Below are 57,671 nucleotides of genomic sequence, written 5' to 3' on the forward strand. Positions count from 1 at the left end.
AGTGGCTCTTATGCATTTTTAAAAAATGTAAATTTAAAAAGCACAAAAATGACTTTTTAGTTTAAAATCATCTTTGTGCTAAATTGTTCTAATTTAAATGCAAGTTTTAATACTTCTACATTCCGTGTTTCATATTACCCATATCATGGATTTTTGACATTAAACCATGAGGTACGTCATCGTGATCAACTTTCTTAACTTTAGTAATTTTTCCAGTCTTTTCATCTTTAAAAAGCATGACAAAATCTTCTTTATTAACTGACACATTAGCATCTTTTGGTAATTCTACGTTTTTTTCAATCTTTTCATTTTTCGTATTAATCATTTTATCGATAGTCGTGCTATCTTTCATAATACCGTAGTATGAATCTTTCTTACCACCCACGAACATCATGATTACTAGTACAATACATACAATAACCATAACTGCGATAAGGCCTATACCTAATCCTTTTTTATTTTTCATTATTGAAAACTCCTTTATCTATATTAATTCATTTATACATAATTTTAATTCATTTTGCAATTATATATTGTAGTATAAAGAAAATAAAGTTTATAAAATGGAGCTTGATGATATGATTGACAAAAAATGGACAATAAATAACCGCATCATAATCTAAAATGATTACAATACGGTAAATTTTGATATGACTTTATAATTCAATTGTAGCTGGCGTATCTAGTTCATCATCATTCATTAATTTAATTGAACGCGGTATAACTTTGAGTACACATAATTCTGAATCTTCTTTTGAATTGAAAAATGTTTTGTCTTGAGTTTCCCATAACCAATCAATAACTTTTTGATCTTTGACAACTTCTATAGTGGCATCTATTTCAACAAAGCTATTATTTGTTGTTTCGTTATAGCCTAATAAAATGTGAGCATCAGGATTATTTTCTATTTCTTCGACTTTTAGTGAATTGATATTCGTTTTTGTATATAAGTTTAAGTCATCATTGTAAAAGACCATATATCTGCTATTAGGTTTATTATGATGTGCAGTTGATAGGACACCAATTTTTGAAGAACTTAATACCTTTTCTATTGCTCTTGTCACTTGTTGTTTATTCAAAATTATCATCTCCTTATTATTGTGTATATCCTTATCACACATAATTTAAACGATACAACCTTATGATGATTTTTAAGAAGGTTTAAAACAAATATATTTGACTTCATCGTGTTTTAAGGTGACTTGGAAAGGAAGATGATGGTCATGTTGTATAGCTAATTCTGTTTTTGGTTGATTTGATTTATCAAGTTCATCAAGAATACTACGTTCAATATAAAATTGTTGTTTAGTTTCTGGTAGAAGATTTTGAATTGCGCCATGCTCATGATTTAACGTTTTAATAATAATTAATGAGTTGGTTGATAATGTATTTTTAAATACGTAGCGCTGTTGACTATCAGATAGATAACGATCATTTATTTTATTAAATAATAAAAAGTGATAGTTACCATCTTTGCGACTCATTAAAAAATTGTTGGCTATCTCTAAAGGTTCATTTAAAAATGATTCAATTAATTTATAGAGGTGCATGAGAGGTAGAGGACTACCATAACGATTAAATAAGGCAATAAAAGGGCTCTCATCTTCTATCAGTTGATAACTTACACCACCCCCGTAACGCATTAATGCGACTAAATGACAAACAAGGTCAGATAATTGAAGTGGATAAGTACCATTGTTTGTATATTTAAAACACTTTAAAGATAAATTATTGTAAACAAATTTAGTTGAAGGTATACCAGAATCTAATATAAATTGTTTATAATTTTCAAAGTGTGTGGACGAATGTAAGTACGATTTACGTTTGGTAATTAATGAGTTTTTAGTTTCTAGATTTTCAATGTCTATAAAATAGTAATCGAAATTCAATCGCTTCATCATATCATAAGTTCGATCAATAGAAGAATTTTGGTGTAGTAATCCTTCAACAGTTATACTATAACGAATAGCCTTATTTTTATTTTTAATTTTTAAATGGCATAAATGTATATCGTTCACTGACAAACTCTCAGTATCAAAGACTAACATAAATTTAACCATTTTTTTGTTCATTTTATAATCTTGGTGGCTATTAAGAAATAATAAAATTATTTCTTTGATAGATTCAAATTCATTTGTAGATGTTAATCTCATGGCTAAACCTATATTTTTTTCGAATAATTTTTCAAAGCATCGATTTAATAAATTAAAGTTCACCTCTCGCGTCGAAATATCAGTAATATCATTGATAAAAATTACAGCTTGTGGCATGGAGGTAAGATCAATGTTGTAATATTCATTAAAAACAAATTGAAATAATTCGTTGAAATTTTGAAAACGTATAAACGCTTTAGAGTTTTTAGTCTGATCTTGAGGATAAAATTCATTGATATCTCTTTCAGTTGTTTCAGTAGCCAAATGATCACTAAACTCAAATTGATTAATTAATTCAATATATTGTGAAAAGTCAGTATCACTAAAACTTATCGAAGGTAAGGGGTCTAACTTAGAGTTAAGCGTTCGGTATTGTTTTGGGCTACAACCTAAATAATTTTTAAATTGATTTGTAAAATTGGTATGACTACTAAATCCAGATTGTTCTGAAATAGCGTTAATCGAGTCCTCAGTTGAAAGTAGCCTTTTTATAGAGTCAATCACTTTTAAGCTTGTAAAATAATCTTTAAAATTCATATTAAGATATCTTGCAAATAGGTTAGAACAATAAGATTCAGATATATTACAATGTTGAGCTACTTCTCGTAGTGAGAGTGACTGTGATACTTTTGAATGAATAAATGTTAATCCTTCAGTAAACACTGAATGATTAACTGCAATTTGAGGAATATATTTTTTCTTATATCGAATGACTGCTTCTTTTAGAAGCGTCTGTATTATTTTAGAGATGGATTGCTCATCTTGATTTTCTCCTTTTATTAAATGTTGAATAGCTTGTAAAATAATTGTTTTAACAAAACTGCTTGATTGTAATAAATGCCTGTCAAAATAACATTTAAAAAATTTATTGTCTTTACTATAAAAATAAATAACTGGAATAGAAAGTAATACGAGATTCGAAGCACTATTAATAAAATAGATGTCAGATTGATTAATGATAGCTATATGATTACCTAAATCTTTTGTTTCACCATTTATTGTGATTTTTAAGTCATTTGTAAGTGAAAACATTAGAATAATTCTATTAATATTGCGTTCAGGGGGAGAATGATATTCTTTATATATATTTAAAAAACATGTCATTGTATATTACATTAGCTCCTTGAATGAATTGAATAACTAAATTTAAATGTGACCGTGTATATCTATTTCGCTCAATTATTTAGTTGTTTTGATAGAATAATAAATGTAATTATAAGCGATTGATAAAGAAATAGTAATAGTAAAAAATAAAATTTTTCTTGGCTAAATATAGAAAATTGTTAGAAATTATAAGTTTCGCACAATATAAAAGTTGATTTAGGAATATAGGGTCATTATTTTGGAAAATTTAGATAGAGTCAAAAAGAGATTTTTACTACATAATTAATGTTAGATTTCGTTTCCTTTTAAAAATCTAAAAGAGTAATTTAGAGGTTTAGGGGAAGTTCGAATGAATTATAAAACGAAGTCACTGTAATTAAATGTACGCTGCTCATTTCAACGTTAATCGAAAGAACAATAAAAGGGATATCGACCATAACAAGACTCAACATGTTAGATGTGTCATTATTTAGCACTTATTACTAATTGAGTAAAAATGTTTCATGCTTATGTAATCTTTTAAAACTTTTCCAATTACATCAATGAATTTAACAACTAGAAAACACAAGCACCATGATCTGAAAACAACTCCATTAAAATTCTATTTCTTGATTATTAATTTTTTAAATTAAGATGAATAAACATTAGTATATGGGTAGTTTTGATGAAAGTTAAACATTTTATTTCAACATCAAGAATCAACATCTATGCACGTTTTAAATGTACCATAAGTTTATGTTCATTATTGAAGTAGCAACAATTAGAATTTTGAATTAAAATGACTCTCCCCCAAAGTAACATTTAATTTAAATTTTAAGCATTGTCATGGTGTTCGCCGAAAAGTTTTAGATTTTATTAAGTATTCATATCGCTTTTAATTCTTTTCAACAAATAGTTTAAGGACATAGTCTCAAACATACTTATAAACTCCATTGTCTTATAAACTATAAATGTGAGTGATTTGATAAGTAGAATTCTCATATAGATGTCATCATCTATAGGCGTACATTTTCGCAAGATTTTCTGTATAAACGATATGTACAGATTTTAAACTGCCTGCAAAGTTTTAAACCACTGTGCCGGCAGTTTTTTTATGTTCAAACCAAATATGACATATAAATAAAGATGTGTTTTTACTTATTCGTGCCAGTATGACGTAATATAATTGTTAAATGATTTTGTTACTTCATTTTGTAATATTGAGTATAGTACTTTGTTGTAAGTACTCGACAGCATATTTATCTGCTAAATTTTTTAAAAAAGACAACAGTTCAAAATAGTCAATTTGATTTTCAATATACAACTCCTTTAATTCTCGACTATGTTGTTTTTCATATTGTGTACATTGTTTTTTGAAGTACCCCCACATATGTTCGAAAGCATTGATGACTGAGCCTTTGGTCGGTGTAATGGTTAAAGCTTGCGCAATATGTTCTTCCACTTCATCCAATGTGGTAGGTGATTTTAGTAACGTTCTTATCGAATGATATGAATTTTGATCATGAAATAACACACGATATTTTTCCTCACGCCACAATTTTTCTATTTTTCCGCGTTCTTTCAACTAAAGACCCTCCATAACGATATTGATTTAACTGCAGATATTAAAGCTAGTTTAATATTTTTCAAGAAAAATGAATAGGGGTATTGTGTAAATGATTGGAACCGGTTACAATATAATTAAGTGATTGGAACCGGTTCTAAAAGGAGGATGAATATGAGTTATAAAAAATCTGCTGAAGAAATACTTAAAGCAATTGGCGGTGAAGAAAATTTAGATGCAATGGCACATTGTGCAACTCGATTACGTTTAGTACTGAACGATGAGAGTAAAGTAGATGAAGATACCTTGTCTAATATGGACGTCGTCAAAGGAACATTCTCTACAGGTGGTCAATACCAAATTATTATAGGTTCAGGGACAGTAAATAAAGTATTTAATGAATTAGAAAAAATAACTGGAAAAGAAGCATCTACGACTTCAGAAGTTAAAGATAAATCATCTAAGCATATGAATCCTTTCCAAAAATTTGTGAAAATGTTATCTGATATCTTTGTTCCTATTATTCCGGCTATTGTAGCTGGTGGTTTGTTAATGGGATTAAATAATATTTTCACAGCTAAAGATTTGTTCTATGATGGTAAATCTATCATAGATGTGCATAGTCAATTTTCTGGCTTGGCTGATATGATTAATATATTCGCAAATGCACCTTTTACGTTATTACCAATACTTATTGGTTTTAGCGCAGCTAAGCGATTTGGTGGCAATCCTTATTTAGGTGCAGCGCTAGGTATGATACTCGTTCACCCTGGATTGATGAGTGCATATGATTTTCCAAAAGCTTTAGAAGCAGGAAAAGTTATTCCACATTGGGATGTCTTTGGGCTACATATTAATGAAGTTGGTTATCAGGGACAAGTATTACCTATGCTCGTAGCAACATATATTTTAGCTACAATTGAAAAATGGTTACGTAAGGTTATTCCAACTGTGTTAGATAATTTATTGACACCATTATTATCAATTTTTATTACAGCATTTATAACATTTTTATTTGTAGGACCTGTCACTCGTCAATTAGGTTATTGGTTATCTGATGGATTGACTTGGTTATATGAATTTGGTGGCGCTATCGGTGGACTTATATTTGGTTTATTATATGCGCCAATCGTCATTACAGGAATGCACCATAGCTTTATTGCAGTTGAAACGACATTAATTGCTGATGCGACTAAAACAGGTGGCTCATTTATCTTCCCAATCGCAACTATGTCAAATATTGCACAAGGTGGCGCAGCTTTAGCTGCATTCTTTATCATTAAGCAAAATAAAAAATTAAAAGGTGTTGCTTCCGCAGCGGGTATTTCAGCTTTACTAGGAATTACAGAACCAGCAATGTTTGGTGTCAATCTTAAATTGAGATATCCATTTATAGGTGCTGTTGCAGGATCAGGTATAGGTGCTGCTTATATTTCATTCTTCAAAGTAAAAGCGATAGCGCTTGGTACAGCTGGATTACCAGGATTTATATCTATAAATCCTACACACGCTGGTTGGTTGCATTACTTAATAGGAATGATAATTGCATTTCTTGTTTCAGTTGTCGTCACTTTAGTACTTTCTCGTAGAAAAGCAAATAAGACAGCTGTTGAATCATAGTAGGGACTTAAAATTTTGACACAATTTTAAATATATAATAATACCCTTAGTTAGATTGAGTACCAATCTATAACTAAGGGTATTTGTTGTTATAACTTTTGTTTTTTCCATAAAAAGATACTAACGATAGCTACTAGAATAAGTGAAATTCCTACAACAATAATCCAAGACACGTAACTATGATCATCAATTGGTAAGGGTACATTCATACCAAAGAAACTAAAGACGAGTGTAGGAAGGGTCAAAAGAACCGTAAACAACGTTAATGTTTTCATGATGTTATTCATATCATTTGATAATAATGAAGCATACGAAGAAGTGATACTCTCAAGTATTCGTTGATGTAATTCAGTTGTTTCAATAGCTTGGTTGTTTTCTATCACCAAGTCTTCAAGTAGCTCTTCATCCTCTTCAAAACGTTTGATTGCAGGAAGGCGAAAGAGTTTTTTAATAATTGTGTCGTTACCTTTTAGTGCAGCTAAGAAGTATACTAAACTTTTTTCTACTTCCATTAGTTTAAAAAGCTGTTTATTTGTAATGTTATTTTTGAGTTCTCTTTCAATACGAATCCTAGATTTATTCAGCAATCTTAAATTTCTATTGTAGTGATTAGCTATTGTTGTTAGTATTTCAAGTGCAAATCGACTGTGAAATTTTAAGTTAATATCTTCTTGTTTAGCAAAGTTTTCTAAAAATTCATTTTCAGCATCGCAAACAGTCATAACGATACCATTTCCAATAATAATGCCTAATGGGATGGTCACAAAGGACAAGACACGTCGATTGGTAGAATTGACGATAGGTAAGTCAATAATAATTAGCGAGTATCCCGTATCTTCGTCATATTCAATACGTGCGCTCTCTTCAGAATCTAACGGATCTCGAATAAAATCCTCAGGTATATTGTAAAATTCCATCAAACCTTCAATTTCTTCTCTATCTGGTTCTACTACATTTATCCATGAAGCGCTATGATTGATTTCAGTTTCAATAATTTGTGAAGGATGATGAAGTGCGTGTTTATAAGCTGTAATCATAATTAATAGTTCCTTTCAAAGTCCACTAGAATAAGGATGATACTAAAGTTAGTTAAATAAATTTTAAACTTTTAAATTTGTGGCATCAAACTTCTTAAACTTCGGACATAATTTTTAAATATCATACTCTCTTGGCCTAAATATGATATATAAAGTTGAATCACATTCATATTGTATAGTTAGTTATAAGAAAAGCAGATGAATTTTGCTATATTATCAATCTAGCTACTAATAACTTTAGATTGTACATTAATCATTAAATATATAATTTATCTTTAAGGCATATGCAGATTGCTTAAGATTTAATAGTATGGTTAATTATAATAAACTTTATACAACTTATTCAATCTTCGAATTTTTGTTGATCACTTAGTAAGGTGATTCTAAAATGAGTAAACTTTATTTTATATTACAAATTGCCATTTTGCTACATTCTTAATTGATTTATTAACTTTATGATTTATCTATACTTGTATTTAGTTTACTAGTTAAAATTTCTATTTTTATATTTGTGTCTAATTCGAAAAAATTAGAATAGTTATTGTTAAAACAAGTGATTATGTCTAATATGAAAAACGGAGCAAAATTTTTGTATGAAAGGAGGAGGGTTCGGTGTTAAAAATAATGTCTAAATTTAGTGCTACGTTAGTTATTATGTTTTTAATAACTTTATCGCCTATTTTTCAATATCAAGTTTCTGCACATGCGACTTTAGAAAAATCAACACCACAACAGCAAGGGATTATTAAACACAAACCAGAAGTAATCAAGTTAGAGTTTAATGAACCTGTGAATACCAAATACTCAAGTGTGACCTTATTTGATGATAAAGGTAAAAAGATTAAAGACCTTAAACCAATCACAACTGGATGGTCACAGACAGTCGTATTTTCATCTGATCAAATTGTTAAAGGAACGAATAAAGTTGAGTGGCATGCAATATCTGCAGACGGACATGAAGTTGGTGATACGTATGAATTTTCAGTAGGAAAAGTGACGGCTAAAGATGTAGATACATCTTCTCCTTTTTATGAACAGTCTCAATTTTGGTTTGGATTATTAAGATATGTTACAGAAGGTGCAACCTTTCTACTTATTGGCTTGTTTTGGTTAAATGGTATTGCTAAGAAACGAGGATTAAGACAATTTAATGTGTTACCAAAGCAATCAGAAATTGCATGGATTATGGCTATGTCAGTACTCGTGAGTCTCGTTGTTTACATGATGACACTCACATCTGATATATTAGAAGATATTTTATCATTTAAATTAGAAGTGATAATGCAATTTCCATATATATTAAGCTCTATTTCACTAATCATTTTGTTTATACTTTTCGTATTAAAGGATATGGAAAAAATATGGTACTGGCTCATTTCAATAATTATGATTGCTGTGATAAGTATGTCTGGACACGTGTGGTCACAGCAAGTGCCATTATGGTCAATCATCATAAGAACAATTCATCTTATAGGACTAACGTTATGGTTAGGTTCACTCGTATATCTCATTTGTTATGCTATTAAAGTGAAAACTGATCAGTTGACGAATGTAAGACGCATGCTTTTAAAAGTTAATATCATTGCTGTGATTATGCTCGTTTTTACAGGGATTTTAATGGCTATTGATGAAACGAATATTTTAACACTTTGGAATAACATCAAAGCGTGGTCCATATATCTTATTATAAAAATTGTGGGAACAATGACAATGATGCTGCTAGGTTTGTATCAGACGATGCGAGCTTTGAAACAGCGCCAACAGGTCAATCGTTATGCGCTTATATTTGAGTTGTTAATCGGTATTATTTTAATTTTTGCAGGTATTATGATGAGTCAAATGAATATACCTAGTTAAGGAGGAAAACGATGTTACGCAAGTTACTACCACTGACTTTAATAGTGTTTTTTGGTTTAGGATTTTTTAAGTTTGCAGATGCACATGTCACACTGAATCCAAACGAAAGCGAACCTGAGTCGTATGATAAGTACGATGTACGCGTACCAGTTGAGCAAAATGATCATACTGTGAAAGTAGAATTAGATGTGCCGAAGGGATTAAACGTTGAGAGTGTTAAACCTGTCCAAGGTTTTGAACATCATTTTTCGAAAGATAAAAAGGGAAATATTATCAAAGTTACTTGGACAGCTACTGGTAAAGGTATTGGTCCACACGAATTTATTGAGTTCCCTATTGTAGTGGCAAATCCTAAAGAAGAAGGAAAGTTCAAATGGAATGCTATTCAAACTTATGATAATGGAGATGTAGTTAAATGGACTGGTAAAGAAGATAGCGAACACCCAGCACCAACTACAACTGTAAAAAAAGGAGCAAATCCAAATGACACGCATTCTGACTCAAGTCAAGGTGATTCTATCGCTTTATGGTTAGTTGCTATCGTGGCAATTGTGATTTCGTTGATTGCACTTTTTAAACAAGCGCGTTCTAAAAAGTAATCATTAACGGGTTAGAAATATATATACAATTTTCTAATTTAAAGCAATCCACTTAGATCTATATTTTAAAAATTGCATTCATCATTTATCAAGATTGATTAGGATGTGAGTTATTTAATTCAAATATCTTTCTCACTTGATTGCGTTTATTCTATGGTCGCTATTTTGTCACTTTAACTAACACAAATATGTTTTATAATATAATCTTAAGGAGGGTTCTTTATGCGTAGATTATTATACTCTTTTTTATTTTATATGATCATAGGCTTATTAAGTGGCTTTTACTACAGAGAATTAACTAAAGCGCATGACTTTGTGGGTGACACGCAATTGTCTTTAGTGCATACACATACACTTATCTTAGGCATGTTTATGTTTTTACTCTTATTACCACTTGAAAAAGTATTTAAATTAAGTAGTTACTACTTATTTAATTGGTTCTTTTTCGTGTATCATTTAGGTGTGTTAATCACGATTTCAATGATGACAGTTAAAGGTACATTCCAAGTTATTGGTAAAAAATTTTCACCTGAAATGTTTGCGGGATTTGCAGGCATAGGTCATACAGGTATGCTTGCTGGTTTACTGTTACTGTTTTTCTTATTAAGACAGGCTATTCTTACAGAACCTAAAAAATAAAGTCGAAATACTAAAAAATATTTGGTAGAGTGGATTTAGATTTTAAATAACCAGATAGGTGATAGATAATGACTAAGATTCACTTTGAAGCACCCAGTCCCGAGGATTACTGTAATTTAAGAGTTAATGCTGGAATGAGTAGTAAATCGATTGAAGCGGCAATAAAGGGGCTTCCTCATGCATGTTTTAATGTGACCCTTTATGAGAATGATATGTTGATTGGAATGGGGCGAGTGATTGGAGACGGTGGCACAGTTTTCCAAATCGTCGATATTGCTGTGAAAGATACATATCAAGGGTTGGGTCATGGAATGACAATTATGCATGAAATAATGAAGTATATTGAGAGTGTTGCTGAAGAAGGTACATATGTGAGCTTGATAGCAGATTATCCGGCAGATCAATTATACGAGAAGTTTGGATTTAAAAGCACTGAGCCTTATTCAAAAGGTATGTATATCAAATATTAAATGTTAAATATTAAAGTGAAAACGTCATAAAATGCATTTGCTTTTGCATCTTATGACGTTTTTTAGTTATTTAAACATTGAAATCAATGACAATACGTCCAGTATTATGATGATTGATGACTTGATCGATAGCTTTTGGGATTTCATCGAATGAAATAACATGTTTGATGTCATGTAATTGTTGTGGTTTTAAGTCTTTTGCAAGTCTTCTCCAAACACGTTTTCTTAGTTTAATTGGAGTAAATACTGAATCAATACCAATTATACTTGTTCCTCTTAAAATGAAAGGAAAGACGGTTGTTTCAAAATTGTTACCACCAGTCATGCCAATTAATGCAACACTTCCATTGTTATCCAATCGTTTGACGATGTACGGTAAGTTTTCACCACCAACTGGATCAATGGCTGCTTGCCATGTTCTCTTTTCTAATGGTTTACTATTATCTTCTGGTAAACGGCCAATTACTTCTTTAGCACCAAGCTTTTTAAGTTTTTCTTCAGCGTCATCTCTACCTGTACTTGCAATAACATCATACCCTAAGTTATTTAACATGAGTAATGAAATCGTACCGACACCTCCAGTGGCACCTCGTACAAGCACTTCTTTACCTTCAATAGACATACCTGATTTTTCAAGTTGTTCTATAGCTAAACCTGCTGTATAGCCAGCAGTACCATAAATCATAGCTTCTTCCAATGTTAAATCTTCAGGTAATTCAATCACCCATTCTGATTTAACACGTGCATATTCACTGAACCCTCCATAATGACTTACACCTAAATCATAACTTGTTACGATGACTTTATCTCCAACTTCAAAGCCTGGAGCATTTGTTTCTTCAATGGTACCTGCTAAATCTATACCGGGCACCATCGGATATTGTTTTACTATTTTGTTATGATCCTGAGTGGCTAGTGCGTCTTTATAATTTATGCCAGAATAATGTACTTTTATTAAAACGTCACCGTCAGGTAAGTCATCTTTAGTTAGTTCTTTATAACTATTTGAAACAATACCGTTATCATCTTGATCAACTACAAAAGCTTTGAATTTTTCTACCATATTTCTACACTCCTCTAATGATGAATTGAATCAATATTAAATTTTAAAGATATTCTTTCATGGTTCCCTTGATATTACCTTGTTTTTATTTTTAATATAAGGAAAATTCTTTTATAACAAACTTTACATCATTCATTGTATAATTTAATTTGAAAATTTAAAACTTATTAATAGCAAAAATGTCAATGTACACATCTAATTCACAAAATTAATTTTTTAAGATTTTAAAGAGGGGGATTTAAATGGGGGAAAGGATAAGAAGTGTTCAAATAACTGAGGTAGAGCAACTACAACTAATTGCTAAAAGAACATTTTTTACAACGTTTAGAGAATCTTATAGTGATGAGGACTTCAAGAAATTTTTCAATGATGCATATGATATAGATATGTTGAGAAAAGAATTGGAACAAAGTAATTCTTTTCATTATTTTTATGAAGTTGATCAAAATATAGTAGGTTTCTTGAAATTGAACATTAATGATGCTCAGACTGAAAATAAAGGACAAGCATATTTGGAAATACAACGCATTTACTTTGATGAAGCATTTCAAGGGAGTGGTAGAGGACAATTATTTATCAATTTAGCTATTGATCAAGCTATCAAATTTGGGAAATCGAAAATATGGCTTGGTGTTTGGGAGCATAATCCTAAAGCGCTTAGTTTTTATAAAAATAGGGGATTTAGAGTTACAGGGTCGCATCAGTTTTATACCGGAAGTGTAGTAGATAATGATTTGATTATGGAATTGGATGTTCCTACAAACTATAAATAAAGTTTATAGTTCAATCACAAAATATAAATGAGCTAGGGTTATGTTTAATATTGTTCGCATTTAGCATTAATATTAGATATAATTGTAGCGTTGAATTTTAGTACAATATCTATGTAATTGTATTCAAAGTGAAGTCATCGAAATTAAAAATGCAATCAATATATACAGATTAGGTTTATATTTTTAATAGGTAATGATAGTTATTATAGTGACATTTAAACATACAACCTAAATTTTATAAGATGTTGTCGATTTAATATAGAGAGAAAGGACGTATAGTATGAATAAACTGACAATTATTGTCACGTATTATAATGCGGAGGAATACATCACAGGTTGCTTAGAGAGTATTAAGCAACAACGTACACAAGATTTTAATTTGATTATTGTGAATGATGGGTCGACAGACCAAAGTAAAAAATTAATGGATGAAGCTATTAAAGACTATGATAAAAACATTCGATTTATCGATTTAGATGAAAATAGTGGTCATGCACATGCGCGTAATATTGCATTAGAAGAAGTGGAAACACCTTACTTTATGTTTTTAGATGCAGATGATGAATTAGCTTCTTATGCAATCACGTTTTACTTAGAAAAGTTTAATGATACTGATGGTTTAATTGCTCCAATACATTCTTTTACTACACAACGTCCGCAATTTGTTGATTTAGATCGAGTAAGGGTTGAATATTTTAATGCCAAAGGGAATATTAATTCATTTTTAAGAAAACAGTCAGCTTGTAATATTATTTTTAGAACAGCTATTGTCAAAGCGCACCATATTCGATTTAATGAAAATTTAAATACATATGTGGATTGGTCATTTGTTCTTGAATATATGAAGTATGTAAATAAGTTTGTTCGTATTTTTAACTTCCCATTTTATTTTCGTGGGGAAGTCTATGATCCATTTGAAACACTTACTTTAAGTGAACAAAATTTTGATATTTTATTTAAAGATTACGTCAACAGCTTTTATGATGCCATTAAACGAGCAACAAACCCAAAAGTTCGAGAATTTATTGTCACTAAAATGGGAAATAAAATCGCTAATGAATTTGAACCAACTCGATATGATATTAATGAACGCTATCAAACACATAAGGATACGCTTGTTGAATTATCGAAATTTTTACATGTCCATTTAGTTAAAAATCAAAAGCTAATAAATAAAATTGAAACAATTTTGTTAATGAATAATGAAACTGATAAAGCTTTTAAAGTTAATCAATTTAGAAAAACATTGCGACATGTTAAAAATATTGTTTTAAGAAGAAAAAATAAAGAACGTTCATTGTATGACTTAACAGATAAAGAAGATAATGTTAAACCGAAAACGATTGTCTTTGAATCGTTCGGTGGTAAGAATTACAGTGATAGTCCAAAGTATATTTATGAATATATGCAAAAGTATTATCCTAATTATCGCTATATATGGTCATTTAAGAATCCTGATAAAAATGTCGTACCGGGTAGTGCTGAAAAGGTTAAGCGTAATTCAGCAGAGTATTATCAAGCTTACTCGGAAGCAAGTCATTGGGTATCAAATGCCCGTACACCACTTTATTTAAATAAAAAAGAAAATCAAACGTACATTCAAACTTGGCACGGTACACCATTAAAACGGTTAGCGAATGATATGAAAGTGGTTCGTATGCCGGGCACTACGACTCCGAAGTATAAGCGTAATTTTAATCGTGAAACATCACGTTGGGATTATTTAATTTCGCCAAATAGATATTCAACTGAAATATTTAGAAGTGCTTTTTGGATGGATGAAGAGAGAATATTAGAGATAGGTTATCCTAGAAATGATGTATTAGTGAATAGAGCCAATGATCAAGAGTATCTAAATGAAATTAGAACTCACTTAAATTTACCTAGTGATAAAAAGGTTATTATGTATGCTCCGACCTGGAGAGACGATGAATTTGTGAGCAAAGGAAAATATTTGTTTGAATTAAAAATTGATTTAGACAACCTTTATAAAGAACTCGGAGATGATTATGTGATTTTATTACGCATGCATTATCTCATTTCTAACGCACTTGATTTATCCGGTTATGAAAATTTTGCAATTGATGTTTCAAACTATAATGACGTCTCTGAATTATTCTTAATAAGTGATTGTTTAATTACAGACTATTCATCAGTAATGTTTGATTATGGTATTTTAAAACGCCCTCAATTTTTCTTTGCATATGATATAGACAAATATGATAAAGGATTACGAGGATTCTATATGAATTATATGAAAGATTTACCAGGACCAATTTATACAGAACCATATGGCCTAGCTAAAGAACTAAAAAATTTAGATAAAGTGCAACAGCAATACCAAGAAAAAATAGATGCATTTTATGATAGATTTTGCTCTGTAGATAATGGTAAGGCGTCTCAATATATTGGAGATTTAATTCATAAGGATATCAAGGAACAATGATAAATTTCATACTTAATTAATAATTATAGGGTATAATATTAATGAGCAATTAATATTATGCCCTTTTTAATATTTTAATTGAAATTCAATTCAACATGATAAAGAGACAAAGTAGGAGGCGGTTTCAAATGAAAAAAGTATTAGCAAGTGCAACGATTTTATCATTAATGTTAGTAGGCTGTTCCAATGGAGGAAATGATGAATCGAGTCATAAAGATGATAGTTCCAAAACAGAACAAAAGGATAAATCATCATCTCAACATGACTCAAAAAAAGATTCGAAACGTAATGATACGATTAATAAGCAAGACAATCAGGAAAATAACAATAATAAAGAACGAACAAGTAATCAAAATCCAAATGTAGGAGAGCAACGAACAAGCGAAAGACCAACAACAAATTCAAACGGAAATTCATCGGATAATCAAAATAAACAACAGCAATCAGTACAAGATAATCAGAATAAATATGTAGCACCATACCAAAGTGAAAATGCGACACGTGTTGCTCGATATCTTTCTCCATTTGAGGGCGACCGCAGTCAAGCTTTGCAGCAATTACCAAATTTTGAAACTGCACTTTCCATTGCCAAAAATGAAGCTAATATGTATGGAAGCGAAAATAAATCATATAATGATTATTCAATAGAACAAACAGAAGATGGATTTAGATATGTGTTTAGCTTTAAAGATCCATCAAAAAGTAATACTTACTCAATTGTAACGCTTAATCGACAAGGTCAACCTACTGTTGTAGATCCTAACTTCCAACCTTAGTTGTAAGTAAAGTGAATTTCAACACGAATGAGTCATACTAAGATAACTATAAAAAGCGAGCAAAATCATTTCTGTATTCCATAATGAGTTTGCTCGCTTCTATATTGAAAATCATCAATAAGATGAATCACTTATTTCAATTGATTAGAAATAAGTTTACTAATATATTCAAATGACTGATTATTTTTATTTGTATATTTATTGTTTAATTGTGGAATGCTATCAGTAATTAAATCATTCATTAATAGTTCAGCATCGGTATACCAAACAGGTTTTAAGGTGTCTATTACGTCTTGATAGACACCACGTTCTTCGACATATTGAGAGTGATTGGGTGTATATAAGCAACCTTTTTTATCTACGGTTAAAGCATCAAAAATAATTGATGAGTAGTCTGTCAAAACAACATCTGAAATAATAATTAAGTCTTGTGTTTCAATATTATTAGGCGGAATAATTACACCTTCAGGAACCAAGTCATTCTGACTCTCGACGTGTCCTTTATAGATAACATTATAATGTTTTAATAACTGTTCATTAATAGGAAATACATCATCATCAGATGAATTTGTTTTCCATGTTGGAGCATATAATAATACTCGCTTAGTAGGATCTATATTTATCTCGCTAAATATACGTTTATGTAAACCTACATCATTGATACGATTTAATAAATAATTATTTCTAGGATATCCTACAGGTAATATATCAATTTTTTGACTAGGAAACGCTGATTCAAAGTATGTTTTTGATTCTTCTGAATCTACAACTAAATAATCTTGTTGTGTCCATTTATTATATTTTCGAGCTCGGTAGTTATATATATTTAAATTTTGATGTGGCTCTTTACTATCTAAAAATAGTTTTTTAATAGGTGTCCCATGCCATAATTGAATGATTTTACCATTAGGGTGAATATCGTCAGGAATATAGCTTTCCGTGATGACAAAAGTAGCTGTTTCAATTAAATTCTTCACATTTTCATCGTTGGTTGAAATAAAATGTGGTCCTGTTCTCTCATCTGTTATAAAGTAAGACTCTATCATAGGATTATGTTTAACAAAGTAATTAAATAAATACTTAGAGTTTCCTCGATACCCAAAATCAAATCCTAGAAAAACGACGTGGTTCTTAAGTTTTGATGAATCCTTTTTATAAATATAGCTAATCTCTTTGTGTTTTCTAACTGAATAATTCTTAATAGGAGTTACTAACCATCTTGGAGCTTTAAATTTAGTACTAAGTAGTACTGAATCATAATATCTAATACTATCGTGATCGTTAAATGGTACACGCGTAAATGGGATTCTTTGTTTATGTGCATAAGCGATGGTGTTTAAAAAGAATTTATCTCTATAAGTTAAATCATTACGATCAAATGAGCGCCAAAATCCCTTGCTCGTTTTTAATGGTTCTTTAAAGTCTAATACGACATGACCTTCAACTGCGATATGCCCTTTTAGAATTGTTAATAATGCTAAATCAAAGATATTTTCAACTTCAAATTTATCAATAAGTTCTAATGTTGAATTAATTTCATAAATAACATTTGGATATAAATTAATATTTTTAACCCAGTCCTCAAAATCAACAAAGTCTAACCCGAAGTATTTACAATCGTTTAAATAATAATTGTTAATTGTATAGTCAACTAAAAATGAAGTCTTAGGTAAAGTGATGGCTTTAATCATGGACTGATGAATTTGAATTTCATTCGAATAGGGAATGACATGCGTATAGCCGTCGCTAAGTGCACGTTCCATTTGCTCTTTTAACTTGTCCATATTTGAAATATTTATTTGCTTTATCATAAATCTTCCTTCAATCTCTTAACGATATTTGTTAGTTTTTATTTTATCATGGCCCATAATATAATTCATGTAAACATAACATAAAAATAAATATATATGTTTTTAACCTGTGAAATTAAAGCGCTTAACTACTATAAATATTAAGGTTTATTAATTTTTAATACCCCTTTACATTCATGTCACACCATTGTAAATTATTTAAGAAAATGTTATATTTTTCTTGTGAAAATGGTCACGATATGCTTGTGGGGATCGTACTGATTTAATAGGTATTTATCACATATTAATAAGGGGACAGTATGCGTCTACCTAGTCTTCATGACTAAAGATTTAATGAGGAGAGTTCAATATGTTAGTAGAATCTTTTAATCCATTTGGTAATTTACTATTATCATCTTTAATTGCGGCAATCCCTATCATTTTATTTTTACTGTGCCTTACAGTATTTAAAATGAAAGGAATTTATGCTGCTATCACAACCCTTGTGGTTACATTATTAATTGCAATTCCTTTCTTCAAATTACCAGTAGGAATTGCCTCTGGCGCGGTTGTTGAAGGTTTCTTCCAAGGTATCTTCCCAATCGGATATATTGTTATTATGGCAGTATTATTATATAAGATTACTTTGAAATCGGGGCAATTCGCAACTATTCAAGACAGTATTACAAGTATTTCACAAGACCAAAGAATTCAGCTTCTTTTAATTGGTTTTTCATTTAATGCATTCTTAGAAGGCGCTGCAGGATTTGGTGTTCCAATTGCAATTTGTGCACTTTTATTAGCGCAACTTGGCTTTAGACCACTACAAGCAGCTATGTTATGTTTAGTAGCTAACGCTGCATCTGGTGCATTCGGTGCAATTGGTATTCCGGTTGGTGTTGTAGATACACTTAACTTACCTGGTCATGTAGAAGCGATGGGAGTTTCACAAACATCAACATTAACTTTAGCAATTATTAACTTCTTTATTCCTTTCTTGCTTATCTTTATCGTAGATGGTTTCAAAGGAATTAAAGAAACTTTACCTTCAATTCTTGTTGTTTCTGTCACTTATACAGTTTTACAAGGATTACTTACAGTGTTTAATGGTCCAGAATTAGCTGATATCATTCCATCACTTGCTTCTATGTTAGCATTAGCTTTATTCTCTAAGAAATTCCAACCTAAGAATATCTTTAGAGTTCAAAAAGATGTTAAACCAGAAGCACCGAAAAAACTTAAAGGTAAAGAAGTCTTATTTGCTTGGAGTCCATTCATTATCTTAACTGTCATTGTTATGATTTGGAGTGCACCTTCATTTAAAGCATTATTTGCACCAAAAGGTAAATTATCTGCTTTAGTTGCAAACTTTGACTTACCTGGTACATTCAGTAATATTTCACACAAACCAATTACTTTATCATTAAACTTAATTGGTCAAACAGGTACAGCAATCTTAATTACAATTATTATTACTGTTTTAATGGCTAAAAAAGTTAACTTTGGTGATGCTGGTCGTTTATTTGTTGAAGCATTTAAAGAATTATGGTTACCAATCATAACAATTTGTTTCATCTTAGCAATTTCAAAAATCACAACATATGGTGGTTTAAGTAATGCTATGGGACAAGGTATCTCAAAAGCAGGAAGCATATTCCCAATATTATCACCAATCCTTGGTTGGATCGGCGTATTTATGACTGGTTCAGTTGTTAATAACAACTCTTTATTCGCGCCAATTCAAGCTTCTGTAGCACAACAAATTGGTACAAGTGGTTCACTACTTGTAGCTTCAAATACAGCAGGTGGAGTTGCGGCGAAACTTATTTCTCCACAATCAATTGCCATTGCAACAGCAGCTGTTAAAGAAGTAGGTAAAGAATCTGAATTACTTAAAATGACATTACGTTATAGTATTGGATTACTTGTATTTGTCTGTATCTGGACATTTATCTTGTCATTCATTCTGTAAATCAAAATTTATTGAAATGTATTTTTCATATACAAAGCCCGAAATGAAGCTATAAAGCCATTCATTTCGGGCTTTCAATATCTTACTTTTGGATGTCGAATTTTAGGTAATCTTTTAAAATGATGCAATTGTTATATAAATTCTCATTTGAAAAATAGGAGTGAGACAGTTCGTTTTAAATGAACTAAGTCTCACTCCTATTTTTATTTAAACATAGACATAAATAATTGATATATATGATCCGGACTAAATTGTTTCAACGTATCTTTACTATTTTCAACGATGTGATCTAACTCATTATAATGTTGTGTTGTTAAATCGATACGTTTTGCAAGTTCAGACACATTTTCATAGTTTACTAAATAACCATTATCTCCGTTATTAATGATTGAATCTGGCCCTACATTGCCTTCAAAACTTATTACTATATTATCTTGCACCATTGCCTCTAAAATAATCATTCCGAAACCTTCATTGCGTGAAGGTACAACAACGATTTTACTTTGTGCAAGTTTATTATTTAATTCTTGCGTTGGCTCATATATTTTAATCAAATCATTTAAATGATATTGATTAATAAAGTCAACAAGTAATGTTTTCTTACTACCAGAACCATAGATGTGAACGTCATAATTCAATTGACGCAAGTCTTCTTGTATTAAACGAATACTCTCTAATAATAAATCATACCCTTTTTCATATTCTAAACGTCCGGCGCTAATAATACGATTTTTCTTTGGAGCAGCAATTCTTTTTTCAGTAACCATATTAGGTATAACATATACAGGAGTTTTAAGTTGTGATTGATATTTTTGCTGATCTGCGACTGTTAACGTTGTAATCTTATTGATATTACGGTACGCAGCAATAATTTCCTTTTGATACTGATCAGGGTGAGCATCAAAATTCATATGTTCCATTGCGATGGTCACTATTTCAGCTTTAGCATATTTAGAAATGAGAATATTAAAGCTAGCTCTTGTTCCAACGAGTACATCAGTTTTAATATGCTTGATTGCTTTAATCATTTTTTTCTCTACATAACTCGAAAACTGACTTTTACCTGGCTCAAATTGAGAAATCACTTTTGTATTTAAAAAGGGGGTATATTTTTTGATACGATTTGCCGTAATAGCTCTAGTATTTTTAAGCTTTAAACGATAATCCACTAAGACTTTAACTTTTATTGCGGAATGTAATTCAAAATATGGAGAGTCTGTGCCTCTAAAAACTGAAATAATTGTTACAGGATGTCCTTTTTCTGCCAGTGTATTTGCAAGTTGTGTCACCGACTTTACCGTTCCGCCCATTGCATAAATATTATGCATAAAAAATGTGAACGACTTCATTGCGTTAAACACCTCATTGTTTTCTATGATATTTAAGTTATTATAACATTAGTTCGTATATATGGGGTAACATGTAAACAATTGTAATTTGAATTGCGTAATGAAGCTATTCTCATAATGTTGACTTTTATTCTTTTGTGTAACACAATTTATATATATAATTAAATTAGTTTAATTAATGGTTATGATAAGGAAGAAATGAGCACTTCCTTAAAAGACGCTTAGATTTTTTGCAATAAAGAGAAAGCGCTTTAATGTTATTAAAGACATCGACATCTATGAGTGTCAATCGTTCCATTTATTTATTAAAAAAGGGGGACTGTGTTTGTTATGAATACTCAACATAGCAAAACAGATGTCATCTTAATAGGTGGCGGAATTATGAGCGCAACATTAGGAACTTTACTAAAAGAATTAACACCAGAAAAAGATATACTATTGTTCGAAAGATTGAGTCAACCTGGAGAAGAAAGTTCAAATGTTTGGAATAATGCTGGAACAGGTCATTCTGCATTGTGTGAATTGAACTATACGAAAGAAGGTCAAGATGGTTCAGTAGATATTACTAAAGCAATTCACATCAATGAGCAATTTCAATTATCTAAACAGTTTTGGGCATATTTAATACGTGAAGGTCATATTGAAAGTCCGGATAAATTTATTCAATCAGTGCCACATATGAGCTTTGTCAAAGGGGAAGAAAATGTTAAATTTTTAAAAAGTCGAGTGGCGAGTTTACAGAAAAATGTATTATTTGAAAAAATGAAAATATCCCAAGATCCAGAAAAAATTAATTCATGGGTTCCTTTAATGATGGAAGGACGCCAATCAGATGAAGCAATTGCCATCACGTATGACGAGACAGGTACAGATGTTAACTTTGGTGCTTTGACTAAAAAGTTAATAGCTAATTTACAACAAAAAAATGTTTGCATTAATTATAAACATGAAGTTTTAGATATAAAAAAATTAAATAATGGTAACTGGCAAGTTGTGGTTAAAGATTTAAATACATCAAATGTAATGAATTATGAATCTAAGTTCGTCTTTATCGGAGCTGGTGGTGCAAGTTTACCTTTATTACAAAAAACAAAGATTAAGGAATCTAAACACATTGGTGGTTTCCCGGTAAGTGGCTTATTCTTACGATGTAAAAATCCAGATGTCATACATAGACATCATGCAAAAGTCTACGGTAAAGCCGAGGTAGGTGCACCTCCAATGTCAGTTCCACATTTAGATACACGATTTGTTAACGGTGAAAAATCATTACTATTTGGACCTTTTGCAGGGTTTTCGCCGAAATTCTTGAAAAATGGTTCATATTTAGATCTAGTTAAATCTGTAAAACCTAATAATATGATTACAATGTTAAGTGCTGGCGTAAAAGAATTTAATTTGACGAAGTATCTAGTTTCTCAATTAATGCTTTCAAATGAAGAACGGATCAATGATTTGCGTGTATTCTTACCAGAAGCGAAAGATGAAGATTGGGAAGTAATTACTGCAGGTCAACGTGTTCAAGTAATTAAAGATACAGATAAGTCTAAAGGTCAATTACAATTTGGTACGGAAGTGATAACATCAGAAGATGGTTCACTTGCAGCACTATTAGGTGCTTCACCTGGTGCTTCGACTGCTGTTGATATCATGTTTGATGTCTTGCAACGTTGTTACAAATCAGAGTTTAAGTCATGGGAACCAAAAATTAAAGAAATGGTCCCATCATTTGGTTTAAAATTGTCAGATCATGAAGATATGTATCATTCAATAAATGAAGAAGTAAAAAAATACTTGAATGTAAAGTAATATTTTAAAAAATCACCATTAAATGATTAAAAATAAGTTATCATTTAATGGTGATTTTATATATGGCGTATAGTTTAATTAATGAAATGTTTTAAATACATCATATTTTGTTATGAATCCAATTGATAGTTTAAAGAATACATACTAAATAAATAGTTTTACAATAAATTGTGTTTTATCATCTGAAGTGAGCGTAATGTTACCATGATGAAGATGAATGATTGATTGGGTAATGGCAAGACCTAGACCATTACTACTAGATTCGTCACTCAGTTTATAAAAGCGATCGAAGATATGTTTCGCATCTTCTTCTGCAATCGTTCCATCATTTTCAATATTAAATATAATCAAATGATTTGTACTAGTTAGAGTGACATTAATCATGCTATTTTGAGGAGCATATTTCATTGCATTAATGATGAGGTTATTGAAAGCTTGATGTAATAGTCTTTCATTTCCTCGGAAATACAAATCTTCCAATTCAGTAAATAAAACTAAATCTTTTTCATCAGTTCGAAATTGTTCATGTCTAATAATATCCTTTATTAAAGTATTTAAATGGACATTATCGTTAAAAGTAAGGTGGGAAGCATTATCTAATTCAGATAAAAGTAGCAATTCCTTAGTTAGTTCACTTACTTGATTAGTGATTTCAAACATTTCATTGATATATAGTTGTTTCTCTTCTTCATTTTGCGTCAATTCAAGTTGTGTAAGCAATCGTTGTAAATGTGTAAGCGGTGTTTTAATTTCATGAGATACATTTTGGACAAAATGTTGTCTCATTTGATCTACTTGTCCTAAATTTTGACGCATTGTATTGAAACGTGATTGCAGCGTTCCAATTTCATCATGACGTGTTTGTTTGATAGGCGTACTGAAATCACCTTTCATAATTCGAGTTGTTGCATTTTTTAATGCGGTCACTGGTTTAATAATAGAATATGTTGATGCAATGACTAGTGAAATTGAAATAATAAGTAAAAGTGTTATCAATACAGCTAAGAAAATTCTAAATTCGCTAAAAGTTTCCCCGATATCTGGACGCATAAAAACTGCTAATGCCCCATCATCTGTTTTAAATTGAATACCTACTGTATTATCCGTTTCATTATCGAAGAACCCTGTTACAAAAAATGCATAAGGTTTATTTTTAATACCGTGATAATCTTCACCGTTGAGCACTTTTTTGATTGCAGACTGACTTATAGTATTTTTACGAAAAGTTTCCCCATAAAAATGTTTGGTTCCATGTTCGTTGACAGTCATAATTTGATAATTCATTTGACCTAAATGTTTCAAATACGTATCTAGAGGTTTAGGTTTTTGTGTTCTTTCATATTCACGAGCTTCTTTAAGTGTGCGCATAATTTTTGCATCATTAGAAGCTTTCAAATGAAAGTGATAATAAATATTCGTAAAAAGAAAACTCATTAATGCACTAAACAAAATGACTGTAATTGCATATATAGCAATTCTCGAATATAATGTTTTAAACATTTTGGTCCACCCTATATCCTTGACCTCTTACAGTTTGAATCGATACTGATGATTTCAATTTAGATAAACGTTGACGTAATCTTTTAATATGAACATCAACAGTACGATCATCTCCTTCATAATCAAAGCCCCAAATTTTTTCAATAATATCATCTCGAGTGAAAATATGTTTAGGATTAGAGGCTAATAAAAATAACAACTGAAATTCTTTGTTTGGAAGATTCATCGTTTTTGAACCCACGGTAATTTCCATATAAGACTGATTTAATATTAAGTTGCCAAGTTGTAACTCGTTATCAGCATTAATTTGATATCGTCTTAAGACAGCTTTAATTCTAAATAATAATTCTTTAACCTCAAAAGGTTTAGTGACATAATCGTCAGTGCCACTTAGGAATGCACGTTCTTTATCACTTAATGCATCTCTAGCTGTCAACATTATGACAGGAATATGATAATCATCTTTCAAAGTCTGACAAAGCTCAAAACCATCCATTCCACTCATCATAATATCTACTATCGCAATATCAACATTTTTATTTTCAAGAAAATCTAGTGATGCTTCTCCACTTGTGAAAGTATGTGTTTGAATACTTTCTCTTTCTAAATGACTTGAAACATATTGCAATAACTTTTCATCATCGTCTACGATTAAGCAATTAATCATATGTTTACGCTCCTATACTTTTTAATAATTATACTACGATAAAGAAAATTATGAACAAAATCATACTTGTTCATATTGAGTTCATATTTTCTTCTTAAACTTAACATATAAAGAAACGGGAGAGGATATCAATGAATCTAGCTTGGAAAGAGATTAAATTTTATAAGTTCAGATTTATATTAATCATGTTCATTATTTTTCTAATGGCGATTATGGTTTTATTTATCAGTGGACTTGCTCAAGGCCTAGCACGAGAAAATATATCAATATTTGATCAAATTAAAGGTAATCAATTTGTTGTTCAAAAAATGAAAGAACCACAATTAGAAAAATCTATTCTATCACAAAGTAAACAAGACAATATTTCAAAAATTATTGATGAAAAACCTTTTAAAATGGCAGGTAAAACTTTCAAAATCAATGGAAACGAAGAAAACGTGATGGCTATAAACAGCGTGAAAAATCATCAGCCAAATTTGAAATCTGGTCATTATCCTAAAAATAAAAATCAGATAGCAATAAATGAAAAACTAACTGCAGAAGGTCTTTATTTAGACGATAAAGTTAAAGTCAAAGGTGACGATACAACTTATAAAGTTGTAGGTACATTAAAAAACACGATGTATTCTCATAGTAACATTGTTATGATGGACCAATCTAAAATAGAACAAAGTAGTAATGTCGCAACATTTTATGTTACGAACCAATTATCTAAATCGGATAAAAATAAAATAAATCACATCAAAGGCGTTCAAACAGCTACTACAGACGATATAACAAGTAATATCGCAAGTTATAAAGCAGAGCAAACACCATTGAATATGATGATTATCAGTTTATACGTTATTACGGCGATTGTGTTAAGCGCATTCTTTTATGTAATGACGATACAAAAGACATCTGAAATCGGTATTTTAAAAGCAATTGGTATTACTACAAAGCATTTATTGACATCATTGATTTTACAAATTTCAATGATTACATTTATAGGTGTAGCTATAGCAGAAGTAGTCATTTTGCTAATCAGTAATATATTGCCAGTTTCAATGCCATTCCATATTGACATGCAAAATATTATCTTTGTACTTGTCGTATTTATGATAGTTGGATTAATCGGTACATCATTATCATTTATTAAGTTAATTAAAATTGATCCTATTGAAGCTATTGGAGGTGGCCAATAATGGGTCTAGTTGTTAAAGACATAAGTAAAACATTTGGTGAAAAAAGCTCAAAAACAGAAGTGTTAAAAGACATTAATTTTGAAGTGAAAGATGGAGAATTCATCATTTTAAATGGCGCTTCAGGTTCAGGAAAAACGACGTTATTGACTATTTTAGGTGGTCTGTTATCTCAAACATCAGGTGATGTAGTATACGAGGGGAAATCCTTATTTGAACGACATACTAATAAAGCGCACTTAAGACTAAATGATATTGGTTTTATCTTTCAAGCCTCTCATTTAGTTCCATACTTAAAAGTTTTAGACCAACTTACCTTAGTAGGTAAAGAAGCTGGAATGTCTAGAAAAGAAGCCCAAGCAAGAGCTAAAGCATTATTAACAAAAATTGGATTAGAAGAGCAACTTAATAGCTACCCACATATGCTTTCAGGTGGACAACAACAACGTGTAGCGATTATGAGAGCACTTATGAATCATCCGAAAATTGTTTTAGCAGATGAACCAACAGCAAGTCTTGATGCTAGTCGTGCTCAAGAGGTTGTTGAAATGATCAGAAAACAAATAAAAGATAACCAAATGATAGGTATCATGATTACTCATGATGAAAGCTTGTTCAAATACGCTGATCGTATTATAGAATTGTACGATGGTAAAATAAAAAATAGTTAAAAGGGAAGTAGGATAGAATAGATAGCACAAATGATACTTCACTCTAGAACCCCAACTTGCCTTGTCCGAGGAATTTCGTACTGAAATTCTCTGTGTTGGGGCCCCGAACCCAACTGTGGAATTGTTGTATAACTTACTATAAATTAAAGAAGCTTGTGACATGTTTGTGTCTCAAGCTTCTTTAAATATATTCAATTTTGCTAAGAGGGGTTTATATGGTTTGTAGTATTGCAAGCCAAAACAACATAGCGAAATAAATAGTAAGTATTGTTTTATATTGATACATTAAACCCAAAAAGTCTATAATCATAGATTGTGCCAAAAAGTGGTATGGTGTACGACTTCCAATGCCATCGAAAGAAAGATGAGCTTTTTTAGCAAATTTAAGCGCTCTTAAAACATGAAATTGACTTGTTACACACAACATCTGACTTGAAGTAGGCATCATCGAATGAATGATAGATTTAGAGTATAAGAAATTGGTTCGTGTATTCGTGGATTGATTCTCCATAAATATATAATTTTCCGGAACGTTGTGAGCTATAAGGTATCTTTTCATCGCAAGTGCTTCTGAAATTGGTTCGTCAGGACCTTGGCCACCACTTACAATGATGATAGGTTTAGTTCGTTGTGAATGATAAACGGATAAAGCTTTATCAAGTCTTGCAGCAAGAAGTGTAGTCACTTCTTCAGAGAAAATTCCAGCTCCAAGCACCATAATTAACTTTACGTGTTTATGATATTGATGATTTTCAAAAGCTGTAGACCAAGATAGGTAGCCGATAAACGAGTAAATTGTACTAAATGCAATGGTTGCGACCCATAAAGCTAAGCTATTAATGATAATTAGGGGAATAGTACTTATATATAAACAACTCACAGCAAATAGCCCCATAGTATAAAAATGGTGACTAAGTTTTAAAATAAAAAAACGACCTGTTTGCAACTTGAAAATATAACGATATTTAATCAATAACAGTATCATAGCTACAATTACAATGATAAACATTTCATATGGTATTGATACAGTTACCACATGATAAGTCATCATAACAAAACCAATGATGGTATATAAGATAAAACTAAATAAATTAAGAGTAAACGATTGTTTCGTATATAATAAAACAATAAGTAATAATTCGATTAGAAAACATAAAAAAAGTAACATTGTTTTGATACCTCAGTAGTTATATTACTTATAAATTTAGCTTATGAAATTATAATTAGCAATGTTTATGAATATGGCAATTTTAATACATATTTATGGTTTAAATTTTAAGGTATTATTGCTATGATTTAAAAGGATTAAACATAATTTTTTTATATAAATCGTTTAGATTAATTAGGGGATAAAAATGGTAAGAAGAATAGAAGATCACATCTCATTTTTAGAAAAATTTATTAATGATGTTAATACATTAACAGCAAAGTTACTTAAAGACTTGCAAACTGAGTATGGCATATCAGCTGAGCAATCTCATGTGTTAAATATGCTAAGTATAGAGGCGTTAACTGTGGGGCAAATTACAGAGAAACAAGGTGTTAATAAAGCTGCTGTTAGTCGAAGAGTCAAAAAATTGCTCAATGCTGAATTAGTTAAATTAGAAAAACTACATTCCAATACTGACCAACGTCTTAAAATAATTAAATTATCTAATAAAGGAAAGAAATATATTAAAGAGAGAAAAGCGATTATGAGCCATATTGCTAGTGATATGACGAGTGACTTTGACAGTAAGGAAATTGAAAAAGTTAGACAGGTTTTAGAAATTATCGACTATCGTATACAATCTTATACTTCTAAACTTTGATAGAATCAGTGAAAGAGCCTATACAGTTAGAGACGAATAGGAATATAATAATATGAGTGGGGAAATAAGAAAATGAGACTAAATCTGTATGTTTTTGACTAGCGTTTATTTATATAATTTAGATAAGTCTGTAACTTTCTTTTAATGGAATTACAATGAAAACTACATGTAATGGAAATTGTATTTTATCATTGCTAAATGTAAAATATATCGAGTAGGTAATGTGTTTATAACATGTAAATATAATCATAATGTAGTGAGATGAGTAGAGGTGATAAAATGAGTCAATGCCCAAATTGTGGTCATCAAGTGAAAGATGATACATCGCAATGTCCAAACTGTGGGCAACTATTAACTAAGAAGAAAAAAAGAAAGATTAAAGACCAATCATCTCAATCGAGTAATGAGAATTCTACCAATATACGTCTTCGTAAAATTGTTCCGATAGGTATTAGTGTATTTATCTTAATACTTATTATCGTGTTATTTTTCCTTTTAAGAAATTATAATTCTCCTAATGCACAAGCTAAGATATTAGTTAATGCTGTAGATAATAATGATGCACAAAAAGTTGCTACATTATTGAGTACTAAAAATAAAAAAGTAGACGATGTTGAAGCGCAACAATATATTTATTATGTAAAAAAAGAAGTAGGTATTAAGAAGTATATTCGAGATATCAATAATACTGTAGATAAATTGAATAAAAGTAATTCAAGCGTGGCATCTTATATACAAACGAAAAGTGGACAAGATGTACTTAAAATAAGTAAAAATGGTACAAAGTATTTAATTTTTGATAATATGAGTTTCACAGCTCCGACAAAAAAGCCAATTATTAAACCTAAAGTAGAAACTAAATATGAATTTAGAACAAGTGGAAAAAAGAAAACTGTCATTGCTGAAGCAAATAAAAATACACCTTTGGGTGAATTTATTCCTGGTACATATCATTTACCATCTAAGAAAATTACAGAAAACGGTACATTCAATGGGCATTTAAATTTTGACTTTAGAGAAAGTCATTCTGAAACCGTAGATGTAGCTGAAGATTATGATCAATCATTTATCAATATCAAATTTAAGGGTGCGAGTAAATTAAGTGATAAATCAGAAAAAGTTCAAATCAATGACCGTACATTCACTTATTCTCATTCTAAAGAATTTGGTCCTTATCCAAAAACAAAAGATATAACGATTTCTGCAACTGGTAAGGCAAAAGGTAAGACGTTTAGTTCTGAGACGAAAACAATTAGTGCAGACGATTTGAAAGATAATACGAAAGTTACATTGGAATTTGATAGTGATAAAATAAATAGCTATGTTGAAAAGAAAGAAAAAGAAGAAAATAGTTTGAAAAATAAATTAACTGAATTTTTTACTGGTTATGCAACGGCTATGAATTCAGCATTTAATATGAATGATTTTAACTTTATATCGAGTTATTTTAAAAAGAATTCGTCTATATACACATCAATGAAAAGTAATTTCCAAAATCGAACGAACGTCACTATGATATCTCCACAAGTGTTAAGTGTTCATCGAAGCGGACATACTGTAAGAACAACTATTCAACATATTGATCATATAGGGAATTATATAAATAAAGATTATGAATTAGAAATAGATAATGATGATAGTAATATGCAGTTGGTTAAAGAATTATAAAAACAAAATGGATTTTATCAAACATTCAAAATATTTTTGTTAAAGGGGGAGGAAGCTTGAAAAGGGTGTATCAGTCAGAAAATCAATCATTACTTTTTATTGTTATATTAGGTTCATTAACAGCATTTGGCCCATTGGCTATTGATATGTTTTTACCTGGACTACCTAATATTAGTCATGATTTTGATATTTCTGCATCTACAACTCAGCTCACTATCTCCTTTTTTATGATTGGATTAGCGTTAGGAAATTTTTTGGCTGGACCCATATCTGATATTACTGGTAGAAAAAAACCATTAATTTTCTCACTGATTATTTTTACTATTGCGAGTTTAGGTATTATATTCGTCACAAATATATGGATTATGATTATTTTACGATTTATTCAAGGATTAACTGGTGGTGCAGGTGCAGTCATCTCAAGAGCCATTGCTAGTGATATGTACTCTGGTAATGCGCTAACTAAATTTTTATCATTATTAATGCTCGTCAATGGTATTGCACCAATTATCGCACCTGCGCTTGGCGGTATCATTTTAAATTATGGGCCATGGCGAATTGTATTTGTAATACTAACAATGTTTGGGATTGTCATGTTAATAGGGACTTTATTTAAAGTACCTGAGTCGCTTGAAAAGAGCCTAAGAGTAAATAGTAACATAGGTACAATGCTAATCAATTTCAAAGAACTTTTTAAAACACCCCGCTTTGTATTACCCATGTTGATACAAGGGGTGTCATTTGTATTGCTATTTACTTATATTTCTGCATCGCCTTTTATAGTTCAAACAATTTATGGTTTAACGCCATTAAACTTCAGTATTATGTTTGCTTTTATAGGCGTTACACTCATTATTTCAAGCCAATTAACCGGAAAACTTGTTGACTATATAGATAGATTACTGTTGCTAAGAATCATGTCTACTATACAAGTTATTGGTGTTATAATCGTATCACTAACGTTACTCAACCATTGGACTTTTTGGATACTTTCTTGTGGCTTTGTGGTTTTAGTGGCACCAGTTACAGGGATTGCAACGTTAGGATTTTCGATAGCAATGGATGAGAGTAAAGGGGCCAAAGGTAGTTCTTCAAGTTTGTTGGGATTGTTTCAAACTTTACTTGGTGGCATCATCTCTCCACTTGTTGGTATTAAGGGAGAGAGTAATGCGATACCTTATATAATCGTTATCGTTATTACAGCAATAATTCTTATGATTTTACAGTTGATTAATGTGAAGATATTTAAAAAAGCTAAAATTCATTGATAAAATTGAGTGATTTTTCAATGAGTTTTAGCTTTTTTATCGTTGTAATTTAATTGTATTTGCTAAAAGAACTTGAGCAACCTCTTGAGGAGATTCGAGGCATCCATTACGTAACCAATCGATAAATACACCTGCTTGACCACCAACTGAATAAATGATAAACATACGTTTATTATTTATTGAGGTTTCATATCTATCCATGACTTTTTCATAACATGTTTTAGTGGCGTTAATGTAATCTAATGCAATATCTTTATTAGGATATGTTACAAGCGTTGCTCTGTAGAACGCTTCTTTACGTTTAATATATTTGGCTATCAATAAGAAAAATTTATATAATTTTTTTTGATCTGTTTTGATATGATGAAAATCGTTATAGAAGGCTTGTAGTAATGACATATATTTGTTTAAATGATAATTTTGAATCTTATCTAGTAATTGATATTTATCTTGAAAATGATCATAAAAAGTAGAGCGATTCACGCCACTATAAGCACATATCATTTTAATGGTTATTTCATCAAAAGGATAGTATTCTAAAAGTTCGATTAAACTTTTTATTATTTTATATTTCGCACGTTGTTTCATATATTCACCTAAATCAAAAAGAAAATTTAAATAAATAAACTCTAAACCAACACAATTATTAAAAATGTTGGTGTATTTTTTATTTACACATCTCTATAATAGATAAAGTGAATTTTAAAAGCAAATAGGAGGGTATATTCATGAAAAAAATGATATTAATCAATGTGATTACTATCATTGTCCTAGTTGTTATTGGTGTGTTAGGCTTTTGGTTCTGGCATAACACAACAAGTTATGTGACAACTGACAATGCAAAAGTTGATGGAGATCAAATAAAAATCTCAAGTCCTGCATCTGGACAAATTAAATCTCTTAATGTTAAGCAAGGAGACAAACTTGATAAAGGTGATAAAGTAGCAGAAGTTTTAGCACAAGGCCAAGATGGGCAATCAAAAGATATGAACATCAAAATGCCACAAAAAGGTACGATTGTTAAAACAGATGGTATCGAAGGTTCTATGACTCAAGCAGGGAACCCAATTGCATATGCATATAATTTAGATGATCTATATATAACAGCTAATGTAGATGAAAAAGATATTTCTGACGTGGAAAAAGGCAACGATGTTGATGTAGATATCGACGGTCAAAAAGCATCAATCAAAGGTAAGGTTGAAGAAGTAGGCCAAGCGACTGCAGCTAGCTTTTCATTGATGCCTTCATCAAATAGCGACGGTAACTATACGAAAGTTTCTCAGGTAGTACCCGTAAAAATCTCTTTAGATTCTAATCCATCTAAAAATGTTGTCCCAGGTATGAACGCTGAAGTTAAAATTCATAAAAATTAAGGGGGTCATTTTATGACAGCGACCTTCATTATTATATATATTGTAGTAGCGCTCATACTCATTGGTTTTATTAATTTCTTTTTAATTAAGCGTAAAAGAAAAAATAAAGACAAAAGAGTGGAACAACGTTCGACAATAGATTCTAAGAGAGAAAGTAATCAATCTAAATTTAAAGCAAGCGATTTAGAACAAACAACTAAGTCAAATACTGATTCAACGCAATCAAACGATATTGAAGATGAAAAACGAAAAAATCACTTTGACTCAGAAATAGATAATGCATCTCAATCTATCAATACAGATAGTAAAGAGGATAGAAACGCGTTAAGTCATAAGAACCAAGAGGAAGATGACGCATCGAGCGATGTGTTGAACCCTATCGATCCAAATTCTACTGAAGGTAGAGTTAATGAAAGAATTAAAAATCAAGAGTCTAACTTTATTTTTGGTAAAGGTATAACTAGAGGTAAAATATTAGCGGCAATGTTATTTGGTATGTTTATCGCGATTCTAAACCAAACTCTATTAAATGTTGCATTGCCTAAAATAAACACAGAGTTTAATATTTCTGCCTCAACTGGTCAATGGTTAATGACTGGTTTTATGTTAGTGAACGGTATTTTAATACCTATTAGTGCCTTTTTATTTAATAAATATTCTTATAGAAAATTGTTTATTATAGGTTTAGCACTATTTACGTTAGGTTCCTTAGTTTGTGCAATCTCATTTAATTTCCCAATTATGATGAGTGGACGTGTATTACAAGCCATAGGCGCAGGTATATTGATGCCGTTAGGTTCTAACGTTATTGTTACCATTTTCCCACCTGAAAAACGCGGTGTGGCAATGGGGACAATGGGCATTGCAATGATATTAGCACCTGCAATCGGTCCAACACTTTCAGGTTATATTGTGCAAAATTATCATTGGAATGTGATGTTTTACGGCATGTTCTTTATAGGTATTATTGCTATCGTAATTGGTCTGTTTTGGTTTAAGTTGTATCAAAGTACGACAAATCCGAAAGCAGATATCCCTGGAATTATTTATAGTACGATTGGATTTGGTTCCTTATTATATGGTTTCTCAGAAGCCGGTAATAAAGGATGGGGATCAACCGAGATTGTAACAATGTTTATTGTTGGTACGGTTTTCATTATCTTCTTTATTTTAAGAGAACTAAGAATGAAAGCGCCAATGTTGAACTTGGAAGTATTAAAATATCCAACTTATACACTTACAACTATTATCAATATGATTGTGATGATGAGTTTATACGGAGGAATGATTTTACTTCCATTATATTTACAAAATCTTAGAGGTTTTTCAGCATTAGACTCTGGATTATTACTATTGCCAGGTGCATTAGTCATGGGAGCATTAGGTCCGGTGGCAGGTAAATTGTTAGATACAATCGGTATTAAACCATTAGCAATATTTGGTATTGGTATTATGACGTATGCGACATGGGAATTAAGTAAATTAAACATGGATACAACATATCTTCATATTATGTGGATATATATTGTGCGTTCATTTGGTATGGCGTTTATAATGATGCCTATTATGACAGCAGGTATGAATGCTTTACCACCACGCTTAATTTCTCATGGTAATGCGTTTGTTAATACAATGAGACAATTAGCTGGTTCAATTGGTACAGCTATTTTGGTTACGGTTATGACGACACAACAAACAAATCATCTTTCTGCTTTTAGTGAAGAGTTAGATAAAACGAATCCCGTCATTCAAGACCATATGCGTGAACTTGCCCAACAGTATGGTGGTGAGTCAGCAGCAATGAAAGTATTACTCGAACATGTCAATAAACTTGCATCTGTAGAAGGTGTAAATGATGCATTTATTGTTGCTACAATTATTAGTGCGATTGCACTGATATTAAGCTTGTTCTTACAGGGCAAGAAAAAGGCTCAATTATCAGCTGAAAAAGCAAATGCTGAAGATTATCCTTCGCAACAAGATAAATAATTAAGAGATGTAAATAACCACCTACGACGTTAAGAGCGTCTAGGTGGTTATTTTTATAAAAAGACAAATTCTATATTATTTCAATAGAATTTGTCTTTTTCACTTATCCAGAAACTTTATGTCGCGGAATCATAAACAAAAGAGATGATTCTCGTATTAAAAGAACATTAAAATCATCTTTATTTAATACGTGGTAAACGATTACGGAAAAACAAACTTACAATCAATAACGCAATACTACATCCAATGAGTATCAGTGCATTGTGAATCGCATCTGCTTCAGTTAATACTTGTTCTGGTGATACTGTTAAATAATATTGTTTTAGAGATTCGGAAATTTTCTGAGCAATTGTATGTATGATATAACTGAAATACAATGTAATGACTAGCATAATAGCTAAAAGTAATATATTGACTACTTTAAGTGCTGTGCGATTAAAAATAATTGTAATTACGGTTACAAACAAACTAATAAGACATAGGACAAAGAAAATATTAAATATAATGATGAGATTATCGACAGACTGTTGTAATTGATCAATATTACCTAAATTTAAATTGCCGATTTGCGTAACGGTATCTTGAAAATTTCTTAATTGATGAAAATTTATAGTTTCATTTACAAATGAAATTTTAAATATAGGTTGTTTAAGCATGCTATAGCCAGTAATAGCAGTTAATACTAAAACGAAAACTTGAATAATGAGACTTACCCATGAGCGTTTCTTTTTACCATATCTTTTCCCACGATGGATCTCTTGATGCTCAAATTGAGAGTTGAATTGTTTTTGGTTTTGTAATGTTTCAGACATTTAAATGCCTCCTTTAGATGCAAATTTACTAAGTTTATCTTTTTAATTTTATGTCTGTTATAATTGGGTTTAATCTAGTATCCTAAGTATTGATTAAAAAATATTTCTTTAAAATGACATACTTATCATTATATCTTTTTTTTGCAAAGGTATATAGATATTTAAACAAATTATTTCTTAAATTTAAAATTTTAAATAGAGGTAGGTAGATTGATTAATGAAAAATAGAATGATGAATCGCGTGGTTAATAAATACATCCTTCACAATAGATCGATATTTTTTAGTAGTCATGATGAAGTTAAAAAATTTTTAGAAAAGAGAAGTATCGAAAATAGTAAAAAACATCAGCAACCTGCGACACTTAATGTAAAGTCAAATTTAGATAAACTTACTCTTAATGATATGCAAGTGTTTAGATTTAATTTTAGACATGAGAAGAATCAAAAGATACTCTATCTGCATGGTGGATATAATACTTTGCAACCTTCTCCATTTCATTGGAGACTTTTGGATAAACTAACTTTAAATACATTGCATGAGGTCGTTTTACCTATCTATCCCAAGTCACCGGATTATCACTACTTAGAAACGTTCAAAGCGATTCGTGACGTTTATAATCAATTAGTTGAAGAAGTTGGTGCGGACAACATTGTTATGATGGGGGATGGTTCTGGTGGGGGACTAGCATTAAGTTTTGTTCAATCACTTATCAATGATAATCAAGAAGTGCCTAGAAAGTTATTTTTACTTTCACCACTTTTAGATGCCACTTTAACTAATCCTAATATTACGCAAACGTTGGAAGAAAATGATATCTTAGTTAGTCGATTTGGTGTTCATCAACTCATGAAATCTTGGGCAAATGATTTACCTTTATCAGACGCGCGTATATCACCATTATATGGTACTCTAAAAGGGTTGCCACCTATATATATGTATGGAGGTGGCAGAGAAATATTAAGCCCAGACATGCATGCATTTACTCATGCTCTAGAGGAATGTGGGAACGATGTTGAGTTTAAAGAGTATCCTAAAATGGTGCATGATTTTCCTTTCTATCCCATACGCCAATCCCACAAGGTGTTAAAACACATCACTAAATCAATTTTAGAGTAGGAATTGAATAGATTGCTAACTGAATTTTAAAAGTGATATGAATGTTGTTCTAAAAGGAAGGATGAAGTCAATTACCAATGCTATGCTTATCAACTGGTGATGAATGAGATAATCATTTTGTTTAAACAATAGTATTTATTAAAGGAAAGTTTGTATTTTGCTGATGATATCATATTTGCCTTTATTTACATAGTAAGTTGATAGAAATGATTCGAAGTCCTTTGACTGATTTATTTGGTGAATAATATCTTCTTGTAAAGAGAATTGTTTACTTTGAATTTGTTTTTGATAGTCATGACAGTGATCTAGTAAGACATTCTCATGGCTAGTGTCGATAAGTAATAAAAGGTAATCAATTGCTTCTTTTTGGCCTAGAATATAGCTCATTTTCATAGCACGCTTCATCAATTGAGATGCTGGGCCGTTCATAAACAAATATTGTTGTTCATTTAATTCTGACAATTCGTATTTTACAGTGTCTTTTAAATTCATGAGCTCTATTACTAATTTTTCTCTTATAGACATTATTATTCTCCTTTATATGGTATTCCAATTGAGTGGCCTAATTGTGCTGGCCATTCAATTTTTTCTTGCTTATGAGCATAATCTTGTATGGCATTCAGATAATGTTTTGGAAATGGTGCAGCACGACGTTGTGTCCTATCTATTCCTAACATCATAACCTCATTGGTTGCAACAACTTCTTGATTATCAATTAACATTCTCAGAAAGAAATGAGTTCGTTTGTCATCGTAATTATAAAGGAATAACTCTATATTGAATTCTTGACCAAGTGTTAATTCATGTAAAAAAGTAGTATGTGTTTCAACAGTAAAAACTGTATACTGTAGACGGTCTCTCTCTGGTAATGATAAACCATGAACCTCATTGAATTTATTAATGACTTCGCTAAAAATAATATTATAATATGCGTCATGCATATGATTATTATCATCTATAGCATCTTCTGTCACAGTTCGGGTTACGGTAAATGTCTTGTTCATTTATTTAACCTCCTTAGTTATAACACTATACTAACCGAAAAGAGCACATACATGTAACATAATTCATGATAAAATGTAATTTATAAAGTATGAGGGGGTAAGAAAGATGACGGTGACCGTTAGATTTCAATCTTTATCGCAACCTCTTACATTAGTTTCAAATGTGAAAGAGATTCCTAAAGATGCAACGATTATATGGTATGATTTTGAAAATGCCACTGATGAAGAAAATGAGTATTTAAAAAATCATTTTGATTTCAATTACTTAGAAATAGATGATGCTATCAATGGTGACCCACGAGTTAAATATAAAGAATATGACGCGTATCAATATATGATATTTCATAGTATTATTAATGATGATTACTCACCAATCTCACTAAGTGTATTTTTAGAAGGTAATGTTTTAGTGACATACCATCACAAACATTTCCCATCATTAAAGCGTGTAGCTCAATACAATGCAGAAAATCATGATAGTGAATTAGATTGTGCAGATATCGTCATTCATATTCTGGATTGTATGGTGGATAAATATTTTAACTTTGTTTATGGTATTGAAGATAAAGTGTATAATTTTGAAGACAAGCATGTCGATGACCGCTATAGTAAGAGTGTTATGGAAAATGTTTTTCAATTACGTTCGGATTTAATTAAAATTAAACGCGTATTATTTCCGATGCAAGAAGTTGTAGATACAATGAAACAAGAAGGAAATATAATTAAAGATGCCAAACATAGAATGTATATTCAACATATTGATGATCATCTTATTAAACAAAGAAGTGTTATTCGGACTTCTCAAGAAATGACGAATGAGATTCGTGAAAATTATGAATCATTCACGTCATTTAGGATGAACAGTATAATGCAGATACTTACGCTTGTATCTGTTATATTCTCACCACTCACTTTTATTGCTGGTGTATATGGAATGAACTTCGAATTTATGCCTGAGTTGAAATGGCATTATGCTTATTTCGTGTGCTTAACTCTAATGCTAATTATAACAATAATATTAATCATATTCTTTAAAAAGAAAAAATGGTTTTAAAACTTTATATATATAAATAATTTAACAAAGGTAGGGTGTTTTAATGAGTGACTCACAAAGAGAACAGAGGAAAAATGAACATGTAGAAATCGCAATGTCACAGAAAGATGCGCTGGTTTCAGATTTTGATAAAGTGAGATTTGTTCATCATTCCATCCCCAGTATTGATGTTAGTCAGGTCGATATGACAAGTCATACAACGAAATTCGATTTGGCATACCCAATCTATATAAATGCAATGACTGGTGGAAGTGATTGGACAAAACAAATTAATGAAAAATTAGCAATTGTTGCTAGAGAAACTGGAATTGCAATGGCGGTGGGATCAACACATGCAGCTTTGCGAAATCCTAATATGATTGAAACATTTAGCATTGTGCGTAAAACAAATCCCAAAGGAACAATTTTCAGCAATGTGGGTGCCGATGTACCAGTGGATAAAGCGCTACAAGCGGTTGAATTATTAGACGCTCAAGCGCTACAAATTCATGTGAACTCTCCTCAAGAATTAGTCATGCCAGAAGGGAACCGTGAATTTGCTTCATGGATGTCGAATATTGAATCTATTGTTAAACGCGTTGATGTTCCAGTTATTATTAAAGAAGTTGGTTTCGGAATGAGTAAAGAAACATTACAAGCGTTACATGATATTGGTGTTAACTATGTTGATGTCAGTGGACGCGGAGGGACTAATTTTGTTGATATTGAAAATGAAAGACGTTCGAATAAAGATATGAATTATTTATCTCAGTGGGGACAATCTACCGTAGAATCCTTACTTGAGAGTACTGAATTTCAAGATCGATTAAATATTTTTGCTAGCGGTGGCTTACGTACGCCACTCGATGCTGTAAAATGTTTAGCATTAGGTGCAAAAGCAATAGGGATGTCTCGCCCGTTCTTAAATCAAGTAGAACAATCAGGTATTACAAATACCATCGACTATGTAGAGTCTTTTATTCAACATATGAAAAAAATTATGACGATGTTAGATGCACCGAACATTGAGTGTTTACGACAAGCAGATATCGTAATGAGTCCGGAGTTGATATCATGGATCAATCAACGTGGCCTTCATTTAAATAGAAGATAAAAAATGAAATAGTATATTGTAATAATTTCAACATACAAATAAAACGATAATTCCCAAGTGAGATTTATAGGAATTATCGTTTTTTTTATTGTTATGCCGAAATATAAGAGGTTTTTATTATAAAGCGTGTACTTATAATAAAAAAGGTGAATGGTTTAACTGAAAAGTTGAATAAAACTCATAACAATAATTACACCGATTAAGTCGATGAGGAAAGCACCAACAATAGGAACTACTAGATATGCTTTAGGAGAGTTGCCAAACTTTTTAGTGATAACATCTAAATTAGCCATCGCATTTGGTGTTGCGCCCAGACCATGACCAATAAATCCTCCTACCATAACAGCAGCGTCATAATCTTTGCCGAGTCCTTTAAATAATATGAAAATCGAGAACAGTACCATAAATACGACTTGTACAAGAACAATTATGATTAGTGGGATAGCTAAAGAATATATTTGAGTTAGTTGGATACTCATTAAAGCTAATGATAAAAAGATGCCTAATGAAATATCACCTATTTGTTCGCTCATTTTTAAATCAACGATATCCCAACCAATAAAGTCTGTAGCATTTCTAATAATTACTGCTACAAACATTGAACCAACATACATTGGAATATTAACTCCGGTTAAATCGGTAAAAGTATTGCCAATATATGTTCCTAATGCCATGCAAAATACGAGTATAGAAAATTGTATAAAAAAGACTTGAATAGGTTTATATTTTGTATGTAATGATTGATTGTATTCAACGATACCATAATTTTTAAATGAATCGTCACGATGCTCTGGCTTAAGATCATAGCGTTTTATTAAATATTTAACGATGGGACCGCCAATGAGTCCACCGAATACAAGGCCTAGTGTAGCGGCAGCTAAAGCAGCTGCAACTGCTGAATCTACACCCATATCTTGTAAGGTTTTACCATAAGCTGCAGCATTACCGTGACCACCCTCCATTGACATTGAACCTGCTGTAAGACCTAATAAAGGTTTAATGTTTAAGAGTTTAGCGAGTGATACACCAATAATATTCTGACAAATAGCCATAATTCCACAAAAAGTGAAATAAATCAACATGACTTTTCCACCAATTTTGAATAGTTTTAATGATGCGCCCAGTCCAATTGTAGTAAAGAAAGCGAGCATAAAGAAATTCTGAATGAACGCCGAGTCAAGTTTTATTTTAACGATATTAAATGAATCTAATATAGCCACTAATATTGCAAATAAAAGACCACCAATGACAGGTGCTGGAATACAGATTCGCCTTAAAATAGAAACATGGTTGATTATTGTTTGACCAATTAAATATAAAACACATGCCAAACATAATGTGGTAATTGCATCAAATTCTATCATTTAAAAGCCCCCTTTGTATGAAACCCTATATAACTAGTAATATATTAAAGTAATTCAATGTAAACCTTATAAAGTCCCATAATACACATTATACATACACAAATGAAATAAATCCAGTTTGCCAAATAATGATATAAGTAAATTATAATTATTAATTTTTATAATTTATCAATAAAAGATGACGAAATTTGTATAAAGACGTGTGTATTAATAAATTAGACACAGTACCTTGCAATGTATAGTAGTAGATGCTATAGTTATTTTGAATCACTACTGTGTATAGTTTAATACTGTTTATACGATTGAGGAGGTAGGTATATGAATGCACAGTTTAAGAAAGGTGCTTTAGAATTAATCGTTCTGCTTATTATTAAAAAAGAAGATCAGTATGGTTATTCACTTGTACAAAATATCTCGAGATACATGACCATAGCTGAAGGTACAGTTTATCCTCTACTAAGGCGTTTGGTTAAAAGCGGGGAACTGAGTACGTATTATCAACCTTCAACTGAAGGACCGTCTCGAAAGTACTATCAATTAACTCAACAAGGGGCTGCGAGGGTTGATCAATTGGAAGAGGAATGGAAATTGTTTACGGAAGCTGTAGAACATTTCATTGAGGAGAGTGAGAATGAATGAATAAAAATGATTATTTAAAAGAACTTAAAAGGCATTTGAAACATATGAATAAAGAAGAAAAAGAAGATATTTTGAATGAGTACGATACGCACTTTTATAGCGGACAGCAAGAGGGAAAGTCTGAATCAGAAGTATGTAAAGAGTTAGGTAATCCAAAAGTAATAGGTAAGGAACTTACAGCTACTTTTAGTGTAGAAAATGCACATCAAAAAGTGTCCTTAATGAATATTTCATCCGCAATTGTAGCAGTAATGGGGCTAAGTTTGCTTAACTTTTTTATTGTTATAATACCAGCTTTTTTAAGCATTCTGCTCGTATTAACCTTCATCATTTTTACTCTAGCTTCACTAGTTGCACCATTGATGTTGCTCATTAAAGGAATTATGGATGGTTTTCATTCCATTATCCTATATGACATATTTATGACTGGTTTAATGTTTGGTGTTGGACTTGTACTTGCAGTGGTGACTTACTACCTCATTAAGTGGCTATTTTACTTAACTATGAAATATTTAAAATGGAATATTTCTATTGTCAAAGGAAGTGTACAATCATGAAAAAAATTTCAGCGATAATATTATTAATAGGCTTGTCACTAATTATTATTTGTAGCGTGGGAGTATATGCACAAAATAAAAAATTGAGTAAAGACAAGCAATATAATGATCAAACAATAAATTTAATGAAAAACTATGATGATAATACTGTGAAAAGTATTTACGTTGATGGAAAAGTAAGCGATATAATTGTGAAAAAAGGTGAACATTTTTCGGTTAAGTCCAAAGGGAATGACAAAAATTTAAACGTCACTAGCAAGGTGAACAATCAACATTGGGTAATTACAGAGCGTCAAACAAGGCCGCATATTAATTTTAGAATACAAGGTCATGTTAGTAATCATATTACGATTACAGTACCTAAATATATTAAAAACATAGATATTAAGACTAATGATGGGGATTTAAATGTTGTTGGAGTAAATAGTGACACAGGAAGATTTGATACTAAATCTGGAGACATTAAAGTTCAAAACGGACGATATAAAAAGGTGACGCTTCATAATGAGGATGGAGATATTCATACGAAAGATATTCATTTTAATCATGCTGATATTCAAAATGACAATGGGGATATTCAAATGGAACAATTGCCCCCTGATATTCCTTTACGTATTAAAAATGAAGAAGGGGATATAAACTTGAATTATAAAAAAGAACTTCATCACACCCAAATCATCACTCGTAATGAAGAAGGACAAACAGACATCGATCATCGTGTGTTAAATCATAGTAAAGTTGACAATGGGAATAATAAAGTGAAATTAATTAATGAAAATGGAGATATTACAGTAAAATAAAGGCATTTTTCTATCATTAGCTCAAAATTAAGGAAACAAGTATTTTCAATAAACAATAAATAGTGTATTTTAAAATGCACTTTTCTGCAGATTTTAATTTGAATAAATTTAGAAAAAGGAAGTAGGACAAATAATAATATCCTGCTCCCTTTTTTATTTCCATGTATCGTCGGGATTTTGAAAATCTGATTTGCGCATTCTAGAGACATATGGATTGCCTTTAACAGTAAAACGTAGTGGTTTATTTGTCCATTCTCCTTTATTAGGAATACCTATTCGACCACTTTCTACAATAGTTTTTGGATATTTGCGATGATTGGTATCTATAGATAATTTACAGTCATTTAAGGTTGAGCCATCAATTGACCGTGGAATATTGAAAGCTTTAGTCCACTTTCCTGGACCATTAGTGAGCTCGTATCCAGATTTTCCACGATTGACGTTCATAGCGCCGATACCTTCATCTGGTTCAATAGCACGAATAAGTACACCTTCTGGAATGCCCTCAGTCCGTGTAACAAAGTTTATTAATAAATGCGTATGCATCACATGTGCATATATCGTGCCACCTTTTTTATATAAAGATGTCACTTTTGGCGTTATTTTGCCACCAAAACCATGTGCTGCTTTATCTTGTATACCTAAATAAGCTTCAGTTTCTACAATATATCCAGTATATGTTTGATAATCATCTTGGTATATAATTTTAACACCTAATAAAGCTTTTGCAGTTTGAGTTGTCTGCTGATTTATAAAGTCCAAATATATCATCTCTCTTTTTTATTAAAAGAATTTACTTAAAAAATTGTAAATTGAAATATTATGTTTTATATTACTATTTTTATTTAAAATACTTTTTGTTATACTTTCATTATGAGTTTTAATAGAAATAAACTCTTTTTAATGTAACAAATAATGTATTGATTTAAAACACTTGTTTTAATGACAAAATGAAAAGGAGTATATCTAATGAGAGAAAAAGTTAGATTTACACAAGCTTTTAAATTATTTTGGACTAACTATTTTAATTTTAAAGGGCGCTCACGTAGAAGTGAGTATTGGTTTGCTATGTTATGGCATTTAATTTTTATGATTCCTGCAATTATTGGTTACGCTTTTGGATTTATCTTTTTAATATCAAGTGAAACTTTTAAAAGTGAAGGATTTATCTTGTTGGGGGTAGGAATTTTAATCTTTTCTTTAATTTATATTTTTATTTATAGTTTAGTTACATTAATACCTAATGTTGCGATATTATCAAGAAGATTCCATGATCGCTCAATGACGATGACTCTTCCGATTATTTTTTATGTTTTCACTATCATTGTATCTGCTTTTAATTATATATTAAATATAGATAATTCAGCGGTATTAATATTTATGGGAATTATCTGCTTAATCTACTGGATTGGGTCGATATTAATATTAGTATTGACTTGCTTAGATAGTAAAACAGAGTCTAATAAATATGGACCAAGTCCAAAGTACAATTGCAACGAGACAAATTTCCATGGTGATAATGCTAATCCAGTTGATAAATAAAATTTAAACAATAATATAGCCCGAGACAATCATGATTGTCTCGGGTACTTTAATTGTATTGATAGTTTTTGATTGAATTGAAAATGTTCATGTATTCAGCGTAAGCATTATCAAGTAGTTATTAATCCTTGTATGCCTTTATATGTATTTTAGCTCTTTTGTTGTCGTTCCTCTGATAACAAAAGCTCAAGTTAAGCTTTAATTATCAAGTTTAGTTATTTTTGTGATACTTATTTTGTTCTTCATGCTATATGATGATAGAAAAATACATGTTTATAGAAAACCAGAATTTATTAAACGTCATTAAGTCAATAAAAAACAACGAGTTTAGCTTAAGATTAATTTCGCTATATATTTGCTGATTCATATCACTGTGGAACTTCTTATGCATCGACGTCCTATTGCATCAATGCTGACATGTTTATTCATTTCAACTTTAATCATGGTATCGGTGATTAAAATTAAACGTCTTGAAAGGGATAACAACTTAAATCAAATATGATAATTCAGGATATTGACGACCTAATAAATCATGTAGTTCACAATATTTATGGTAAAGTGGTTCATATGCTTGAACTTTTTGGAATTCAGGTTCTTGTATATAAGCTATAGGTTGCTTCATAGATAATGCCGCCTCTTTTAATGTACTATATGCGTTACCAACAGTTGCACCTAACATCGCTGCACCTAATGCTGAAGCATTAGACGAATCTAAGACGACAACCTTTTTATTTAAGACATTTGCATAAATTTCAACGAGTAATTTACTCTTTTGTGGGATACCGCCAGATGCATATACTGTATGAACAGGGATATGATTATCTTCAAATTGTTTCATAATTAATTTTGTTCCAAATGCTGTAGCTTCAATATATGCTCGATGAATCATTTCATATGGTGTTTGAAGTGTAAGACCAAAGATACTTCCAGTTAGATGGCTATTACTTAGTATACTACGATTTCCATTCAACCAATCTAAAACAACAACATGTTGTTCTTCTATTTTAATATGACTTGCTAATTCTTCTAAATAGTTAAGCACAGGCATATGATGTTCATTTGCTTTATCCACAATATGTTTAGGTGCTTGGTTCTTTGAGTATTCGAACAAATCACCGACAGCTGGTTGACCAGCTTCATAGGCATATAATCCAGGTATAATAGCATTTTTAACTGAGCCAGTTATAGAAGAAATGGGTACTTGCTTTGAATCTAACATGAGATGACAAGTACTTGTACCAATGACTGCAGTGAATTCTCCAGCTTCTATTGCCCCAACACCTAAGACGCCAGAATGTGCATCTATGATAAAAGGTGAAACCTGGACATCTTGAGAAAGCCCCCATATCTGTTGATAGTCTTTACATAAACGACCTGCACTTTTTCCAATTGATATGATTGGCGCTTCACATTTTTCTTTGACGATTTTAGGTAAATCAGGATCCACGCTATGGAAGAACTCGTAATTAAATCCTGCATCATTGTCCCAAAAACCTTTAAAGCCAATACCACAATTTGATCGTACATTTGAATTTGTTAGTATACTAGTAATGTAATCTCCAGCTTCCATTATATACCGTGCTCTTCTAAGAATTTCTGGTGCTTCATGTTTAACTTCCATGATTTTCGGTATCATCCATTCGCTATTTACGCTTGAGCCATAATAATCTAACCAATTTTTATTCTTACTCATCTGAATCATATGGTTTGCCTCATCTTGAGCTCCATGATGTTTCCATAATTTTACGTACGCGTGTGGATTTGTCTTTAAATCTTCATGACGATGAAGCGGTTCAAATTGTTCATCGAGAAAGATAATTGTACTGCTTGTAAAGTCGACTCCAATACCAACCACATTGTTTTTATTAACTTTACTATCTTCTAATACAAATTGAACACCTTGTTCAAGAATTTGTAAATAGTCGTCAGCATTTTGTAAGAAGTAGTTTTCAGGTAACGGTTTATCATATAATGAGTTCATATAAGTTCCGTTCGCATAGTTTTCCTCATATCTTGATATGATATGTCCGTTGGATGTGTCAGCTAATATCACCCTTCCAGAAGCGGTTCCAAAATCAATTCCTATACTATAACTCATGTGTATGCCTCCTATATATAGCGTAATTGTAATCAATCATATTGTTCTGAGTCGACGATTTGATGTTTAAGTATAGTTTACATGAATGTAAGTGTTTACAAAAATAATAATTATATTTTCGAATCATCTGACATACAATTTATTTACGTTAATTGCCGAAATCTATGGAATATTACAAGAAAAAGTGTAACAATATGTAAGTGAAACACTGTTGATAAAAGTTGAATTTAAAAAGTCTTATATTGCTATTTTAAAGTATAAAGTGTTTGATTTGTTTAGCCAAAAAGCTACCCCTTTTATGGCGAACGTCTTAAAAAATCAGGGAATTGAAAGTAATGTAAGACTTTGAACGTTCTTCTATGTAAAAATTTGTCCAATTAAAAGCAGATGTTCTTATATCATTATTAACTTTTAAATCAATCGCTAGGCTGGCGATTATAAATACAAATCAAATTGATATAAGTAAGTAATTATAAACACTGTTAACTAAGGTGATGAGGGGAATTAGGACAGGTGAGATAGAGGCCTTTAGTCATTGAAATATAGTTAGAAGGGCGTTAATTTTACAAGGTTGAAAGGGAGATTATGTAATGATATCTAAAGTTGAACATCAAAGACACGGTTTAGATTTAATTAAAATTGATAATGACGATACGAAAATTGTATTTACAAACTATGGTGCAAGAATTGTTTCTTGGAAATACCATGATAACAATATCGTTTTGGGGAATGTAGTAGAAGCAGATGAATTTTATTTTGAAGAACCTTTTAATTTTGGTGCTACGATAGGTCGCTATGCAGGTAGAATTGAAAATGCATCATTTAAATTAGATGATGATACTTTTCAAATAGAATCAAATGATGGTCAACATCATTTGCATGGGGGCAGTCATGGATTAAATAGACGTATTTTTGATTATGAAATAGTTGATGATATTGGACAAGTAAAGATTATATTCACAACAACGATTAAAGAAGAAGAGGACAATTATCCTGGAGATATGATGGTAAAGGTTATTCACACTTATGATGCCAATCATCGATGGTCCGTACAATATGAGGCAAAATCAACAAAAAAAACAGTATTTAATCCTTCAAATCATGTTTATTTTAATTTGAATCGTGATAACAATGTTGTGTATAACCACTGTATTAATAGTTCAGAATTAAAAATGTATATGTTAAATGATAAACATATTGTTAAAGAGGAGCAATCTCTTGATTTACATCGATTATTGGGTACAAAAAAAGTCTATTTAAAAGATATTTTTGAAAGTGACAATGAAACTTTGCAACAACAAATTAATCATTATAATGGCATTGATCATCCTTTCGAATTTGGTGGAAATGAGCTTACCATTGATAATTCTGAATTTGAACTTAATATTAAGACTGATATGCCTCACTTTGTAATGTTTACGTTTAATAATCCACAAGTTTGGAACAATGATTTTAATATTTATAAGGCGCATTCTGGATTTTCCATCGAAACTCAATATATGCCTAATGATATAAATATGTACGGCGCCAAAGCTCAGTCTATTTTAGAGGCAGATACATTATTTACATCTAAAACAAGTTTTCAAATTCATGAAAAGTAGTATTTTTATGATGATGATCATCATTCATTGCAATACATATGAGAGTCTGAGCTTAAAAGTTTCAGACTCTTTTTAAACTACTTATCGTCAGAATTAATGAATTTTCTATTTTCGGCACGCGTTTTCATTTTCTGTAGTTTTTCCTTTCGATCAGGTGAAAGATAAGGATTTCGAAGAGCATGATAAATTAATCTTAAATTATCACGCTCATTATAGAATAGATGATTTAAGTCTTTCACAGATAGACGTGAGTTTGATTCTGCCTTTTTAATGAGTTTTAAATTATCACTCTGATGTACATATCCTTCTTTTATAACTCTAAAATAAAATCCAGTTTTACCAGATTGCGACATTTTTTGAACTAAATTAGGTATTGCATATTTAGCTTGAATTTTCCAACAAGGTTCTCGTATATCTGATACTTCTATGATTGTATCGCCTAGTTGATACTGATTACCAAAATAAACATCGGCTTCATCTAGATGTTCAACTGTCAAATTCTCACCAAACATTGCATATTCAGGTAATTGATGTAAGTCATCTTTAAATAATTGATAATTAGATTTACTAAAACAACATATCGCTTTATGTATACCACCATGTTTATGATAGGCTTGTTCATCGTCCACGAACCCAAGTCGATTGAGCCACATTTGACCTTTAAAAGGAATTTTGTTTAACGCTGATTGCATTGGTTTATAGTTACCATAAGACAATGTTTCTATTTTGCCAATAGATATGGCATTCACTTTAATCATGTATATCACGACCTTTTAATTTATAAGCTATTATCAAGTGTTGATACAAATAGTTTAACAATAAAATGAAATGATTAATATGAAATCAAAAATGAGGTATGTTAAAAAATTGAATCTCATGTAGAATATAATTAGATACTTTTATGAAGAGGAGAGCAACGACCCATGAAAGATGCAAAAGAGCTAAAATTGATGACCTTAGAAGATGTACTTGGTCAAATTGAAAATGGTATGACACTAGGAATAGGAACAGGGAGCACAATTGAATTATTAATTCCCCAAATTGCTGAATTAATTCAGCAAAAGAATTATACAATTACCGGCGTCTGCACTTCTAATAAAACAGCATTTTTAGCTAAAGAATTAGCTATGAATATAGTTGATGTAAATGATGTTGAGAAAATCGACTTAGCAATAGATGGCGCTGATGAAGTAGACAGTGCGCTTAACCTTATTAAAGGCGGTGGTGGAGCCTTATTTAGGGAAAAGGTCATAGATGAAATGGCTGACCGATTTGTCGTTGTTGTAGATGAAAGTAAACTCGTCAACTATTTAGGAGAAACATTTGCATTACCAGTTGAAGTCGATAAATTTAATTGGTACCAAGTTGCCAAAAAAATTGAGTGTACTTATGATATTCATGTAAACAGAAGAATTAATGAAGATGTACCTTTTATTACCGACAATGGTAATTACATATTAGATTGTTCATTGCAAAATCGAATTTCTGCTTATGAGCTACACGAATTTTTAATTCATTTAACTGGTGTTCTTGAAACAGGATATTTCCTCAATATTGCCGATCAAGTAATAGTAGGAACACAAGAAGGCGTAAAAATATTAAATAAAGAGACTTAGCCATTATATTAAGCTGAAAAAATTAATCTGAGATAGAGCATTTGTGTTAAAGTGATTACCTTACACAGGCAATACATAATAGAGTTGTAAAGACATGAATGACATACAATCTTATCATAGTCATTGAGTCCTCTAATTTTTAATAAAGTTAGTTCAATAACTGATTTGTGCTGAACTCCGAAAATGTAAGATTGTATGTTAATTTTTGTTTTCTATGTTATTGATTGAGGCAAGCATTTTTATTTTGTTTAAATTCAATTTTGTTATAAACGTTAATATCAATTTATCTAATTGATGTAAGACATCAATTAATTTTTTAAGAAAAAGTTTATTGGTGTTTTAGTAATAATTTTTGAAAAAATAGTTAGGTCTTTAGCTGGGGTAAAAGGAGGTTTTATTTTGAAAGTTTTTTTATATTTCATTTACTTTTTCGTTGCGTTTTTTGTTGTTGATTCTTTAATTAGCTTGGTATTTCCAATTGAATTTGATGTGTATACAAATTTAATTACTGCATTCTTTTTTGCAGTTTTTATGACACCATTATTTTTTGTATTAAAACAAGACAAAAACAAAAAATAGAATAAAGATATATAATGGAAAAATTGATAGATACTGAGAAGAATATTTAAGCGTAAAAATGTTATGGTGTTTAAATATTACGATTAATAAAGTAATATGGATGAATTTAATATCCTGCTAATGCAAACCCTAGTAAGTAGATTAAGATTCTAAATGCAAAAGCAGTTATCATCTTAATAGTTCTAATGAAACACAATAAATTATCTTTAATCAATATAGCGAATGTATATTGATTGTTACTTAAATTGATAGATATGAAAAAGCCAGTCCAATGATTAAGGTGTCGAACGTAATCATTAGACTGGCTTATTTATGCATTTTAATACTAAAATCAAACTTTTAGAGTGCGAATCATTAATACAAGATTTATTTTAAAGTATCAATTATTACTGTGATTTATCTGTGTCGGCTTTATGATCTTCAACTTCGTGAATTTCATCTTTAACATCGTTGACAACTGATGAGTGTCTATCTTCGGTATAAGTTGAATGATCTCTAAGCTTATCATTGTGATTTGTATCCGTTTCTTTATTAACTGAAGAGGCGTCTTCTTTATAATCAGAAGTAGCAATCGCATCGTCACTCTTATTAGGTTTCTTTGATTGATATTTGTCATTATCAATTTCTTGTTGCTTTGTTTCATCTTTAGATGATACATCATGATCTGAAGTTGAAGAGGTGTCTTCTTGACTTGGTTCTTCATCTTGAATATGAGATAAATAATTATTAGGATCAACTTCGTCTAAACTTTGTTTCGTCGTTTTATAAACAATAGCACGAATGATGAGACTAAGAATAATAAATGAAACACCCACAATTGTTGTAGAAAGTGCAATGACTTTCATTGAGAAAAGGTCGCCTGTTTCTTCACTAAATAAAAAGACGAGAGCAAAAGTCATGGATGCGTGAAAGGCAGTTGCAATATAAATTGTACGACCATTAGTAGCTCTAATTAATTCACCAATAATCATTGAAAACATGAATGTATATAAGAAATGGTATCCGGCGTATTCTACACCATATGTCGTATTAGCTGTAAATACTGAATAAATAAGACCAACAACAATACTCGCAAAAAATGTATTCATTCTTGTTTCAAGAATATTTTGTAAGTAAGAACGGAAACCAAACTCCACTACAAAAGCCATTAAAATATGACCAATTAGTATAGTTAGTAATGATACTGATAAATCTGAAGTTTGTAATAGGATGAAACTATCAGCATAAGTATTAAAGCTAAACAAGCCGATCATTAAAATGATAAGTGGTAGAATGAGTGCTAAAAGTAGACGCTCAATCACCTTTAAACTGATAGAAAATTTCAATCCTGCTAATTGTTCTTTTCTGTGTTTAAATATTAATATGCACACAATTGCAGCTATGAAAGGAGCTAAATCTTTAATGCTAAAGACAAAACGTTTCACTCCGATAGTCGCTTGAAAATCTCTGAGTATCACGGACAATGCCATTGTAATAACGAAAAATACAAAGACCATCATAGCCCATTGGAACCCAGAAAATCTAGAGTTTTTCATTGTATGTAACCTCCATTAGGTAACAAGCTTAAATTGATTTATTTACAATTATACATCTTACAAGCATATGTTTAAATTGTCTATTTTAATTATAATCAAAATGTAATAGTCTTGAATCATTTTGTTAGCTAATCGTAAATAATTTTATCATTATATGGGTATGTTAAAAGAGCAAGCATTGATAAAGAAAAATTCAATAGTTATACTTTAATTAACTTAACTGATAAAAATTCAAGGGGGATATATCATGTATCAACTTGCGCAATCTAATCTATGGACAGGTCGTTTAGATAGTGAAACTGATCCTACACAATTTAGGCATTTCCAAACTGTTAAATTCGGTGATTTAAGTCAATTAGATTTTTCGGAGAAACACAAAGGCGTGGGCTTATTAGGATATGCAATTGATAAAGGAGTAGAATTAAACAAAGGACGTGTAGGTGCAAAAGAAGGCCCCAATGCCATTAAGCGAGCTTTTGCTGGATTGCCAGATTTGAATCAATGTGAAGAGATTATAGACTATGGTAATGTAGAACACAATCATGAGTTGCTAATAGATACACAGCGCGAATTCGCAGACCTTGCTGCTAAGTCTATGAAACGACATAAACAAACATTTTTACTTGGTGGTGGTCATGATATAGCATATGCACAATATTTAGCTACTCGTAAAGTTTTTCCTGAGTCGTCAATAGGTGTGATTAATATAGATGCGCACTTTGACACACGTGATGAGGATTATTCAACCTCTGGTACTAGTTTTAGACAAATTCTAGAAGAAGATGATAATGCAGATTATTTAGTGTTAGGTATATCTCAAGGTGGTAATACACAAGCTTTATTTAATTATGCTAAAGAAAAAGATATTCAATTTGTATATGCAGATGAATTACTACATCAGGTGTCTCCCCCTATTAAAGATATGATAGAACGTTTTATCCATAATCATGATACGGTTATGTTCACAATTTGCATGGATGTAGTAGATAGTGCATTTGCACCAGGAGTAAGTGCACCAGCTGTCCTAGGTATATATCCACATACAGTTTTCGAACTTGCTAAACGTGTCATTCCAAGTGAAAAAGTAAAATCTATAAGTATAGCTGAAATGAATCCAACGTATGATTCAGATCAAAGAACTGCTAAATTAGTTGCTAATTTAGTACATCATTGTTTAATTTAAAGTTAGAAGTCGTCATGTAAAAATTTAATAAATTTAGATATACTTAGTTTCAAAATGCCTGTGATATTCGTTGATGTCTCGGGCATTTTGACGTTTTTTGACAGTTTATGACTGAATAAGAAATGGTGTGTTAGTCACAAATTAAAATGTCATACTTGTTATCGTAATAGGAATAACCATTTATTGTGAAGATTGTTCATTTCACTATGAAAGAGAATTTTTAATGCATGTTTATCATATATTCCAGTAATCTAAGCAGTAACTAATGAGACATGTAACTGTTTCAACATGTTTTCGCTTTTTTAAATAATTTTAATAAACTAGCTCTTAAAAACGTTGAATATTTAGAATTTTCCGATAAAATGTTAAGATAACTTTACTAAAATTGACAATTAAGTTAATTAAAAGAATGCTAAATCACAAGTTAAGCATATGAATAAATTAGAAGTGTGAGAAAGGGCTGAGCAATATATGACAAATTATTCTACTTATGTAAATTGGAGAAGAACGTTTCATCAATATCCTGAACTTTCAGATGAAGAATATGAAACTACAGAAACGTTACGGAAAATACTCAAAAGTTATGGTATACGTATACTGGATGTCCCTTTAAAAACAGGTTTAGTAGCAGAAATTGGGCAAGGAGAGGAAATGATAGCGGTAAGAACAGATATTGATGCTTTGCCTATAGAAGAACAAGTGAAGCATGAATTTACATCAAAGCATCATGGTGCAATGCATGCATGTGGTCATGATATTCATATGGCAAGTATATTAGCTACTGGTACTCAACTAAAAGAGATTGAAGATGAATTAAATGGACGCGTTCGATTAATATTTCAACCTGCTGAAGAATTAGGACATGGTGCATTTGAAATTATAAATACTGGAGTACTTAAAGGAGCTAAAGCAGTACTTGGTTTTCATAATTATCCCACTTTAAAAGTTGGTGAATTTGCTATTAAATCGGGTGCAATTACCTCTGCTGTAGATCGTTTTGAGTTTAATGTTAAAGGTAAAGGTGCGCATGCTGCAAAACCTGAGCAAGGAAACGATCCAGTCATCGTTGTAGGACAACTTATCAATAGTTTACAAACTATTGTGAGTCGAAATTTATCAGCTTTTGATAGTGCAGTTGTAACAATCGGTGAAATTTCTTGTGGTAACACATGGAATGTTATAGCTGACAAAGCTTATATACAGGGCACTGTTCGGTCATTCGATGAGGATAAACGTCATTATATTGAAAATAGGATGAAAAATATTGCTGATGGTTTAAGTCGTGTTTTTAATGTGGATATTGATTTAACTTATTCAAGACTACCTGGTGCAGTAGTAAATGATGCACATCTAACACAAGAAGCAATAGAGGTCGCTAAAAATGTTGGCTATCATGTATCAATGCTCGACGAACCGGTTACTATTGGAGAGGATTTCTCAGGTTATACAGAAGAATACCCCGGTGTTTTCGCATTTATTGGCTCCGACAGTAAATTTGATTTACATCATCCTAATTATCATCCGGATGAGCGTATTTTGGAAAAAGTTCCTCAATATTTCGTACAGCTTGTTCAACGTTTATTGACATAATTTGTGATTTCATATTTTCTATGATTAAACGTACATGATAACTGGGTATACAGAAAGCATTAAATGAATTAGGAGATGATTTGAAATGTCAGCTCAAGATCCGCGCAATAAATTTAAAACTGATAATTATGAAAAACAAGAACAAGAAGTTCCAGGTATACAAGCTAAAATGTCACCACAACCAGATTGTGGGGAAGATTCTTATCACGGCCACCATCGATTAGATGGCTTTAAAATACTAGTGACTGGTGGCGATTCAGCAATTGGACGTGCGGCAGCAATTGCTTATGCTAAAGAAGGTGCAGATGTAGCGATTAATTATTTACCAAGTGAACAACAAGATGCCGATGATGTAAAACAGATCATTGAAAATGTTGGGCAAAAAGCTATCTTAATTCCTGGTGATATTAGAGATGAACAATTCAACTATGACATGGTTGAAGAGGCTTATCAGCAATTAGGTGGTTTAGACAATGTAACGTTGGTTGCTGGTCATCAACTTTATCAAGATGAATTATCGGAGTTTAAAACTCAAGATTTTACTGAAACGTTTGAAACGAATGTCTATCCGGTATTTTGGACAGTCCAAAAAACGCTTGAGTATTTACAACCAGGAGGGTCAATTACAACAACATCTTCAGTTCAAGGTTATAATCCTAGTCCAATTCTTCATGATTATGCTGCAACGAAAGCTGCAATTATATCTTTAACAAAGAGTTTTTCAGCCGAATTGGGTCCTAAAGGTATTCGTGTTAACTGTGTTGCGCCTGGACCGTTTTGGTCACCACTTCAAATTGTCGGTGGCCAACCACAAAGCGCTATACCTACTTTTGGGCAAAACACACCGTTAGGACGTGCTGGTCAGCCTGTTGAATGTGCTGGGACATATGTGTTATTAGCGTCTGATGATGCAAGTTATATTACCGGTCAAGTATATGGTGTGACTGGTGGAACTCAAATAGATTAACTAACTATAGCATATTAATTAGTATATATTTTTCAAAGTGAAAGCACGACGAAGGTGCTAAACATCTTACAAAACTCTACAGTTTAATATAAGATTTGTTTATGATAATAAGCGCCTAGGACAAATATCAATGTCCTAGGTTTTCTTATCTTAAAGGCAAACAGTGATTCAATTGAATATACGATTTTCTTTAACTCTTTTTAATCTTGTCTACAAAGGGACAACAATAGTTAAATAGTAAATTTTATATTTTAAATAAAAATTGATTGGATTGATTGATAGTGAAAAAAATAAAAGCTGAAACACTTTCAGATATGCAAAATTACAAATTACTTAGTGGAAGTATTATACCTAGGCCGATAGCATTTGTAACTACTCAAAATTTAAAAGGGGATGTCAACGCAGCCCCGTTTAGTTTTTTTAATGTAGTTAATCATACACCACCTATGATTGCAATTGCTGTTCAACGTACAAATGGAAATAGAAAAGACACCTCAATAAATATAGAACAATCAGGTGAGTTTGCAGTGCATATTACTGATGAGGCTATTGTTAATGATGTGAATGAAACTGCTGCCCCGTTAAAATATGGTGTTAATGAACTTAAAAGAACCTCTCTAAGTATGATTGATTCTGATTTAATTAAAGTTCCAGCAATCAAAGAAGCAAAAGTAAGGTTTGAGTGTAAGCTTCATCAAATAGTACAATTGGGCAACAAAGATAACGGGAGTGATTTGATAATTGGTGAAATTGTCATGTACCATATCGATGAAGAGGTTTATTTTGAAGATAGTAAAATTGATGCAAATCAATTAAATCCGGTAGCTAGGTTAGCTGGAAATGATTACACTTTGTTAGGTCAAACATTTACGGTTAATCGGCCTACCTCATAAAGTTAAAAATACATATGCAAATCTCATTTTAAGGGTGTCATTGATGAAAGCATATCTATATAAATTCATGCCATTGCTCATTTTCGTCATAGGACTGATTATCTTTTACGTTTTTAATGATTATCCCACATTGTTACATGTCATAGTGATTATTGCTTTTATAACGAATGGATTGAAAAATGTATATTTTGTTAATAATAATATTAGAAATCATATGATATGGGTGAGCCCTAGACTCGATCGTATCCTTGGTATGCTTTCGGGCATACTATATTCTGGTATTTACGTGGTTGGCTTTATAAAGCAACAGCCTTTATGGATAGTGATACTTATTCTAGTATCAACAGTGGGTACTGCGGTTTTATTAGAAACAAAATTACATATTACATCACATCAATTAGAGGAGACGTTATCATCTGAACGGATAAAACGTAAAGTAATATCAAGACATAATGCACAACGTCTTAAGTGTATATTTTTTACTGTGATTGTTGTA

52 protein-coding genes (1 of these 52 running past the window's edge) are annotated in these 57,671 nt (G+C 31.0%); 32 read left to right on the forward strand and 20 right to left on the reverse strand.

The genetic code is table 11. The features are described 5' to 3' along the window. Window positions 1-115: 115 nt before the first annotated feature. The 4 genes from HMPREF2663_RS04140 to HMPREF2663_RS04155 form a co-directional block, all read right to left on the reverse strand. Window positions 116-466, reverse strand: a complete 351-nt coding sequence (locus tag HMPREF2663_RS04140) for a DUF4889 domain-containing protein (RefSeq protein ID WP_002475312.1) — start codon at window positions 464-466, stop codon at window positions 116-118. 190 nt (window positions 467-656) lie between these two features. Continuing rightward, the gene (locus HMPREF2663_RS04145; RefSeq protein ID WP_002476326.1) at window positions 657-1,079 is read right to left on the reverse strand and encodes a pyridoxamine 5'-phosphate oxidase family protein; all 423 of its coding nucleotides are present in this window, start codon (window positions 1,077-1,079) and stop codon (window positions 657-659) included. 72 nt (window positions 1,080-1,151) lie between these two features. Beyond that, entirely contained in the window at window positions 1,152-3,257 is a 2,106-nt protein-coding gene (rsp, locus tag HMPREF2663_RS04150; RefSeq protein ID WP_070845856.1) for an AraC family transcriptional regulator Rsp, read from the reverse strand. 1,186 nt (window positions 3,258-4,443) lie between these two features. Beyond that, window positions 4,444-4,821: a YbgA family protein gene (locus HMPREF2663_RS04155; RefSeq protein ID WP_002476322.1), complete on the reverse strand. Its 378-nt coding sequence runs from the start codon at window positions 4,819-4,821 to the stop codon at window positions 4,444-4,446. A 153-nt stretch (window positions 4,822-4,974) separates the two neighbouring features. On the opposite strand from HMPREF2663_RS04155, the gene HMPREF2663_RS04160 reads away from it, so the two are divergent. Beyond that, window positions 4,975-6,420 carry a sucrose-specific PTS transporter subunit IIBC gene (locus tag HMPREF2663_RS04160; RefSeq protein WP_002490587.1) on the forward strand — a complete coding sequence of 482 codons (1,446 nt, stop codon included), beginning with the start codon at window positions 4,975-4,977 and terminating at the stop codon, window positions 6,418-6,420. Between the two features lie 89 nt (window positions 6,421-6,509). Here HMPREF2663_RS04160 and HMPREF2663_RS04165 read toward each other — a convergent pair whose 3' ends face one another. Continuing rightward, window positions 6,510-7,457: a magnesium transporter CorA family protein gene (locus HMPREF2663_RS04165; RefSeq protein ID WP_002438349.1), complete on the reverse strand. Its 948-nt coding sequence runs from the start codon at window positions 7,455-7,457 to the stop codon at window positions 6,510-6,512. Window positions 7,458-8,069: 612 nt separating this feature from the next. On the opposite strand from HMPREF2663_RS04165, the gene HMPREF2663_RS04170 reads away from it, so the two are divergent. The 4 genes from HMPREF2663_RS04170 to HMPREF2663_RS04185 all read left to right on the forward strand — a co-directional run bounded on the left by HMPREF2663_RS04170 (window position 8,070) and on the right by HMPREF2663_RS04185 (window position 11,022). Beyond that, complete coding sequence (locus tag HMPREF2663_RS04170; RefSeq protein ID WP_237616688.1) at window positions 8,070-9,314, forward strand: copper resistance CopC/CopD family protein; 1,245 nt, start codon at window positions 8,070-8,072, stop codon at window positions 9,312-9,314. An 11-nt stretch (window positions 9,315-9,325) separates the two neighbouring features. After that, window positions 9,326-9,913, forward strand: a complete 588-nt coding sequence (locus HMPREF2663_RS04175; RefSeq protein WP_070845858.1) for a YcnI family protein — start codon at window positions 9,326-9,328, stop codon at window positions 9,911-9,913. Window positions 9,914-10,135: 222 nt separating this feature from the next. Beyond that, complete coding sequence (locus HMPREF2663_RS04180; protein WP_002457296.1) at window positions 10,136-10,552, forward strand: DUF2871 domain-containing protein; 417 nt, start codon at window positions 10,136-10,138, stop codon at window positions 10,550-10,552. A gap of 68 nt (window positions 10,553-10,620) precedes the next feature. Then, window positions 10,621-11,022, forward strand: coding sequence for a GNAT family N-acetyltransferase (locus tag HMPREF2663_RS04185; RefSeq protein ID WP_002447213.1), 402 nt, complete (start codon window positions 10,621-10,623; stop codon window positions 11,020-11,022). Window positions 11,023-11,092: 70 nt separating this feature from the next. Here HMPREF2663_RS04185 and HMPREF2663_RS04190 read toward each other — a convergent pair whose 3' ends face one another. Continuing rightward, window positions 11,093-12,085, reverse strand: a complete 993-nt coding sequence (locus HMPREF2663_RS04190) for an NADPH:quinone oxidoreductase family protein (RefSeq protein WP_002447214.1) — start codon at window positions 12,083-12,085, stop codon at window positions 11,093-11,095. 242 nt (window positions 12,086-12,327) lie between these two features. Between HMPREF2663_RS04190 and HMPREF2663_RS04195 the strand changes: the two genes are divergently transcribed. The 3 genes from HMPREF2663_RS04195 to HMPREF2663_RS04205 all read left to right on the forward strand — a co-directional run bounded on the left by HMPREF2663_RS04195 (window position 12,328) and on the right by HMPREF2663_RS04205 (window position 16,080). Further along, complete coding sequence (locus tag HMPREF2663_RS04195; protein ID WP_002447215.1) at window positions 12,328-12,858, forward strand: GNAT family N-acetyltransferase; 531 nt, start codon at window positions 12,328-12,330, stop codon at window positions 12,856-12,858. 280 nt (window positions 12,859-13,138) lie between these two features. Beyond that, window positions 13,139-15,304, forward strand: a complete 2,166-nt coding sequence (locus HMPREF2663_RS12210) for a bifunctional glycosyltransferase/CDP-glycerol:glycerophosphate glycerophosphotransferase (protein WP_002447216.1) — start codon at window positions 13,139-13,141, stop codon at window positions 15,302-15,304. Window positions 15,305-15,432: 128 nt separating this feature from the next. Next, window positions 15,433-16,080 carry a hypothetical protein gene (locus tag HMPREF2663_RS04205; protein WP_002475292.1) on the forward strand — a complete coding sequence of 216 codons (648 nt, stop codon included), beginning with the start codon at window positions 15,433-15,435 and terminating at the stop codon, window positions 16,078-16,080. 131 nt (window positions 16,081-16,211) lie between these two features. Here the strand turns inward: HMPREF2663_RS04205 and HMPREF2663_RS04210 are convergent, their stop codons facing one another. After that, on the reverse strand, window positions 16,212-17,891 hold the full coding sequence (locus HMPREF2663_RS04210; protein WP_002447218.1) for a CDP-glycerol glycerophosphotransferase family protein: 1,680 nt from the start codon (window positions 17,889-17,891) through the stop codon (window positions 16,212-16,214). 349 nt (window positions 17,892-18,240) lie between these two features. Here HMPREF2663_RS04210 and HMPREF2663_RS04215 point away from each other — a divergent pair, with 349 nt between their 5' ends. Continuing rightward, complete coding sequence (locus HMPREF2663_RS04215) at window positions 18,241-19,842, forward strand: L-lactate permease (RefSeq protein WP_002447219.1); 1,602 nt, start codon at window positions 18,241-18,243, stop codon at window positions 19,840-19,842. Window positions 19,843-20,045: 203 nt separating this feature from the next. Here the strand turns inward: HMPREF2663_RS04215 and HMPREF2663_RS04220 are convergent, their stop codons facing one another. Next, window positions 20,046-21,191 (reverse strand): glycosyltransferase family 4 protein, encoded by a 1,146-nt coding sequence (locus HMPREF2663_RS04220; protein WP_002447220.1) that lies wholly within the window; start codon window positions 21,189-21,191, stop codon window positions 20,046-20,048. 330 nt (window positions 21,192-21,521) lie between these two features. On the opposite strand from HMPREF2663_RS04220, the gene mqo reads away from it, so the two are divergent. Then, window positions 21,522-23,000, forward strand: coding sequence for a malate dehydrogenase (quinone) (gene mqo, locus HMPREF2663_RS04225; protein WP_070845859.1), 1,479 nt, complete (start codon window positions 21,522-21,524; stop codon window positions 22,998-23,000). Window positions 23,001-23,144: 144 nt separating this feature from the next. Here the strand turns inward: mqo and HMPREF2663_RS04230 are convergent, their stop codons facing one another. Both HMPREF2663_RS04230 and HMPREF2663_RS04235 read right to left on the reverse strand, forming a co-directional pair. Next, window positions 23,145-24,500, reverse strand: coding sequence for a HAMP domain-containing sensor histidine kinase (locus tag HMPREF2663_RS04230; protein ID WP_002447222.1), 1,356 nt, complete (start codon window positions 24,498-24,500; stop codon window positions 23,145-23,147). Then, window positions 24,493-25,167, reverse strand: coding sequence for a response regulator transcription factor (locus HMPREF2663_RS04235; RefSeq protein ID WP_002447223.1), 675 nt, complete (start codon window positions 25,165-25,167; stop codon window positions 24,493-24,495). Before HMPREF2663_RS04235 ends, HMPREF2663_RS04230 begins: the two co-directional genes overlap by 8 nt. Window positions 25,168-25,298: 131 nt before the next feature. Between HMPREF2663_RS04235 and HMPREF2663_RS04240 the strand changes: the two genes are divergently transcribed. Then, window positions 25,299-26,351, forward strand: coding sequence for an ABC transporter permease (locus tag HMPREF2663_RS04240; RefSeq protein WP_002490586.1), 1,053 nt, complete (start codon window positions 25,299-25,301; stop codon window positions 26,349-26,351). After that, on the forward strand, window positions 26,351-27,019 hold the full coding sequence (locus HMPREF2663_RS04245; RefSeq protein ID WP_002447225.1) for an ABC transporter ATP-binding protein: 669 nt from the start codon (window positions 26,351-26,353) through the stop codon (window positions 27,017-27,019). Before HMPREF2663_RS04240 ends, HMPREF2663_RS04245 begins: the two co-directional genes overlap by 1 nt. A gap of 211 nt (window positions 27,020-27,230) precedes the next feature. On the opposite strand, the gene HMPREF2663_RS04250 is transcribed toward HMPREF2663_RS04245, so the two are convergent. Beyond that, window positions 27,231-28,187 carry a YdcF family protein gene (locus HMPREF2663_RS04250; protein ID WP_002475288.1) on the reverse strand — a complete coding sequence of 319 codons (957 nt, stop codon included), beginning with the start codon at window positions 28,185-28,187 and terminating at the stop codon, window positions 27,231-27,233. 187 nt (window positions 28,188-28,374) lie between these two features. On the opposite strand from HMPREF2663_RS04250, the gene HMPREF2663_RS04255 reads away from it, so the two are divergent. The 3 genes from HMPREF2663_RS04255 to HMPREF2663_RS04265 all read left to right on the forward strand — a co-directional run bounded on the left by HMPREF2663_RS04255 (window position 28,375) and on the right by HMPREF2663_RS04265 (window position 31,766). After that, complete coding sequence (locus HMPREF2663_RS04255) at window positions 28,375-28,830, forward strand: MarR family transcriptional regulator TcaR (protein WP_070845860.1); 456 nt, start codon at window positions 28,375-28,377, stop codon at window positions 28,828-28,830. Window positions 28,831-29,109: 279 nt separating this feature from the next. Further along, window positions 29,110-30,498: a glycopeptide resistance protein TcaA gene (locus HMPREF2663_RS04260; RefSeq protein ID WP_002496258.1), complete on the forward strand. Its 1,389-nt coding sequence runs from the start codon at window positions 29,110-29,112 to the stop codon at window positions 30,496-30,498. A gap of 56 nt (window positions 30,499-30,554) precedes the next feature. After that, on the forward strand, window positions 30,555-31,766 hold the full coding sequence (locus tag HMPREF2663_RS04265) for a putative multidrug effflux MFS transporter TcaB (protein ID WP_002475291.1): 1,212 nt from the start codon (window positions 30,555-30,557) through the stop codon (window positions 31,764-31,766). Between the two features lie 36 nt (window positions 31,767-31,802). Here HMPREF2663_RS04265 and HMPREF2663_RS04270 read toward each other — a convergent pair whose 3' ends face one another. Continuing rightward, entirely contained in the window at window positions 31,803-32,354 is a 552-nt protein-coding gene (locus tag HMPREF2663_RS04270; RefSeq protein WP_002475293.1) for a TetR/AcrR family transcriptional regulator, read from the reverse strand. Window positions 32,355-32,494: 140 nt separating this feature from the next. Between HMPREF2663_RS04270 and HMPREF2663_RS04275 the strand changes: the two genes are divergently transcribed. Both HMPREF2663_RS04275 and HMPREF2663_RS04280 read left to right on the forward strand, forming a co-directional pair. Next, window positions 32,495-33,142 carry an HlyD family secretion protein gene (locus HMPREF2663_RS04275; RefSeq protein WP_001831502.1) on the forward strand — a complete coding sequence of 216 codons (648 nt, stop codon included), beginning with the start codon at window positions 32,495-32,497 and terminating at the stop codon, window positions 33,140-33,142. A gap of 12 nt (window positions 33,143-33,154) precedes the next feature. Then, window positions 33,155-35,131 carry a DHA2 family efflux MFS transporter permease subunit gene (locus tag HMPREF2663_RS04280; protein ID WP_020363047.1) on the forward strand — a complete coding sequence of 659 codons (1,977 nt, stop codon included), beginning with the start codon at window positions 33,155-33,157 and terminating at the stop codon, window positions 35,129-35,131. 179 nt (window positions 35,132-35,310) lie between these two features. Here the strand turns inward: HMPREF2663_RS04280 and HMPREF2663_RS04285 are convergent, their stop codons facing one another. Beyond that, a complete protein-coding gene (locus tag HMPREF2663_RS04285) occupies window positions 35,311-35,943 on the reverse strand; it encodes a hypothetical protein (protein ID WP_002475059.1) in 633 nt (210 codons plus the stop codon). A 217-nt stretch (window positions 35,944-36,160) separates the two neighbouring features. Between HMPREF2663_RS04285 and HMPREF2663_RS04290 the strand changes: the two genes are divergently transcribed. Next, window positions 36,161-37,060 (forward strand): alpha/beta hydrolase, encoded by a 900-nt coding sequence (locus HMPREF2663_RS04290; protein WP_002475061.1) that lies wholly within the window; start codon window positions 36,161-36,163, stop codon window positions 37,058-37,060. Window positions 37,061-37,198: 138 nt separating this feature from the next. Here HMPREF2663_RS04290 and HMPREF2663_RS04295 read toward each other — a convergent pair whose 3' ends face one another. Next, window positions 37,199-37,585: a hypothetical protein gene (locus HMPREF2663_RS04295; protein WP_002475060.1), complete on the reverse strand. Its 387-nt coding sequence runs from the start codon at window positions 37,583-37,585 to the stop codon at window positions 37,199-37,201. Between the two features lie 2 nt (window positions 37,586-37,587). Further along, window positions 37,588-38,064, reverse strand: a complete 477-nt coding sequence (locus HMPREF2663_RS04300) for a thioesterase family protein (protein ID WP_002475057.1) — start codon at window positions 38,062-38,064, stop codon at window positions 37,588-37,590. 106 nt (window positions 38,065-38,170) lie between these two features. Between HMPREF2663_RS04300 and corA the strand changes: the two genes are divergently transcribed. Together corA and fni are read left to right on the forward strand one after the other, a co-directional pair. Then, the gene (gene corA, locus HMPREF2663_RS04305) at window positions 38,171-39,118 is read left to right on the forward strand and encodes a magnesium/cobalt transporter CorA (protein ID WP_002490798.1); all 948 of its coding nucleotides are present in this window, start codon (window positions 38,171-38,173) and stop codon (window positions 39,116-39,118) included. A 43-nt stretch (window positions 39,119-39,161) separates the two neighbouring features. Further along, window positions 39,162-40,211 (forward strand): type 2 isopentenyl-diphosphate Delta-isomerase, encoded by a 1,050-nt coding sequence (fni, locus tag HMPREF2663_RS04310; protein ID WP_002490796.1) that lies wholly within the window; start codon window positions 39,162-39,164, stop codon window positions 40,209-40,211. Window positions 40,212-40,366: 155 nt separating this feature from the next. On the opposite strand, the gene gltS is transcribed toward fni, so the two are convergent. Continuing rightward, entirely contained in the window at window positions 40,367-41,575 is a 1,209-nt protein-coding gene (gene gltS / locus HMPREF2663_RS04315) for a sodium/glutamate symporter (protein WP_002447238.1), read from the reverse strand. A 318-nt stretch (window positions 41,576-41,893) separates the two neighbouring features. Here gltS and HMPREF2663_RS04320 point away from each other — a divergent pair, with 318 nt between their 5' ends. Genes HMPREF2663_RS04320 through HMPREF2663_RS04330 form a run of 3 tightly spaced genes read left to right on the forward strand, consistent with a single transcriptional unit; the run spans window position 41,894 to window position 43,571 of the window. Continuing rightward, window positions 41,894-42,214 (forward strand): PadR family transcriptional regulator, encoded by a 321-nt coding sequence (locus HMPREF2663_RS04320; protein ID WP_002447239.1) that lies wholly within the window; start codon window positions 41,894-41,896, stop codon window positions 42,212-42,214. Then, window positions 42,211-42,771, forward strand: a complete 561-nt coding sequence (locus HMPREF2663_RS04325) for a DUF1700 domain-containing protein (protein WP_002475769.1) — start codon at window positions 42,211-42,213, stop codon at window positions 42,769-42,771. The genes HMPREF2663_RS04320 and HMPREF2663_RS04325 overlap by 4 nt, the downstream gene beginning before the upstream one ends. Beyond that, window positions 42,768-43,571 carry a DUF4097 family beta strand repeat-containing protein gene (locus HMPREF2663_RS04330; RefSeq protein WP_070592454.1) on the forward strand — a complete coding sequence of 268 codons (804 nt, stop codon included), beginning with the start codon at window positions 42,768-42,770 and terminating at the stop codon, window positions 43,569-43,571. Before HMPREF2663_RS04325 ends, HMPREF2663_RS04330 begins: the two co-directional genes overlap by 4 nt. Before the next feature lie 153 nt (window positions 43,572-43,724). Here HMPREF2663_RS04330 and HMPREF2663_RS04335 read toward each other — a convergent pair whose 3' ends face one another. Next, on the reverse strand, window positions 43,725-44,333 hold the full coding sequence (locus HMPREF2663_RS04335; RefSeq protein WP_002457274.1) for a DNA-3-methyladenine glycosylase: 609 nt from the start codon (window positions 44,331-44,333) through the stop codon (window positions 43,725-43,727). A gap of 207 nt (window positions 44,334-44,540) precedes the next feature. On the opposite strand from HMPREF2663_RS04335, the gene HMPREF2663_RS04340 reads away from it, so the two are divergent. Next, complete coding sequence (locus HMPREF2663_RS04340) at window positions 44,541-45,113, forward strand: DUF805 domain-containing protein (protein ID WP_002447243.1); 573 nt, start codon at window positions 44,541-44,543, stop codon at window positions 45,111-45,113. Window positions 45,114-45,600: 487 nt separating this feature from the next. Here the strand turns inward: HMPREF2663_RS04340 and HMPREF2663_RS04345 are convergent, their stop codons facing one another. Next, complete coding sequence (locus tag HMPREF2663_RS04345) at window positions 45,601-47,211, reverse strand: ribulokinase (protein WP_070845862.1); 1,611 nt, start codon at window positions 47,209-47,211, stop codon at window positions 45,601-45,603. Window positions 47,212-47,801: 590 nt separating this feature from the next. Here HMPREF2663_RS04345 and HMPREF2663_RS04350 point away from each other — a divergent pair. After that, complete coding sequence (locus HMPREF2663_RS04350; RefSeq protein ID WP_070845864.1) at window positions 47,802-48,812, forward strand: aldose epimerase family protein; 1,011 nt, start codon at window positions 47,802-47,804, stop codon at window positions 48,810-48,812. A gap of 77 nt (window positions 48,813-48,889) precedes the next feature. On the opposite strand, the gene HMPREF2663_RS04355 is transcribed toward HMPREF2663_RS04350, so the two are convergent. Then, the gene (locus tag HMPREF2663_RS04355; protein ID WP_020360894.1) at window positions 48,890-49,570 is read right to left on the reverse strand and encodes an MOSC domain-containing protein; all 681 of its coding nucleotides are present in this window, start codon (window positions 49,568-49,570) and stop codon (window positions 48,890-48,892) included. A gap of 165 nt (window positions 49,571-49,735) precedes the next feature. Here HMPREF2663_RS04355 and HMPREF2663_RS04360 point away from each other — a divergent pair, with 165 nt between their 5' ends. Both HMPREF2663_RS04360 and HMPREF2663_RS12860 read left to right on the forward strand, forming a co-directional pair. Then, window positions 49,736-50,428, forward strand: coding sequence for a ribose 5-phosphate isomerase A (locus tag HMPREF2663_RS04360; RefSeq protein WP_049386488.1), 693 nt, complete (start codon window positions 49,736-49,738; stop codon window positions 50,426-50,428). A gap of 399 nt (window positions 50,429-50,827) precedes the next feature. Beyond that, window positions 50,828-51,007 carry a hypothetical protein gene (locus tag HMPREF2663_RS12860; protein WP_002447249.1) on the forward strand — a complete coding sequence of 60 codons (180 nt, stop codon included), beginning with the start codon at window positions 50,828-50,830 and terminating at the stop codon, window positions 51,005-51,007. Window positions 51,008-51,393: 386 nt separating this feature from the next. On the opposite strand, the gene HMPREF2663_RS04370 is transcribed toward HMPREF2663_RS12860, so the two are convergent. Then, entirely contained in the window at window positions 51,394-52,542 is a 1,149-nt protein-coding gene (locus HMPREF2663_RS04370) for a peptidoglycan release complex CPBP-like subunit SdpC (protein ID WP_002447250.1), read from the reverse strand. Between the two features lie 247 nt (window positions 52,543-52,789). Here HMPREF2663_RS04370 and hutG point away from each other — a divergent pair, with 247 nt between their 5' ends. The 5 genes from hutG to HMPREF2663_RS04395 all read left to right on the forward strand — a co-directional run. Continuing rightward, entirely contained in the window at window positions 52,790-53,725 is a 936-nt protein-coding gene (gene hutG / locus HMPREF2663_RS04375) for a formimidoylglutamase (RefSeq protein ID WP_002490789.1), read from the forward strand. Between the two features lie 471 nt (window positions 53,726-54,196). Beyond that, window positions 54,197-55,315: an amidohydrolase gene (locus HMPREF2663_RS04380; protein ID WP_002490809.1), complete on the forward strand. Its 1,119-nt coding sequence runs from the start codon at window positions 54,197-54,199 to the stop codon at window positions 55,313-55,315. An 85-nt stretch (window positions 55,316-55,400) separates the two neighbouring features. Further along, window positions 55,401-56,282, forward strand: a complete 882-nt coding sequence (locus HMPREF2663_RS04385) for an SDR family oxidoreductase (RefSeq protein WP_070592456.1) — start codon at window positions 55,401-55,403, stop codon at window positions 56,280-56,282. Between the two features lie 281 nt (window positions 56,283-56,563). After that, window positions 56,564-57,175 carry a flavin reductase family protein gene (locus tag HMPREF2663_RS04390; RefSeq protein ID WP_070845866.1) on the forward strand — a complete coding sequence of 204 codons (612 nt, stop codon included), beginning with the start codon at window positions 56,564-56,566 and terminating at the stop codon, window positions 57,173-57,175. 43 nt (window positions 57,176-57,218) lie between these two features. Beyond that, window positions 57,219-57,671, forward strand: partial view of a hypothetical protein gene (locus tag HMPREF2663_RS04395; RefSeq protein WP_070845868.1) — the 5' portion only. Its footprint extends 135 nt past the window's final position; 453 of the gene's 588 nt are visible here — the first part of the coding sequence; the start codon lies at window positions 57,219-57,221; its stop codon lies beyond the right edge, outside the window.

Source organism: Staphylococcus sp. HMSC077D08, from assembly GCF_001837945.1.
In the GTDB taxonomy this organism is placed as follows: domain Bacteria; phylum Bacillota; class Bacilli; order Staphylococcales; family Staphylococcaceae; genus Staphylococcus; species Staphylococcus epidermidis.

Bases quoted from the DNA above. Each gene is read 5' to 3' on its own strand.
- HMPREF2663_RS04140 (WP_002475312.1), bottom strand. From the start codon at position 466: ATGAAAAATAAAAAAGGATTAGGTATAGGCCTTATCGCAGTTATGGTT.
- rsp (WP_070845856.1), bottom strand. From the start codon at position 3,257: ATGACATGTTTTTTAAATATATATAAAGAATATCATTCTCCCCCTGAA.
- HMPREF2663_RS04160 (WP_002490587.1), top strand. From the start codon at position 4,975: ATGAGTTATAAAAAATCTGCTGAAGAAATACTTAAAGCAATTGGCGGT.
- HMPREF2663_RS04165 (WP_002438349.1), bottom strand. From the start codon at position 7,457: ATGATTACAGCTTATAAACACGCACTTCATCATCCTTCACAAATTATT.
- HMPREF2663_RS04175 (WP_070845858.1), top strand. From the start codon at position 9,326: ATGTTACGCAAGTTACTACCACTGACTTTAATAGTGTTTTTTGGTTTA.
- HMPREF2663_RS04180 (WP_002457296.1), top strand. From the start codon at position 10,136: ATGCGTAGATTATTATACTCTTTTTTATTTTATATGATCATAGGCTTA.
- HMPREF2663_RS04185 (WP_002447213.1), top strand. From the start codon at position 10,621: ATGACTAAGATTCACTTTGAAGCACCCAGTCCCGAGGATTACTGTAAT.
- HMPREF2663_RS04190 (WP_002447214.1), bottom strand. From the start codon at position 12,085: ATGGTAGAAAAATTCAAAGCTTTTGTAGTTGATCAAGATGATAACGGT.
- HMPREF2663_RS04195 (WP_002447215.1), top strand. From the start codon at position 12,328: ATGGGGGAAAGGATAAGAAGTGTTCAAATAACTGAGGTAGAGCAACTA.
- HMPREF2663_RS12210 (WP_002447216.1), top strand. From the start codon at position 13,139: ATGAATAAACTGACAATTATTGTCACGTATTATAATGCGGAGGAATAC.
- HMPREF2663_RS04205 (WP_002475292.1), top strand. From the start codon at position 15,433: ATGAAAAAAGTATTAGCAAGTGCAACGATTTTATCATTAATGTTAGTA.
- HMPREF2663_RS04210 (WP_002447218.1), bottom strand. From the start codon at position 17,891: ATGATAAAGCAAATAAATATTTCAAATATGGACAAGTTAAAAGAGCAA.
- HMPREF2663_RS04215 (WP_002447219.1), top strand. From the start codon at position 18,241: ATGTTAGTAGAATCTTTTAATCCATTTGGTAATTTACTATTATCATCT.
- HMPREF2663_RS04220 (WP_002447220.1), bottom strand. From the start codon at position 21,191: ATGAAGTCGTTCACATTTTTTATGCATAATATTTATGCAATGGGCGGA.
- mqo (WP_070845859.1), top strand. From the start codon at position 21,522: ATGAATACTCAACATAGCAAAACAGATGTCATCTTAATAGGTGGCGGA.
- HMPREF2663_RS04230 (WP_002447222.1), bottom strand. From the start codon at position 24,500: ATGTTTAAAACATTATATTCGAGAATTGCTATATATGCAATTACAGTC.
- HMPREF2663_RS04235 (WP_002447223.1), bottom strand. From the start codon at position 25,167: ATGATTAATTGCTTAATCGTAGACGATGATGAAAAGTTATTGCAATAT.
- HMPREF2663_RS04240 (WP_002490586.1), top strand. From the start codon at position 25,299: ATGAATCTAGCTTGGAAAGAGATTAAATTTTATAAGTTCAGATTTATA.
- HMPREF2663_RS04245 (WP_002447225.1), top strand. From the start codon at position 26,351: ATGGGTCTAGTTGTTAAAGACATAAGTAAAACATTTGGTGAAAAAAGC.
- HMPREF2663_RS04250 (WP_002475288.1), bottom strand. From the start codon at position 28,187: ATGTTACTTTTTTTATGTTTTCTAATCGAATTATTACTTATTGTTTTA.
- HMPREF2663_RS04255 (WP_070845860.1), top strand. From the start codon at position 28,375: ATGGTAAGAAGAATAGAAGATCACATCTCATTTTTAGAAAAATTTATT.
- HMPREF2663_RS04260 (WP_002496258.1), top strand. From the start codon at position 29,110: ATGAGTCAATGCCCAAATTGTGGTCATCAAGTGAAAGATGATACATCG.
- HMPREF2663_RS04270 (WP_002475293.1), bottom strand. From the start codon at position 32,354: ATGAAACAACGTGCGAAATATAAAATAATAAAAAGTTTAATCGAACTT.
- HMPREF2663_RS04275 (WP_001831502.1), top strand. From the start codon at position 32,495: ATGAAAAAAATGATATTAATCAATGTGATTACTATCATTGTCCTAGTT.
- HMPREF2663_RS04280 (WP_020363047.1), top strand. From the start codon at position 33,155: ATGACAGCGACCTTCATTATTATATATATTGTAGTAGCGCTCATACTC.
- HMPREF2663_RS04285 (WP_002475059.1), bottom strand. From the start codon at position 35,943: ATGTCTGAAACATTACAAAACCAAAAACAATTCAACTCTCAATTTGAG.
- HMPREF2663_RS04290 (WP_002475061.1), top strand. From the start codon at position 36,161: ATGAAAAATAGAATGATGAATCGCGTGGTTAATAAATACATCCTTCAC.
- HMPREF2663_RS04295 (WP_002475060.1), bottom strand. From the start codon at position 37,585: ATGTCTATAAGAGAAAAATTAGTAATAGAGCTCATGAATTTAAAAGAC.
- HMPREF2663_RS04300 (WP_002475057.1), bottom strand. From the start codon at position 38,064: ATGAACAAGACATTTACCGTAACCCGAACTGTGACAGAAGATGCTATA.
- corA (WP_002490798.1), top strand. From the start codon at position 38,171: ATGACGGTGACCGTTAGATTTCAATCTTTATCGCAACCTCTTACATTA.
- fni (WP_002490796.1), top strand. From the start codon at position 39,162: ATGAGTGACTCACAAAGAGAACAGAGGAAAAATGAACATGTAGAAATC.
- gltS (WP_002447238.1), bottom strand. From the start codon at position 41,575: ATGATAGAATTTGATGCAATTACCACATTATGTTTGGCATGTGTTTTA.
- HMPREF2663_RS04320 (WP_002447239.1), top strand. From the start codon at position 41,894: ATGAATGCACAGTTTAAGAAAGGTGCTTTAGAATTAATCGTTCTGCTT.
- HMPREF2663_RS04325 (WP_002475769.1), top strand. From the start codon at position 42,211: ATGAATAAAAATGATTATTTAAAAGAACTTAAAAGGCATTTGAAACAT.
- HMPREF2663_RS04330 (WP_070592454.1), top strand. From the start codon at position 42,768: ATGAAAAAAATTTCAGCGATAATATTATTAATAGGCTTGTCACTAATT.
- HMPREF2663_RS04340 (WP_002447243.1), top strand. From the start codon at position 44,541: ATGAGAGAAAAAGTTAGATTTACACAAGCTTTTAAATTATTTTGGACT.
- HMPREF2663_RS04345 (WP_070845862.1), bottom strand. From the start codon at position 47,211: ATGAGTTATAGTATAGGAATTGATTTTGGAACCGCTTCTGGAAGGGTG.
- HMPREF2663_RS04350 (WP_070845864.1), top strand. From the start codon at position 47,802: ATGATATCTAAAGTTGAACATCAAAGACACGGTTTAGATTTAATTAAA.
- HMPREF2663_RS04355 (WP_020360894.1), bottom strand. From the start codon at position 49,570: ATGATTAAAGTGAATGCCATATCTATTGGCAAAATAGAAACATTGTCT.
- HMPREF2663_RS04360 (WP_049386488.1), top strand. From the start codon at position 49,736: ATGAAAGATGCAAAAGAGCTAAAATTGATGACCTTAGAAGATGTACTT.
- HMPREF2663_RS04370 (WP_002447250.1), bottom strand. From the start codon at position 52,542: ATGAAAAACTCTAGATTTTCTGGGTTCCAATGGGCTATGATGGTCTTT.
- hutG (WP_002490789.1), top strand. From the start codon at position 52,790: ATGTATCAACTTGCGCAATCTAATCTATGGACAGGTCGTTTAGATAGT.
- HMPREF2663_RS04380 (WP_002490809.1), top strand. From the start codon at position 54,197: ATGACAAATTATTCTACTTATGTAAATTGGAGAAGAACGTTTCATCAA.
- HMPREF2663_RS04385 (WP_070592456.1), top strand. From the start codon at position 55,401: ATGTCAGCTCAAGATCCGCGCAATAAATTTAAAACTGATAATTATGAA.